This window comes from Psychrobacillus insolitus (genome assembly GCF_003254155.1).
Lineage (GTDB): Bacteria > Bacillota > Bacilli > Bacillales_A > Planococcaceae > Psychrobacillus > Psychrobacillus insolitus.
Genome location: NZ_QKZI01000002.1, coordinates 230,686 through 288,356, shown reverse-complemented (window position 1 = coordinate 288,356; position 57,671 = coordinate 230,686). Strand labels below are relative to the sequence as shown.

Sequence of the window (57,671 nt, the reverse complement as noted above, 5' to 3'; positions counted from 1 at the left end):
TAGCGATTTTTGTCAGTTGCATCGCGATATTTGTAGCAAAGTCACCGTTCGCTTTATCTCTTGGTGTTTCTAACTGGATCTCTGGAATTTGTTCTTCAGTTACGATCTCTGCTTTAATAATTGCTTCTTTCAAAGCTGTTTTTATGGATTGTTGCACTTTTTCTACTGCATTCACGTTACTTCGCCTCCGAATAAATTAGTTCTAATGTATATGTACCAGTAACTTCTTCATTTATTATTAACTCGTATTCTACTCGAAAATGACCATCCTCGAAATGTAAATTCGTCGTATTCGTCGTGATTATGAGCGTGCCATATCCGGTATCATAACTCCCTGTTTGGAATTCTCCAGGTATAAAAGGCAAACGCATTTTCACGCCTCCACTACGCATGATCATGGATGATTCACTACTTAGTTTTACCGTTGTACGAACTGTTTTATCGTCTTGCATTTCTTCGTAAACTAAATAGGGTTGCTCCCCTTTTAAAGTAAGAACTCCAGTTGTCTGTAGATCGAAAGTTTCCTCTGCAACGTCTGGATGACGAATGACGGTTAATAAACGAACATTTACTGCTGTTTTTAATGGTTGGGACATCTAATTCATCCTTTAAATAATTTTTACTTTAACTTATCTATTATAAATCAAAAAACACAATAGTTACAACTAATGAAAAAGAAATATACTATTTTCTCCCAAGCAGTTATAATTAACTAAAATAAGTGGAGTAGGTGACAAGTATGCTTCAGAATTCCTTTATTAACTTCTGTGTGTTATTCACTTTCGCAATCCTTACATATGTTCCATTTCAAAATAAACTGAATATCTTCACATTACACCCTCGTTTCAATCCCTTTATAATAGGTGGCGTAAGTGGAGTGACGGGTTGTATATTAATAATGCAAACGATTATTATTTCAAATAATACAGTGGTAGATGGACGTCTAGCGGTAATTGTTTTTTCCGGTATTTTAGGAGGTCCAATCGCACCTATCCTTAGTTCGATTATCATAGGTGTTTTTCGAATATTTGCCTTTGACGTCAGTCAATTTTCAATAATTGCAGGAATGAATACTGTTGTTATTGGTTTTGTCATAGGATTTTTAACAATAAAAAACCAAATGACTTTTCGGAATTCTGCTTTTTATTTTACATATGCCATTTTACAAACAACCTTTGTTATCGGTTACTTAAATAATTGGACCCTTTTAGCTTTAAATCAGATTATCCTATTCCTGATTTTCTCTGCTCTTTCATTTTCCATTTTGTATTTCATATTAAATCAATTAAGCAATTTATTTACGCAAATAAAACAAATTGAAGAAATGTCCAGGACTGATTACTTAACTGGGTTATATAATAACCGTAAATTCCAAGAACATGCGCAGAAACTAATAGATGAATCACCTTGTTTTTCCCTTATTTTACTAGATGTAGATCACTTTAAAAGGGTCAATGATCAATATGGACATCCTATTGGTGACGAAGTGCTAAAGGAACTTAGCTTACGAATGAAAGAGTCAGCAAAAGCCTTTAATGGAATCGTTTCTCGAAATGGTGGAGAAGAATTTTCCGTGTTAATATCAAATGTTTCTGAGAAAGACAGCACAAATGTTGCGGATATCATTCGAAAAGATGTCGAAAAAAAAGAATTCCTAGTTTCCACTGGTGAATTACTAAAGATTACTATCTCTTGTGGTATTAGTACTTTTCCTGACAATGGACTAGTTATTCACGACTTATATAAATTAGCAGATAAAGCGTTATATCACGCAAAGGAATCTGGACGAAATCAAGTCTTTCATATAAACAAAACGTGATGTCCAGCATATGGACATCACATTTTTTGTATTGTCTTATTTGACAAATCCTAAAAGCATTTCACGAATTAGTTTACTTGCCGTGTTGACCGTTTGTTCCGATTGATCATAGATAGGTGCAACTTCTACTAAATCGAATCCTACTACATTCACTCCTGAGTTTGCAATCGCATGGATGGAGGCAAGTAACTCACGGCTTGTAATCCCTCCGCAGTCCACTGTTCCCGTTCCAGGTGCATGCGCTGGATCTAACACATCGATGTCAATCGTGACATATACCGGACGACCTTCAAGTGTTGGCAGTACTTCTTTTAAAGGCTCAAGTACTTCGAATTTCGAGATGTGCATGCCATTTTCTTTTGCCCAATCAAACTCTTTTTTATCTCCTGAACGAATTCCGAAAGAGTATACATTTTTCGGACCAATATACTCTGCAATTTTACGAATTGGCGTTGAGTGAGAAAGTGTTTCTCCTTCATATTCCACGCGTAAATCCGTATGTGCATCCATATGAATAATCGCAAGGTCTTTATAATTATCCGCCACCGTTTTCATAACTGGCCAAGATACCAAATGCTCCCCGCCCATCCCAACAGGAATTTTCCCGTCTTGCAATAACTGGCGTATAAAACCGGCAATTAGATCTAAACTTTTTGCTGCATTTCCAAATGGAAGTGGGATATCCCCTGCATCAAAGTAATTCACCTCATCTAATTCGCGGTCTAAATACGGACTATATTCCTCTAAACCAATAGATACTTCACGAATACGCTGAGGGCCAAACCGAGAACCTGGACGATAGCTTACTGTCCAATCCATTGGCATACCATAAATTACAGCCTGTGCTTTTTCATAATTTTGTTTACTTTTAATAAATACATTTCCTGAATAAGCTTCATCAAATCTCATTTTTTATCTCCCACAAGATTCTTCACATTTTTTGGTGAAGTTCTTTTTAATAGTATTTTATTTCATTATAAATCGTTTTCCAAAAAATAAACACTATGGAAACATAGAAATTTTCCCGAAAAAGTATAATAGTTTTTTTCCTCCGTTTAATTTGAATATATTGGTCTCATACTAATCAAAACGTTTAAGAACGGAGTAGATTTTCATGGGTCGCGCACAGTACCGGAAAAAAACCATACGCTCCAAACGCATGAAAAAAATAATATTACTAGGGGTTATTGCATCATCTGCTTTCATCGGTGCATTAATTACACTTCGAATCTATGCCCAAATTGTTGGTGCGCCTATTATTCAAGTTCCTGTTGCCTCTGCATTCTTAGATGATCAAGGAAATTCGATTGGTGATAGATATGTAGAACAACGTAGATTTTGGGTTTCTTTAGATAAGATGTCCCCGTTTCTCATGGATGCCACAGTTGCGGTCGAAGATCAGGATTTTTACAAGCATAGCGGCTTTGATTATTCTCGAATTGCTTCTGCACTCTTAAAAGATGTGAAAGCGGGGAAAAAAGTGGAAGGCGCTAGTACGATTACTCAGCAATATGCCCGAAATCTATTTTTATCACACGAAAAAACTTGGACTCGTAAAATTAATGAAGCTATCTACGCTTATCGATTAGAAGTTTTTTATGACAAGGATGAATTGCTTGAGGGATATTTGAATACTGTCTATTTTGGTCATGGCATGTATGGAGTGGAAGCAGCGAGTAGATTCTATTTTGGAAAAAGTGCAGAAAAACTGACACTTGCAGAATCCGCACTTCTCATGGGAGTTCCAAAAGGCCCAACCTACTATTCTCCGGTAGTCAATGAAGCAAAATCAAAAGAACGTCAAGAACTAATTTTGACATTGATGGAAAAGCAGTCTTTCATAACAGCGGAGGAACGAAATCGTGCTATAGAGGAACAGTATGTATTGAAATCAGAGGAATGGCTTGCAACTAAGAATATAGCTCCTTACTTTTTAGAAGAAGTGTGGAAGCAAGCGACCGAAATCGTTCGAAGCAAAGGACATCGTATCGAAAAAGGTGGTTGGATTATTGAAACTACTTTAAATAAGCAGCATCAACAAGCTGCTGAGGAAGTAGTGGAAAAGTGGATGCCAGAAGGAGAATTACAAATTGGTTTCATCAGCATGGAGCCTAAAACTGGATATGTGACCGCGATGATTGGTGGCCAGGATTTTACAGAAAGTCCATTTAACCGTGTGACTCAAGCGAAACGGCAACCAGGATCCATTATCAAACCTATCTTATATGCGGCTGCTCTAGAAAATGGGTTTTCTCCACTCACTTATATGAAGAGTGAGCAAACAATTTTCACATATGACAATGGTCGAAAAGAGTATGAACCCAAAAATGTCAACGGAGAATTTGCAGGGCAACCTATTTCCATGGCTCAAGCGCTTGCTATTTCCGATAATATTTATGCTGTAAAAACTTTAGAACAAATAGGATATGCGCCTTTCCAAAAAGTCGTGGAACGTTTTGGAATAGATATGGAAATCGAAAAAACACCGGCAACTGCCTTAGGTACATCCGAAGTTTCCCTGTTAGATATGACAAAAGCTTATAACACTATTTCTGCTAAAGGAATCCAAAAAGAACCTACGTATATAACAAAAATTACGGATCAGAATGGTCGAATTATTTATGATATTGCAGAGGTAAAAACAAAGGAAAATAAAGTATTGATTGAGCAGGATGCTTTCTTGTTATCTCATTTGTTAACGGGAATGTTCGATCCGATTTTCAATGATTACTCACCTGCAACTGGTGTTAGCATTCGTTCTAAACAAACTCGTCCGTATGCAGCGAAATCTGGAACAACTATTTCAGATCAGTATTTAATTGGATTTTCTCCTCAATTAACAACTGGTGTTTGGAATGGATATGATCAAGGAAAACAAGTGAGTGATGCGGAAGCCAAGCAAGTAACGAAACAAGTATGGATCGAGTTTATGGAAAAAGCACATCAAGGTTTGCCAGTAGAACCGTTTATTCCTCCGGCTGGTGTACGGGGCGTAATTATTGATATTAATACGGGTGGACTTGCTACCTCTGCTTGTGAAAAGCAACGTTTAGTTTATTTAAAGGAAAAAGATGTTCCTACGAAGTTATGTACGGATTCTAGTTTGAAACAGCAAACGTTTGAAGAACCTGGTGAAGAGGATGATTTCGATCCTTGGTCACTCTTCCCATTCTCGATTTTTGAGTAACACGAAAAGCGAAAGCGCCTATCTCTGCCCCGACAGGCAAATGGGGAATTGCGAGGAGGCAGCTCCTCAGCCCCCGCAGTAATTACCCATTTGACCCCGAGGGGCAAGGCGCTTACGCTAGACAACTTAAAAAGCTCTCTACTACCTAAAATAGGTAGTAGAGAGCTTTTTTCTTAGTATAAATGATTGAGTAAACTACTTGCATTCACTGGAATGGGTTTCGCAATACGTACAACAAATTTACTTTTTCAAATAAACTAAGTGTCCTAGCATTACTGTGAAGTAAGCTTTAAGTAGATTGTACTTTCTTTTCCACTTAAATTCAACCTCATTTCGAAATATAAACTAAAAAATACTAATTTTTTCGAATCTTTCCAAACTATACCGTTAAGTCTTGATGCAATTTTTCTTCGCTACGACGCCACATTTCTTCATTAAATGTCTCTAAATAATCACGTAAAATATTTTTAGATTTATCATCCATAAAATCCACCATAATATGGCGTTTCATCGATTTGTCCATCCGATTTACATGATCTGCAAGCAACTTATATCCACGTCTTTTTTCTCTATTTACTACCATTTCACAAGCAGTTACTCCCGCATAATAAGCTCCTTCTGCTTTTAGATCAATGGTTACCCAAACTAACCAATAAGCTTTTCCACCTTCAGAATCTTCTCGATTCGTTGTGAATTTAATACCTTTTTCTATTTCGCTTCTTGCATGCATTGCACCAATTTCCACTCGTGCAACATCATCTTCTATATCGACAATGACTGGTGATACATTTTCTAGAGATAGAGAACCTATGCCAAATCCTTTATGTCCGTCTGTTGGAGCATTTTTTATAATCGTGAAGCCGATTTTTTGTTTAGGTTTTTCTTCATTTGCCATTCGAATATTTCCTCCGTTCTGTTATTATGTATAGTATACAGAAAATTTCACCCAAGGAGGAAATGATATGCCATACGTAACAGTAAAAATGCTTGAAGGTCGTAGTGATGAGCAAAAAAGAGCTTTAGTAGAAAAAGTAACAGCTGCCGTTTCAGAATCAGTGAACGCTCCTGTTGAGAACGTAACTGTCTTCATCGAAGAAATGCCTAAAAACCATTACGGAGTAGCAGGTAAACTTTTCAGCGACAAATAATCAGACTAAGGAACTCCTTTTAGATAGGGGTTCTTTTTTTATGGTTTTATTGCTTGCTTTCGGGCGGATGGGTACTTGTTTCAAGCGGATAGACGCTTTATTCAGGCGTATATCACACTTTTTCGGGTGTTAATCCATTTACTGGAAATAAATATGGCCTTTTCCGCGTAATTTGCAAATACTATACATAAATAAAAAAGCCGCCCTATTGGACAGCTCTCTGATTCATTAAATTCATAACAAATGTAAAGGCTTCATCAATTTCATCCGCAGTAAATTTTAACTTAGCTTTTAATACATGCACCTTTTCGATTTGGTCCTCTTTTGCGAGATGATCGAAGTAAAGTAATGTGGAAACAAGTTCTAAAAAACGAGAACTTTTTTCTTTCATTAGGTTAATGCACGAAACTAGTGAAGGTTCCGCTTCTTCTACTCGAGCCATTTGTGTGAAATGTTCGCCCGCGTCCGTCATTTGGTATTTGTATTGTACATATGAACCTTTGTCTTGTCGTTCCTCTTGTAAAAATCCCATGTTGCAAAGTTCTTCTATTCTTAAAGTTAGCTCTTCTGAATAAGGGCCATAAATATGAAACTCATATTTTTCTTTATAAGCATATTGCAATTTTTTTGCAATGTAGACCATTTTTTGAAGTTTTTTTCTGCCAGTTATTCCATCTGCTACTCCGATAAATTGTACGACTTTTGCGTGTTCTTCTAGCAATGTTACCCCACCTTTACTTTAACAATTCTAATATTTGCTTCTTCAATGCTTTTTTCTTGCCATCTGCCGTTAAGAAATCTTCTGGGAAATAGAGCTTGTGGTCTGTTCGACGTTTACCAGAAATCGCTTCTACTATGTCAGATTCACGTGAAAGTTCGTGAATTTCTCCATTAGGCATCTGTAAATGAATCGGAATACGTTCTTCCTCTTCCCCTGGTCGATAAAAATCATATGGTAAGTCTGATGATGAATCAAACACTAAATAGTAAGTTGGATCGATACCCGCTTTTTTAAACAGCTGTTCGAGCTCTTTCATTTTCACATAATCTTTCGCAAGATCAAATTCGATATACTGAAATAACTTACGATTAACAAAGCGATCACATAAGTCAGCTAAAATAAGGTCTTTTTCAGACATCCAAGTTTGGAAGTACGTCAATAAAACACCCTCATCTAGCGCTAGGTAATCCTTTAATGTAAACGTTCCATCAAAGAATCCTTTAAAATGAGTAGGTTGTGTTTCAAAATCATAGCCTTCTTCACTTAATGCCTTTGCTCGATGTAAAATTTTCGTTAAAATAACTTCTGCACTTCGAGAAACTGGATGGAAATATACTTGCCAGTACATCTGATATCTACTCATAATATAATCTTCTACTGCATGCATTCCGCTCGATTTAATCACTACTTGATCTTCTCTTGGGCGCATTACGCGTAAAATTCTCTCCATATCAAAATGACCATAACTCACTCCTGTGAAATAAGCATCTCTTTGCAAATAATCCATACGATCCGCATCAATTTGACTGGATATTAAGCTAACGACTTGTTTATTTGGATATGTTTTACCAATGACATCCGCTACCTTTTGAGGGAAACCCTTGCTAACTCTACTCAATACTTCGTTTACTTCTGTCTCACCAAGCAGAATTTTTTGAGTGAACTCTTCATGGTCTAAATCAAAGACATTCTCAAAAGCATGAGAAAACGGACCATGGCCTAAATCATGTAAAAGAGCGGCACATAATACAACAAGCCTCTCTGATTCATCCCATTCTGGACGTCCAACGAAGACATCATCAATAATACGTCGAACAATCTCATACACACCTAGCGAGTGATTAAAACGACTATGCTCTGCACCATGAAAAACTAGATAGGTAGTTCCAAGCTGTTTAATACGGCGAAGTCGCTGAAACTCCCTCGTTCCAATTAGATCCCAAATCACTTGATCTCGCACATGAATATAGCGGTGAACTGGGTCTTTAAACACTTTTTCTTCTGCTAGCTTTTGTGTTGCATAGCTCATCTGCACACCGCCTTAGTTTATAAGATTACTTTGTAAAGTTGAAATTTTAACTGCCTGTCTCCTACGCTTTACTAAAGTTCTAATTTAGCACGTACTTTATCCATTAGTTCGTCTTCTGTCAGTGCTGCAACTGGACGATTATTTACAAATACGAATGTTTTCTTTCTGCCAGGTCCGCAATACGATTGGCACTCTTTTACTTCAACTTCTGCTTCTGGATCAATTGCTTGAAGCTTCGGAAGTAAAGATTTTAAATTAACGGCCTGACATTCATCGCAAACTCGAAAGTGATTTGCCATCTGAATTCAACCCCTTCTATGAATGATAATAGTCTACAGGTCATTGTATCTTAAAGGTTATATTGCTATCAAGTGTATTTTACGTGAATAAAAGAGCGATATTTTGTCCATCATGTTAATAGAACAACGAAACTATGAGAATGGTAGGAGGATAAACATGGTGAAAATTAGACAAGACGCATGGATGAGTGAAAATGATGAGACACTAGCAGAAATGGTACTACGTCATGTACGCGAAGGAAGTACCCAGTTAAATGCATTCGAAGAAGCTGGTGATGAACTTAATAGAACCGCAGCTGCATGTGGATTCAGATGGAATGCGGTCGTACGACATCAATATGAAACAGAACTAAAACAAGCAAAAAAAGAACGTAAAGAAAAGCTGCGTATATTAGGAAAAGATTATCGTAGACGTGGAAATGGGATCTATCTAGCAAAACCCCAAGAAAGCGGAGAACGCGCTCCCTCTGTGCCTATATCTGCATTATCAATTGATATAATCATTGCTTATCTCGTGAGATTGCAACATACGGATTCAGATATTTCGAGATATCGTCATCTAGCTACTCTTTCCAATGAAAAAATACGAAAGTTGGAGAGTGAACTAGCTAAACTAGAGAAAGAAAATGCCACGATCAAACATGACTACGAGCAATTCGTACAAATCATGAACCGTGCCAGAAGAATGGTAACACTCGACGGTGAAGACGTACCAAATGTCCCTGTCTTCCAAATGGAAAAGAACGGCAATCTAGTATCAAAAGAACCACCTACCCATTAATTGGAAGGTGGTTTTTTTTCTTACTCAAGCGCTTTCACTTTTCCTAGAAAATGAGAAACTAAAAGAATCTTACTTGGTATCTGTCTAGCTACAGCGCCTTGGCCCTCGGGGTCAAATGGGAAATCGCTGTGGTGGCTGAGGAGCTGCCTCCTCGCGATTCCCCATTTGCCTGTCGGGCCAGACATAGGCGCTTTCGCTTTTCTTATTTTTCCAACATCTTTTTATTCCTATCTAACACACGCTGCATATAAAACTGATAGAGCGCTACTTCGTCCTCCGTAATAGATTGTGATATTACTTTTGGCGTAAGATGCTGTAACAGTTGTTGAATCCGAATGACGATATCTTGAATCGTAAAGGATGTTCCAAGTAATTCATTGATCGAAGCCATTACTTCCGGTTTGATGTCCGGATAAGTGAATTTCGTATCTTCTCCTTGAACACCAATATCGTAAAACTGGCGAATCAACTCTGCACGCTCGCTTCCACTACCATCAATACATAAGTAGATTTGCACGGCAATACCTTTTCGAAGTCTTCGTTGTGAAATCCCAGCGAATTTCTTACCATCAATACTCAAATCATATGACCCTGGACAATAAGAACCTACAATTTCATAAGCTTCTATTTTCCCTTCTGCTTCTGGTAATAAAAGACGGACGAATTCTAGCATTACTTCATATCCAGCTGATATATCAATTGGCTGCACTAATTCTGAAAGAACAATAGAAATATTTAGTACTCCTGCGTCCAGCACAACTGCTAACCCTCCAGAATTACGCACAATTGGCGTAAATCCTTGTGTTCGCAAAAAATCTTGTGCATCATCAACAAACGGCAGACGATGATCTTGAATACCAAGTACGACCGTTTGATCATGAACCCAAGTTCGGACTGTTGCTGGTGACTGGCCTTGCCCAACTAAATGGCAAAGAAGATCATCTGCCGCAAACGATTCTAGTGCTGATTTACTTTTTCCGCTTAATGATTGATCCCAAAATCGCCAAGCTTCTTGTTGTAACAATTCATCTATCTCAATCATTTCAATTGCTCCTTAACTTTTTGTACCTCCTTAGGTACAAAAAACAAACTACTGAATTAAATTAGCGCTTGTGCAGCTGTTATATAAGCAAGTTTGTAGACATCCTCTGCCGAACAACCACGAGATAAATCATTTACTGGTGCATTCAATCCTTGTAAAATAGGCCCAATTGCTTCAAATCCACCTAGACGTTCGGCAATTTTGTAGCCAATGTTTCCAGCTTCAAGCGACGGGAATACAAAAACAGTTGCATCACCTTGTACAGCTGCTCCTGGTGCTTTTTTAGCAGCAATTGCAGGCACGATACTTGCATCAAATTGTAGTTCTCCTTCGATAACAATTTCCGGTGCCATCGATTTGGCAATTGCAGTTGCGTTTACTACTTTTTCCGTCTCTTTTGATTTTGCTGAACCTTTTGTAGAGAAGGATAGCATTGCGACTTTTGGAGTTATCCCAAAGGCTAATGCTGTTTTAGCACTTTCCACTGCAATTTCTGCTAGATCTTCACTTGTTGGTGCTATCGTAAGAGCACAATCTGCAAAGACAAAGCGAAGATCGTCTTTTACCATGATGAATGCTCCGCTTGCTTTTGAAATTCCTGGCTTTGTTTTAATAATTTGAAGTGCAGGTCGAACGGTTTCTGCAGTGGTATGAGCTGCTCCACTTACTAGACCATGTGCGCGTTTCGTGTAGACAAGCATTGTACCCAAATAATTTACGTGTTTTAGCAGTTCTCTTGCTTGTTCTTCCGTTTCTCTTCCTTTACGCAGTTCCATAAATACTTGTACAAGTTCATCCATTTCTTCATATGAATTTGGATCAATCACTGTTAATCCAGTATGTTCAAGGTCATTTTTAGATCCAATAACAATTGGTTGGATGATTCCATCTTCTTTTAGTTTTAAGGCTGCTTCGATTATCCGTTCGTCCGTTCCTTCTGGTAATACAATGGACAGATTAGCATCTTTTAACTTGTCTTTAATTTCTTCAAATAGATTAGACATTTGATCGACCCCCTATGGATATTTTTTCTTTTTTTTAGCATACACGACTTCGCCATAGGTTGTCATCTGCTAATCGGTTCGTCATGGGAAAATATAGTGAATATATGTTACACTAAAATAGCGAAATGTTAATAAAAAGGAGTGCATTAGATAATGAATGAAGCAGCAATTACTTTAGATGGTTGGTACGTACTACATGATTTCCGACAAATGGACTGGACATCATGGAAACAAGTAGATCCAGAACTACGTAAAGAAGCAACAGATGAATTCGTAGCATTCTTAGATGAATTACAACAAGCTGATGATGCGAAAACTGGCGCACACGCATTTTACACAATTGTAGGTCAAAAAGCAGATTTCATGTTAATGACATTACGTCCAACTATGGATGAACTACAAGAATTAGAAGCGAGATTCAACAAACTTACAATTGCTGAATTTACTATTCCAGCATACTCTTATGTTTCTGTTGTAGAATTATCAAATTATTTATCTGCTGATTCAAACGAAGATCCATATCAAAATGCACATGTACGTGCACGTTTATATCCTGAACTTCAACGTTCTCAGTACATTTGCTTCTATCCAATGGACAAACGTCGCGACGGCAATGATAACTGGTATATGCTTCCTATGGACCAACGCAAAGAATTAATGCGTAGTCATGGATTAATTGGTCGCAGTTATGCTGGTAAAGTAAAACAAATTATCTCTGGATCTATAGGCTTCGACGATTTTGAATGGGGCGTAACTTTGTTCTCAGATGATGTTCTTCAGTTTAAAAAACTAATTTACGAAATGCGTTTTGATGAAGTTAGCGCACGCTATGCTGATTTCGGTTCGTTCTTTACGGGTACAATTCTTGCGGGTGAAAAACGCGAAACATTCTTTAACTTATAATTTACAAGGGGCTGCTACTTATGCAGCTCTTTTTTATTTGTCTAAATCATTATCTCCTCTTTCTTTGCATAGTGTATGAGTAGGAGGTGAGGCATTGGCAGTAGTCAAATCCACCACAAAGCAACTGGAACTACTTGCAAGGCTTGTGCGTGCAGATGCTGAAAGTGAAGGTCAGCAAGGCATGCTTATGGTAGAAAATGTTGGAGTAAACAGAGTCCGTGTTAACTGCCTAGACTTCAAAAACATTCAAAATCTCGATGAAATGGTATTTCAAAGCCCTGGAGGATTTGAGACAACACAAAAATCGTGCTTTGATCAACGTGCACGGGAAGGAGAAAAAAAGCTAGCCCCATGAGTTATTGATGGAATACTAGACGCTTTAAATCACATTACTTTTCCCTAACAGCTGGGGAATGTCCCGAAATCTAAGTTCAGAAAGGATGTATGAATGGTTCAATATTATTGGTACCCTGGAGGATATCCGCAACAGCCTCAACAAATGCAACAACAACAGCAACCAATGACCCCACCCCAAATACCAGCAGCAATTAGGGGGCAAGAAGAATCCTATATTGAAAACATTTTAAGAATGAACAAAGGTAAACTAGGAACATTCTATTTTACATTCGAGAACAATAAAGAATGGAATGCCAAAGTGATAAAAGGCTTTATAGAAGCTGCTGGTCGAGATCATATTATCATCAGTGATCCAAGTGGAAAACGATACTTAATGCTTATGATTTACTTAGACTATGTTACATTTGATGAGGAAATTAATTATAATTTATAAGAAGAGAGGCTTATCCAAGATTGCGGATAAGCCTTTTTATTGAACAGATATTTCTCCAAAATAAAAAGACCAGTTCCTTGAAGAAATTGGTCCTTTTTTACTATCTAATTTGCATATTTAACTGCTGCTACAATTAGCATAATCCATCCAGCTAAAAATGCTACGCCACCAATTGGTGTAATGGCACCTAAAATACTAATTCCAGTTAAGCTTAGTACATATAAACTTCCAGAAAAAATAACAATCCCAGCTAATATTAAATAACCCGCTATGTTCAATTGCGATACATGTCCAAGAACTTTACTGCTCATTAAAATACCGATCGCCACTAATGCTAGTGCATGGAACATTTGATATTGAACAGCTGTACCCCATGTAGATAAATATTTGTCCGCAATTCTTCCCTCTAACAAATGCGCACCAAATGCACCAAGAGCTACAGCAAGAAAACCATTAATAGCACCCGCGATTATAAAGAATTTCAATAGATTCTCCTACTTTCTGATTGTGACGATTGTGAGCAAAAAAATATTTACTCAATGAAGTTAAAAATCAAATAATGATTCCCCATTTGCACCTTGTTCTTTTAACGGAGTTGAAGCAACTGCAGATGGTGATGGTATCATTTGTGTTACAGGATTATTCTGTGGTGAAAATACATGTGTAGACGAACTTTGTGTAGAATTCAACGCTACATCACAAAGCGCTCGGATTGCAGCTAAAACTTCTCTTTTTGTTGGTTCATGATCAGACACTTTAGCTTGTCCCAGTTGTTTTTCTATTTGCTGTAAAATTTGATCAGTAGAAATCATTTGTTTGGTCCCTCCACTTGCTTTGATACAAACTTCAAACATTCCATGCCCGAACTACGCTTCACTAAAGCTGATGGAATCTCCTTTGTTTTAAATCCATAAGCTTTACAGCCACGTGGATGTCTTGCATCCCATGTAGTAAAAAAGTGTAGGCACTTAAAACAATTTATAGCCATTTCACTTCCCCACTTTCTATTCAATATATTAGCATAGTTAGAGGCAAAAATCGATTGGCTGTTCTCCCTGTTCCAGTAGTTTTGCATTTATGTTCGAATAGGGTTTGCTTCCGAAAAATCCTCTATATGCACTTAATGGACTTGGATGTGGAGCTTCTATAATTGCATGTTTCCTTCCATCTATTAACGCCTTTTTACTTTGTGCTGGCTTGCCCCATAATACGAAAATGACTGGTTTTTCACGTTCTGATAACTTTTGAATCACCGCATCCGTAAATGTTTCCCAGCCCATTCCTTTATGTGAATTTGCTTGTCCTGCACGAACAGTCAAAACTGTATTTAACAATAAAACACCTTGCTGTGCCCAACTTTCTAAATATCCACTAGTAGGAATGGAACATCCTAGATCTTCTGCAAGTTCTTTATACATATTACGTAAACTTGGAGGTATCTTCACCCCAAGCTTCACCGAAAAACTCATCCCATGCGCTTGTCCCACTCCGTGATAAGGATCTTGACCCAAAATAACTACCCTCACTTCATTAAAAGGTGTTACTCGAAAAGCACTTCCAATATCACTTCGCACTGGATAAATTATCTGCTCTTTGTATTCTTTATCTAAAAAACTTTGGAGTTCTTTGAAATAGGACTTTTCCATTTCATCCGCTAAAACGTCTTTCCAATTGGGCAATAGATGTCACTCCTTAAATTCTACTTCTACATCATAATCTACTAATTGAAACATTTCTGACACAGATTTTGCTGCATTCTCTTCAGCCAATTCCAAAATACCTTGTCCAGTCGTTTCTTCGATCATCATTTCTTTTGCAGTTTCAGCAATCTCATACCCTTCCTTAATATCGGCTTGTTCACGGAATAAGCCTTCATAAGAATACACTTCTACTTGATCAAAAAAAATCTCAGGCCCACCTAAAAACACAGGCTTTGGCAAGGTTAGCGTGGCTGTCTTATTTTCCTCATCTACTTGTATATCAGCATCTGTTATTTGTGAAAAGTCTACTCCAGCTGTAACAGAACCAGGTACAACTACTAGTAATTTTCTTTTTGTTCCTGGTAAATCGATACCGATTTCTTGTCCGAACACTGCATTATCTTGTCTTTCAATAATTACTTTTGTATAGATTTGTGCAGTCGAAAGTTCATTCAAAGCTTGTACTCGCTCTACAAATGATCCTTTGCTCTCCGTAAAAGTACTTCCATTTATTGCCCAAAAAGCTGCGAATGGCACTGAAGCTATTAATAGAATAATAACTAGTCCAATTAACAAATATGATTTACGCCCAATTTTAAATAAAGTTAATGGAATCTTCCAGAAACTAATTTGCTTCTTAGAAGGATATTCTGCAATCGTTGCCGCTGACTGATCTTTTTGTGTTTTCAATTCTTCTAAAAGCTTTTCCATTTCGCGAATTTTGTCATCCTGTCGCATATTACCCCTCTTTTCCTCACATTCTATTACATTATACTGTAAAGAAAAGTTTCGCTATTAACAACAATTCCATTAAGCTTTTTGCTTAAATTCTCCTAAAAAACCTCTACAACCTTAAGTCTTCCTTTATTGAATTTTCACACCTATCTGATACAATGAAATATATTATATGATGCATTAAAAAGGAGAAAACGCAAAATGACTATCAAAAAAACACTTACAATTGCTGGCTCTGATACTTCAGGAGGAGCTGGTATTCAAGCTGATTTAAAAACTTTCCAAGAACACGGAACATACGGCATGAACATCCTTACTGTAATCGCTACAATGGATCCTGATAATGGTTGGAGCCATGGCGTATTTTCCCTTCCAGTAGACGAGATTAAACGACAAGCGAAAACAGCTTTATCGACTGGAATCGACTCGATTAAAACTGGTATGTTAAGCACAGAAGAAATTATTGAAACTGCTGGCGATATTATTGAACAATCAGGCGTAAAAAATGTTGTCATTGACCCTGTTATGGTTTGTAAAGGCGAAGATGAAGTATTAAACCCTGGTACTGTTGATGCTATGATTGAATTCTTACTTCCACGTGCATTAGTTGTAACACCAAATCTTTTCGAAGCTGGACAACTTTCTGGCCTAGGTGCTTTGAAAACAATTGAGGACATGAAAGCTGCTGCAGAAAAAATTTATGCACTAGGCGCGAAAAATGTCGTTATTAAGGGTGGAAAACAATTAACTCACGAAAAAGCAGTTGATCTATTCTACGATGGTCAAACACATACATTACTTGAAACAGTAAAAACAGATACAACATACAACCATGGTGCTGGCTGTACATTTGCTGCTGCAGTAACTGCAAACTTAGCAAACGGATTTACAGTAGCTGATGCAGTATTCGAAGCAAAAGAATTCGTTTCTGCTGCAATCGCACATGGCTGGAAACTAAACCAATATGTTGGACCAGTTCTTCATGGTGCTAAAGGTAAATTCGGTGCTCCAGAAGTTACTACTACAACTGTTTAAGTACTCCCCTACTCGCAAAGTCATAATGGCATTGCGAGGTTTTTTTATTTAGTCTCAAACATTCGCATGATGAACTTTTTTTCTTTATACTTATAAAAGATAGACTGTTAGGGGGAAAACAAATGGAACTTGTAAATGTAGAGCAATTACAAAAGCATTTGAATGAATTTGCAAACGAAGATATTTATATACATTTAGAAACTACAAACGGTTCGTATGCATCTCATTTTGACGAAAAAGTATTCAATGCAGGAGCTTTCATCCGCAATGTAATGCTTCGTTATGAACTTGGCAAAGTAGCTGGTGAAGCACCACATCGAATTGGACTAAAACTTCCACACGGTTGGGTTTATGCACAAGGAATCACACATTTTGAGTTAGACGAACATGGTCGTTTAATAATGGCTGGACATGACTACAGCGGCAAACTTGCCGTAGCACTACAAATTAGCAAAACACCTTTTACCTATTAAGGAGGAAAAACAATGACTTTACCAATGGAAAGACATGTATTAGTTGTATTCCCTCACCCAGATGATGAGGCTTTTGGTGTTTCTGGAACAATTGCTACTTATATAAAACAAGGAGTACCAGTTACATATGCATGCTTAACGCTTGGTGAAATGGGAAGAAACTTAGGGAATCCACCATTTGCCACTCGTGAAACACTTCCACATGTTCGAAAAGAAGAATTACTAGCTTCTGTAAAAGCGATGGGTGTAACAGATCTTCGCATGATGGGTCTTCGTGATAAAACCATTGAGTTTGAAGACGATGAAAAAATGATTGAAATGATGGAAAATCTAATAAAAGATACAAATCCATCCCTAATTATCACATTCTATCCAAACTACGCAGTTCATCCAGACCACGATGCAACCGCTCGCGCTGTGATTCGTGCTGTTCGCCGTATGTCTGTAGAAAATCGTCCGACTATTTATGCACTAGCATTCGCGAATAATTCAATAGAATTTTTAGGAGAACCTGATGTTGTACATAATATAGAAGGTTCCAAAGAAGAAAAAATGGGTTCACTCCGAGCTCATATCTCTCAAACATCTTGGATGCTAGAAGAAATGGAAAAACGTTTAGCAGATGGAGAACCTGAAGATGAAAACTGGTTACACTTCGAGCGTTTCTACACATACGATTTCAACAAAGATTTCGAATAATAGAACATCACAGTATACTATAGACTTTCTAATATATTTGAATTATTATGTATTAGCATTTTATATTTACGCATAATTATTCAAATCTAGAAAGTAGGCTTTAGCATTGAAAAAGTTTTCCTTATCTACATGGCTTTTATTCCTGCTACCTTCTATAGCAGGTGTTGTTCTATTTATGACTCCTTTACCAATTGACGGTGGTTTTCAAATCCCGATCGCATATTTTGCAAGTATATTATCCGGCGTATTAGAGCCAATTGTTCATTGGATTGCATTAGTAACTTTGTTGATTGCAGCTATTGGATCTATTGTGTTTTTATTCATTCCAGAGAAAAATACATTTGTTCATAATCTTTTTAAAGTTACGCCTTTTTGGACAGTAACTCGTGTTGTTGGTGCTATTTTTTCTGTACTAATTATTTTCCAACTTGGTCCTGAAGCTATTTGGAACGAAAATACTGGTGGAATGTTATTAAGTCCTGATGGATTAGTATCTTTCCTATTTACGATTTTCTTATTTGCAGGGCTATTACTGCCATTATTATTGAATTTTGGATTACTAGAATTTTTTGGAACGATGATGGTGAAAATCATGCGTCCTCTTTTCAAACTTCCTGGACGTTCTGCAGTTGATGCACTGACTTCGTGGGTTGGTGATGGAACAATTGGTGTTTTATTAACGAGCAAACAGTATGAAGAAGGTTATTATACGAAAAAAGAAGCTGCTATTATTGGTTCTACTTTTTCCGTAGTTTCGATTACTTTTTGTATTGTTGTTATTGAAGAAGTTGGTTTAGGGAATTATTTTGTCCCTTACTACTTAACTGTTTTACTTTGTGGAATTGTTCTGGCATTCATCATGCCTCGCATTTACCCTCTTGCAAGCAAAGAAGATGTGCATATCGATGGTCGTCCATTAAATTTAGAAGCAGAGAAGTTTCCTAAAAACTATAACGCAATTACACATGGTCTTGAAAATGCATTGAATACTGCGAATCGAAATCGTTCACTTTGGAAAGTTGTTTCGGATGGTTTGAAAAATGTAATCGATATGTATATTGGTGTAGCACCAGTTGTTTTAGCATTCGGTACGATTGCATTAGTACTTGCCGAATATACTTCTGTATTTATGATTTTAGGAAAACCATTTGAACCACTATTAATGTTATTCGGCATTCCTGAAGCAGCAGCTGCTGCACAAACAATAGTCGTTGGATTTGCGGATATGTTCTTACCTTCTATTTTAGGTGCATCTATTGAATCGGAAATGACTCGTTTCTTCATCGCTACTATGTCTGTGACTCAGTTGATCTATATGTCTGAGGTTGGTGGTTTGTTACTAGGTTCGAAAATACCGGTTAACATGAAAGATTTAATCATTATTTTCTTATTGCGTACTCTTATTTCGTTCCCAATAATCGCATTGGTAGCACATTTGTTGTTCTAATCAACAATTTAAAAGCAGTGAACTCCTTTTATGAGGGGTTCGCTGCTTTTTGTGTGTGTTATGTCGCGTTGGGGCGTGGGATTGTTACGTTGGAAGTGAGGGTTGTAACTTTCAAGGTTTGGATTGTCGCGTTCGCAGAGCCTATTGTCTCGCTTAGCCATATATTCCCAAAACATTTTACTCTGGTAACTATTGAGTCCCCTTCATTATCATCATTAAATGATGTCCTTTCCTGAAGTACAGAGCTTCCAATAAACTGGGGATTTGGTATAATTAACATAAAAAAGGAGTTTGTAATGAAAACAGTTCGTTATACATTCATTATTTTGTTTGGAATAATACTCACTTTTATAATGCTTATGTTCGAGTTTTCTATTTGGATTATTTATCTATGTGTAGTTATTTTATTATTACTCTTTGTAGTTGTTCCCCAACTATATACTCTGTATAAATCGAATAATCTAAAGAAAATCGAACGGTATTTGGAGGAGAATAAAAGAAAAGTACTTTTTGCGTATCCATTAGCTATCAAAACTGGTAATCATGATTTGATTGTTCAAGCAATCCAGGCTGTCTTAGATAAATATAAGCAACCGTATATGCAGGAAGTTTACAAAACAAATTTAGCACTGTTTGAAGATGACCTTGCTAAAACTGATCATCTAGCTCAACAAATTAGTAAAGAACCCCTCCGTACTTACTATTTAGCTTACGTAGAAGCTCTAAAAGGAAATATAGAAGAAGCTAGCGTATTAAAAGAAAATCTTCCTACTGGATGGATGCAACATGCGATTGAAGCGATTATTGCTAAAGAGCAAGGGAATACAAAGAGTTTTCATCAGGAAGCGAATTTGAGCATTGCATCTGCACGTGGGATTCAAAAGTTTACATTGCTTTATAGTTTTAAGAATATGAAGAATAGTTGATAATGAATAAGCGGCCGAAGATGTCATTTTGGCCGTTTGTTTTTTGTCGTGTTGGAGGGTGTGATTGTCGTGTTTGCATTGAGGGTTGTAACTTTCAGGGTTGAGATTGTCGCGTTCGTGGAGCTTATTGTCTCTCTTAGCCATATATCCCCAATAAATACCGGTGATAATGCTAATTCAACCACTAAAATAAAAAAAGCTGTCCTCAAAAATCGATTTGCATCGACTTTTTGGCCAGCCTTTTTATCTTTATTCAGTATTAACGATTTTGCATCCATTCTGGTTTACCAAAACCTTGGAATTCTGCATCGATGATTACTTCGAATTCTTCAGATTCTACGATTTCGATAAGGTCTTTAGCTAATTGAGAATCTTTATTTTCTTCTTTTACTGCAACTACGTTACGGAATTGGTCAGGCATATTTTCTAAGAAAACTGCATCCATTAAATCTAAGCCTGCTGCTAATGCAAAATTACCTGGAACTGCTGCAATATCAACACTTTCAATTGCACGTGGAAGTGCTGCTGCTTCAAGTGGTTGGAATACTAAATTTTTATTGTTTACTGTTACATCTTTTTCAGATGCTTTAAGTTCTTCAATGTTCGGATCAATTTCGATTAGTCCTTGTTCTTGAAGAGTTAATAATGTACGTGCTGCGTTAGACGGATCATTTGGAATAGCGATTTTTGCACCATCTTCAATTTCATCCACTGATGTATATTTTTCTGAGAAGAATCCCATTGGTGCTGTTGGAACGATGATTAAGTCTTCTAGTGCCATATCGTTCTCTTTTTCAAAGTTCTCCAAGTAAACTGTATGTTGGAACAAGTTTGCGTCAATATCTCCAGTGTCTAATGCTTTGTTTGGTTGAATATAATCACTGAATTCTACTAACTCTACTTCATAGCCTTTTTCCTCTAATGCAGGAATGATTGCTTTGTTTAACATATCGCTATATGGACCTGCTGTTGCGCCTACTTTAATAGATGTTACTTCTGTTTCACTTTCATCTGTAGTTGAAGTTGTTTCTTCTCCGCCACATGCAACTAGTACAAGTGCTATGAATCCTACTAAAAATAATGCTAAAAATTTCTTCATCTTTTTCTCTCCTCTTGTCTTATCGTTTATCGATTGCTTTTGCGATCAAGTCTCCAACTTGCTGGATTACTTGAACTATTACTATTAAAATGACAACCGTTGCAATCATAATCGTATTGTCATAACGGTAATAACCAAATCGGATTGCTAAATCACCAATACCTCCACCACCTATGGTACCTGCCATTGCGGAATAAGCGACTAAACTAATAATAGTCAGCGTAACAGCTTGTATTACACTTGACTTTGCTTCTGGTAATAACACATCTTTGATAATCATCCAAGGTTTTGCACCGACTGCAATTGATGCTTCAATGACCCCTTTATCAATTTCTCGCAAGGCATTTTCTACTAATCGCGCAAAAAATGGGATAGCCGCTATAGATAAAGAAACACTAGCCGCTACCGGTCCAATCGTTGTTTTAACAATTAAATTAGTAAGTGGGAATAATACCACTAGCAAAATAATAAATGGAATAGAACGAATCATATTTACAATGAAACTTAAAATTCCTTTTACAAACCGATTTTCCCAAAACAACCCTTTATCTGTTACAAACAAAATAATACCTAATGGTAATCCAATCACAATAGAAACCGTCAAAGCGATCCCAATCATTAGTACTGTTTCTCCAAATGCTTTCCATATATCAGGTAACATGCTGACAAAATGAGCGAAATCAAATAGCATTGTGTAACACCTCCACATGAGCACCGCGAGTTTCTATATAAGCAATTGCTTTATGTATATCTTCTGTTTGACCTATTAGTTCCATGATAAAAATACCTAATGCTTGTTCTTGTATATACTCTATCGTGCCATGGAGAAAATTACCCTGCACATTAAACTGTTGGATTGTATCAGAAATTATACCTTGCCCTGCTACTTTTCCTTTGAAAAGTATTTTGACAACCTGACCTTTTACTTCTTTCAAAACCACCTCTGGAATATTAAAAGATACAACACTGCTAATAAATTCATTCGTCAAAAGCTCTTGCGGATTTGCAAAAATATCATACACAGAACCTTCTTCTATTACTTTTCCATCTTGCATTACGCACATACGATCACAAATCTCTTTTACTACATTCATCTCATGTGTAATCAATACAATCGTAATATCGAGCTCTCGATTTATCTTTTTTAACAAATGTAAAATAGACAAAGTTGTTTTTGGATCAAGTGCAGAAGTTGCTTCATCACAAAGAAGGATTGATGGATTATTCGCTAATGCACGAGCAATACCGACTCTTTGCTTTTGACCACCACTTAGTTGAGCAGGATATACATCTATTTTTTCTTCCAAGCCAACCATCGCAAGCAATTCCTTCACCCGTGCTTGAATTCTATTTGAGGGCATTTCCGCAGCTTTTAAAGCAAACTCTATATTTTCTCCAACTGTTTTTTGACTAATTAAATAAAAATGTTGAAAAATCATCCCAATTTTCAATCTAGCTCTTCGAAGGTTTTCCCCTTTAAGCTTTGTTAAGTCTGTGCCATCCACTAAAATATTTCCGCTCGTTGGACGTTCTAATAAATTGATACATCTAAGTAAGGAGCTCTTACCTGCTCCTGAATAACCTACGATTCCAAAGACTTCTCCTTTTTCAATCGTTAACGAAACATGATCGACACCGACTACTTTTTTCTTTTTGGTTTGATACACTTTCGTAACATTTTGAATATGTAGCATTGTCATCACCTCTACCTTAAATTCATTCCATATAAAAAAACCTCTTTCAAACTGAAAGAGGTACCGTCCATTATATGTCTATTTATCTTTTTTTAAATATCCATTCTGGAGGAGTTGCTAGACTTCACTCGGTCTCTCCCACAGTCACTCTTGATATAAATAATTATTCAATTGTATGAATATATATTACATTTGATATATTCATCTGTCAATGGATTGATAACAAAAAACGACTCGTTACAAGTCGTTTGATCTTCTATATTGAGGACGAAGAGGGGGCTATTTCAATCCACGCACTCTAATGGCTACCCTACTATAGGGTGGTTGTCAAAATTTACATTCCACTTAGTTGATAAAAAACATATTCCGCAACCAGTAAGAAGGCAGCAGTACTCGATTTACATTCCACTTAGTTGATAGAAAACGACGAGGACGATCTATTAAAGCGTTTGACATTATTATTTACATTCCACTTAGTTGATAGAAAACGATATGTCCTTCATCTAAAACGTCACTTTCGACGCCATTTACATTCCACTTAGTTGATAGAAAACCCTGGTTTTAGAGCATTCGAAAAGCTAGATATACCAAGGCTTAGAGAAAATAAAATAATTATAATCACTCAAAAAATGCAGTGAGGTAGCAGTTGTTTTAAATAATTTAATGAAAATTGCCTTTAAAACCTTTAATATCAACACTTCTAATCAATTCGCCTGCAATAAGCTTTACTGCAAAATTACAAAAACATGCTTTCGAAATCCTTTTCAACTCCAAAGACAACTTTTTTAATATGCTTTGGATTTTCCACGCGATAAATATAAATAGAATCATAGTGTTCACCGGTTTTTCTAGAAATTTCTGCAAGGCATTGTTTCAATTTCCCTTCCGTTATTTCTCCCTCAAAGACGGAATTTTGTGTCCACGTTAAATACTTTTTAAGCACTTTGTGTACTTTCGCTACTCTCTTTACATCTACATCATATGAAATAATCACAAACATGGCTACCACCACGCCTTGAGTGCTTTGTAATCTTCATCTTCTATAAAATGCTTTATCAATTTGTAACACTCCAGCCTTACAAGGAATCTATAAGACGTTTTTCGGTTCAATTTTCTATGTTGAACAGTGGTACTCACTCTTTGTTCAAATTCTTTAATAAAAATTTTTCTTCCTTCTTCATTCATCATTCATCATTCATCATGCATATGTTAGTTTCTATAAATTCAAAGTGGTGTATTCTAATCGTCCGATTATTTATTAGTGAAAATATTAAATTATCCATTATTAAAGGCTTAAATATCTCGGCAATATCTAACGATAAAGAAAACCTTCTCGATGCAGGTTCATGTAAAAAACTAATTGTCGGACTAAGTTGAGTTTTATATATTTCAGATAAAACTGCCGTATACATTAAACTGTTTCCAAATGAAATCAGCGCATTTATTGGATCTGAAGGTGGTCTTTTTTCACGTTTCTTAAATAAAAAATCCTCATTTTTTATTATTCCATTAAACCCTTGGTAATAATATGCTCTTGCTTTCCCTTCAATCCCCATTAGCATTTGAATACTATCTGCTGTAGGAACCATCTTTTTCATTTTAATCATTTCATTTATTACATCTTCCGTATTTTCTTTATGTCTTCTTAAATTTCTCAACATATGATGCATTGCACTTAATACAAGTTGCTCTCATTTCATCGATTTGTTGCAATCAAACCACTCCTTTACATGAATCCTGCATCACTATCAATTTCATACATAAGCCCCTGTTCACTTGTATACTTAAACTGAACAACAGGATAATTATTGTATTGATCCACTTCAATCTTCATATTAATTAAGCCCTTTTCTTTCGCACTTCTATAAGCCCATGTTGGAATATTAACTACATATTCCTTCAACTGAGTTAAAAGTTCAATTTTTTGGCTCCATGACACCTTTTTATCTTTTAAATCTATTTCTATTTGTTGGATTTCATTCTCGTACTGCCTGTATACACTTTCAGGAATAATATTCTCATTTTGTATATCTCGAAGTTTTGGTTTATCTTTCGTTTCATACGCCAATGTATTTAAATACTGCTGAACTATTTCATCGAATTCCTTTAAATATTCACTTCCCTCAAGTGCTTCCCTGGAATAGATAGCATCTACAATGTCTATTTTCTCTTTTTCCGATACAAATCCATTATTGTATTTTAAAAGTACCTCCTTCGATTTTTTATAAATTGTATAATCTACAACTGATTTTTTACTTGTTGCAGAAATACCTGACGGCAAAGGCTCTCCTGTATACACAAATACGTTTGGCTTGTTCAATTTATAAATACGATTTCTAAAAACTCTTCCCATTCGTTGAAATAATCCCGCAGCTTCGGAAAGCTCGGTGAAAAGAACATCAAAATCTATGTCTACACTGGCTTCTACTACTTGTGTTGTAATCCATATTCCTTTTTTCTCACAAGTTAATTTACCCATTTCTATAATTCTTGCTTCTTTTCTTGCCCTATCCTCATTTATAAAACGACTATGCAAAACCTCCGCACGAATACCAAACAGCTTGCACTGACTATATAATTCTTGTGCTTTTTTAACCGTATTCACAATGATGAGTACTTTTCGTTCGACACCTTCTTGAAGTACATCTTCTATATCTAAATCTTTTTCTCGAATCTCCATAAAATGGCGAATAATCGGCTGATTATTTTCATCTAGCTTCAAAAACATTTTAGGCGGTTCACGATGAATACCAAGTTTTTGTAACGCTTCCCCTATTAACGGCGGAAAAGTCGCAGTCATAATTAAAAACTTTCCGCCAACTGAAGTAATATGCTTTAAACCTAAAACAATAAATGCCGCAAGCTTTGGACTATACATTTGTATTTCATCGATTACAAGTTTGCTATATGAAAGTACTGCCAGTTTCATTTCAAAACCAGGATATAACCCAACAAAATCTACAATTTGATCCAGTGTGCAAATTGTTAATGGGTTAGAAAATTGTTTCGTTTGGTGCACTAAAGTAAGATCAAATTCGTTATCTTCCCTACGTTTCACATATTCAGATACAGTATCACTATGCAATAACCCTACTGTTTTGTAACCAATTTTACTTATTAAACGATCATAAATAGCATTAATAGAAACTTTTAAAGGTAATGTAAAAATACCTTTTGAATCACCAATCCAATAAAGGGCTGCCTCTGTCTTCCCAATTCCTGTAGATCCTATAATTACATGACTTTGATGCTGTCTTTCATATAAATACTCTTGCAATTCATTTCTACCATACTTTTTTAAATATAAATCTAATTTTTCAACCAAATTATCCGGTGCTATCTCTGCATCGATATGTGCACTTGCTGCAAAGTCTAGCTTATTAAGTAGACCTTTTATTTTGACGAAATTATAAAGTTCTTCTTCGTTCATACTTTCTTTCTTTACAAACTTCCCATAATGAAACTTCGGTACTTCAACATTTTCAAACCCTTGTTTCACTAACATTGATGTGTATGAAATAAGATCATTTTTTACAATCAACTTACTATCTTCAGTCACTTCTTTATCACGTTCATGATGATAATAAATTGCTTTTAATAATAACTTTACTTCTGACTCCGAATGCTTTTGTAACAATTCCTTTATAGGAACAAATGCACAACTGAGATAACCATGTGGAATTTCTTTTACATCTGAATACACGTCTTTAATTCGCTCTTCTTTTTTTCTTAACTTATTTTGGAATTTCGTATTAGCTTTACCAACATCATGATAATAACAAGCTAGTTGAAGTAAATCCCAATCGACTGCATGTAGGATATTAGGATATAGATTTTTCATAGAGTTATACCTTATTAATAACTGATTTGTATGCCCCCAGATCATTTCCGCTTGATTTCCTTTACTTTCTGATTTAGCAAGTAATTCATCAAACATCATTTCATTCCTTTACACTAAAAATGCAATAAAACCATCTTCATCAAACTCTTGCTCTTGCCATGCATATAACTTATTTGTATTTGATGCTGGGACGTGAAATACATTTACTTTTTCCCATTGCCTAATAGTTTTCCCTTTATATATATCCATTAAATGGTATATTTTATTCAACAAGTAGGATGTACCTATGGATTCATAAGAGTCTTTCTCTACCAAAGCCTTCGGAACAAAAATATCATATTTTACAATCTCATCTTCATCTATCTCATTTAGAGTAAAACAAACAACTTTAACCGTATTAATCTGCAATAAGTCTTCTCTTCTACCCAATGAAAGATATTCTAATGGTGATTGCAGAGACTTTATAATGATAGGCAGATATGATTCGTCTTCTGGGACCACATGTATGATTAGCTCTATATCTACTAATAATTCAGTAGTAGCAACCCCTCGTGTAATACCATAACTTTTCCCAGTGTAATCTTCTGCCTTTAGCTGGTGCCGCCCTTCTTCATAGGAATTCCCTGCAAATTCATAGCGTGTCCATAAATCATTTACTTTAGAATGATAGCGACCTTGAATACTTACTTTCATCGGTACATAATTTGTGAATCCACAAGCCGCGTGTATCATTCCAATAACTGTAGAATAAGGTGGTAGTGGATATGACTCTTTCAACTGAAAACTAGTCGGTTTACGATAATTAACTAAGTTTTGATAGGCTTCTATTCGAACACCCTTCATGTACTCACCTGCTTATTTGTAATATGCTGCAACTTCTATTTCTAGTTTTTTAAATAATTCCGCCATTGGTATAGCATTCAAGTCACTTTCAATTTCTTCATCATTTTCAAGTAACCCTTTTACTAGGCCTACATTGGTGTGTTTTTTAATAGTGTCATCTAAATTCAAAATGGATTGAATGGTATTAACTACAAGTTTATTACTTTTTATCTTTAAGCGATTTTCAAAGAATGGATTTTTAATATCGTAGACCCCTCCAACAGCAACTATTGGAGAAAGATTTTCACGTCGACCTTTAATATCTCGGTAGAGGAATTTGAGTGTATTTAATAATTCAGTTACTCTTTTTGCACGCTCTTCCAAAGGAATTTCTACATCATCACTCTCATCAATACCAACTTTATCCAAGTCTATTGTTACTGTGTAAGCATAGAAAGATTTATGGATTTCACTTTGAGCAATATTACCACCTTTAAGCTCTTCGCCTTCTTTTCCTTCTGTTCTTTTGTAACGATCAAACAATCCTTTATTTGTTAAAAATTCTAAATCTGTATTATAACTTTCTAGCGCTATCGCATTGGAAAGGCGTACTACCGCCGCTCTTGTTTTTGTGGATTTAGATGTTTTCATATATCCAAATAAATCAATCTCAGGGTAGTCTGCAATAGTTGCGTCTGGGTGGAACTGGAGTACTTTTTTATCTAATCCTAGAGGAGTGTTAGCCACCCCCATTTGATCTACAATATTGAAGCGTAAAGCTTGTCTTGAAATATATGAGTACATCTCATGATCGCCTCTTGAAATTTTTTTCAGTGACGTAACGTTTCCTACACCTTCTCCATAATTTGCACTTTCTGCTTCGAAAATCATACTTAGTGTTAATCCTTTTTTACGCATGTACCATTTTCACCTCTTTTTTCTCCTGGCCATCATATCCTTGTAAACCTAATAAGAAAGCATAACCAATTGTTTGAAATTTTTCTTGATCACTAAGCGCTTGTACGAAAACAATTGGAATCGCTACTTTTTTATAGCTATACGCCTGAATAAGTGTCTCCATAAATTTGTTTGGATTTTTTACTTTTAGAGCATTTAATAACCTATAGGAAATACCACCTAGTTTATTTTCTTGACCGTAATATTGTTTTTTCAAATAGAACCCAATGTTTCTTACCTTTTCTAATTCTTCAAATGTCATAAAGTGAATACCTCCTTTGAATTGGTTATTCGAGATGCGTAATATATGTTTAATAGCGATGCCATTTTTAAATTCGCCTTCTATAAATAATTTCATCAATCGATAGAGTAAGTCATAAAAGGATTGACCATTGTATAGTCTTTTTATGACTTCTTGATAAAGCCCAACATATTCTTTATTTTCTTTTGCAAACTTACCAACTAAATAATTCAAACTACTTTTCGAATCAATCATTGTCTTTGCTCGTTCGCGAGATAAAATATTAAACGTGTATGGTCGTGACTCATTATATTTATCAAACTTCACAATTTGAATATTATCAATTTCTAATTCTTTTTTTCCAACGGCATTTTGAATCATAACATCTAAAATACGGTAATAAGCCATTTCCTCTAACTCATCTGGAGTAATTTCCTTCTCTCCATTCCTTAGAGAAATAGAATTTGCTGAAATTAACTGTTTTACTGACTGATTATTATTAAGAAATATTCCTTTTCCTTTGGCAATCGTAAACCCAAGTGGTACACAACTATAGATTAAGTTACATATCGGACAAATAAACAAGTCTTTTTGATGGTTCCAATAATGTGAGGATTTTCTTGCTGAATCCACCCCCATTTTTTGTAGCCAAGTTAAATCAAAAGTCTCAGACAATTTCCCCATTGTATTTTCACATAATGCACAGTGCAATTTATTTTTTTCGTATTTTCTTTCGTCTTTCTTAGTTTCAATATAAGTCAATGCAGCATTTGTGAAATAATTAGCGTATTCCCCATAAAGATCTTTTTTACTAGCAGTACTATTTAGAAAAGAAACGTTTGTCCAAAAACCTTGTATAATTTGATAACTTAGACTGCGTGCAACTAAATAGTGCTTTGCTTGCGAATGTTTTAAGTGGCTTATGCAGTCCAATAATTTACCTGCCTCTTCTTGAACTAGTGGCTTAATATCTCCTATGGATTCACTTTTCTTTTTAGTAATTTTCTTTAGTGATTGTGCGATTTCTACAAAGGGGAAATATACTTCGGTTAAAAACCCGTATGTATTTTTATAGCTGTTAGAAGTAAGCCATTTCTTTACATTTTCAATTAACGTATTAAAATCTTCTAAATGCTTTTCTTCTATTTGTTCAGCTAAACAAGATTTTATAAACTCTTCACTTGAAATCATCTTTTCATAGCTTGTCTCACATCCATAACGATCAATAAGAAAATTAAAATAGTGTTCTCCTATGTCCTCCAAGTTGCTTTCCTCAAATAAAAGGGATTGTCCCTCCACCTCACACGGAATTTTGGCGTGCTGAAATATTCTTAGCAATCCTAGTACACCAGCATTATAGAGAAAATCATTGAGTGTTACTTTAATCGTCAAATTGATTCACTTCCCTTATTCATCTACTAATTCCACAGCTCCGAATAATTGAGCCCTTCTATGACCAAGTCCTGCTTGCGTTAATATAGTTAAATCTTCATTATGTCCCTCTAACAAAAATAACCCTTTGTAACTTTCTACAAATAAAATGGATTTATTGTTCAATTTCCTAAATGAATCATGTTGTAACTGAACGATTGTTTTTTGCATCGATATAGGAGTAAACTTCAATGGTCTATTGAGCTCTCTACCTTCAACTGCCTTTACTACTTCGTTTGAAATATAGACTAGCTCTTTTTCATAATTTGGGTCTTCAACTGAAAGAAAACGACCACTCTTATCCTTAAGTGCAATCGGAGAAAGCGTGTTTAATAATATTTTTTCTTTTGTTGGTAATTTTTCCGTTAATATTTTGACATGATTTACATCTAATTCGTATTTCTTATATTTATAATTAGTTTTTTGTATGAACCCGTTATATACATGGATAAGAAACTCTGCGGAAGGAGATGAGATTATTAACTTGACCTCTCCATCAATTTGAAAGCCATCCTCTTCCATTCGATATGATTGTAAATAAACGGATCCCGTAAATGGTTTGGGAATTTTATTCGATTTTACACCGTATTGATACATACCATTTTTCAACTTGGGTGCAGATACTTCTAGAGCGGATTTAATAAGACTTGTAAACAAGAAATGATATCTACGCGGCAAGATAGGAGCATTAAAACTTACTTGTAACTTCATCTTTATGCCTCCAATTAAATTCCTTTATTATAGTTTTAAATTTTATATGCCAAGATATACTTTCTTAAAAAACTTGAAATCTAATTTAGTATAAAAATTAAGCTATATTAACTACTCTTAAAATATTTTTAAATAAATAAATGTAATTTAATGTATTTTTTAATATGAAAATTAATTAGTATTACCTAATTAACCATTTTTATATTACCAAATTAAATACTTTGTTGTATATAATATTCTGATAATCTTTACATTTAAGAATAAACTATTACAAAATTTACAATAAAAAAAAGAGCAGGAATCATCCCGCTCTCACTCTACTGTCGCAATCATTTTATTTTCCAGAGCACGCCATTTGTCCTCATCAATTGCAGAATCATATAACTTTTTGATGATTCTCAAATCCTCGGCATACGTAGAAATATAATCCTGTGCAACTTCAATTTCATTCACATACACTTCCCGAATTTGTAACAAAGCTTCATCATCTACTAAGGATTGGTCAATATGCGCGAAGAAATCCAAAATTTCATCGCCTTCTCGCTCCGGGTCATGTATATGAGGAGCTGTTGCATCCACCACACATAACTGTAACTCTGAAAGTATGATGCCATCCACACTGTTCGCATCCAAACCACACCAAATATAACGCACATCTAGACCATGATTTTTTGCTTCATCTGCAAACTTTTTCATAAAAGTAGACTTACCACTACCAGGTAACCCCTTTATATACAGTCGCGTTTTTAAACGAGCACTGATGGACTTGAATGTGTCTTCCGCACCAAGAGGTGTCAGTGAACCCATTAAACGATGGGTAATTTCAGGTCTTTTTTGAAGCTTTATATTGCCGATAGCTTCTTTGATCAACCGTTCCAACAATTCATCTATTCCATTCCAATTTACTGATGGAGCAATAATCTGCTCCCAATCATCATGAATCGTTTTTGCTCGAGATAGAGCTTGTAGCCCTTTTGTTAACCAAACATTATTCGCAATTTGTTTATCGCGAATAATTGGTCCAATATCTCTTAGCTTTCTTTCATCATAAGCTTCATAATACAGAACCCATTCATGGCCCGCTCCGTAGTAGGATGGATCTATATCATCGGATTGTAAATAGAGAGTCCGATTGTCTACAATATAAATTCCTTCCAGGATATCTTCGTGAAGTGGATTGTAAAACCATTCCGTATTTTTTCCTCTACGGGATGCTGCATATCCAACTTCTTTCAAAATGGTAGAAACCTTTAAAGAAAGCGGCCCCTTAAAAAAGTAGACTTTGTAAGCTTCCTGAATGATTTCATTATAAAAATTCTTTACTCCATTTCCTGTATATGAGTTCCCCATATAGTGTGTAATTGTCCCGGTCAGCTTCTCCATCCTTTCTACATGTTCATCCATATTGAATATATGCAAAAATTTCACTCACTATGAATAAATTTAGTGTGTCTTACTCTCAATTCTATTAGTTTTTTTAAAAAAAAGAATGGAGAGTAACTCGTATACACACGATTGTTTCTTGAACACTTTAGATAGTTTTCAACGATTACTCTTTTCTTATGTCCCCAAGTGTTCCATTTACCATATTGAGTAAGTCTAAAACTGCAAGCTTTACTTGTAGGCCAATCTTACCTCCACTAACAATAATATAATCAAGCTCTTGTGCACTTTTATCTATTACAGTTGGGAATAGTTTTTTCATACCAATAGGCGAACACCCGCCTCGTATATAACCCGTAGTAGGAAGTAAATCTTTTAAATGAAGTAACTCTACTTTTTTCTCCCCTACTACTTTTGCGACTGCTTTTAAATTTAGTTCTTTGTCGACTGGAATAATACAAACAAAATGTTTCCCATGACCTGCAGTTACAAGCAAAGTTTTATAGACAACAGAAACGGGATAGCCTATTTTATTTGCTACTGTTATTCCGTCTACTGAATTACCAGTTAACTCATATTCTATTAATTCAAAAGGAACTTTATTCTGTTCTAACATCCGCACTGCATTCGTTTTTTGTATTTTCGCCATATTATTAAACTCCTAAGCTACAGTTCTTTTTTTTATTTTCCATGTTGTCTAAGTAATCCCGTAAAAAAAGAGCATCACTCGCTCGAGGCAAGTGATGCTTTGGATACTATTTAAACATGTTACTTAAATTTGCCATTTCTATTGCAGAAATCGCTGAGTCATATCCTTTATTTCCTGATTTTGTTCCAGCTCGTTCAATTGCTTGCTCGATATTTTCAGTTGTTAATACGCCGAAAATAACTGGGACCCCTGTATCTAATGTTACTTTTGCAATTCCTTTTGCCGACTCGCTACAAACATAATCATAATGTGTTGTAGCTCCACGAATTACTGTACCTAAACCGATAATTGCATCGTATTTTTTTGTTTCTGCCATTTTTTTTGCGATAAATGGAAGTTCAAAAGCTCCTGGTACCCAAGCTATATCTATATTACTCTCATCTACACCATGTCTTTTTAGACCGTCCAGTGCACCTGTTAATAATTTACCTGTGATAAATTCATTAAATCTACCTACAATAATTCCTACTTTTAAGTCCGTACCAATTAAATTCGCTTCAAAATTTTTATTCATTCTCAATTCTCTCCCTTTTTATATAGCTCATTTTATTGTAAATTCTATTTTATATAGTTGTAGCAAGTGTCTCATTAGATAATCTAAATGCAATTAACGCTTCAATCGTAATAAGCTTTAATTGATGCTTTTTCGCAAAATCCATTAATTCTGGTAATCTTGCCATTTCTCCATTGTCACTCATAATTTCACAAATAACACCTGCAGGAGCTGATCCACTAAGTTTAGCTAAATCGACAGCTGCTTCTGTGTGACCAGGTCGTTCAATTACCCCATCTTTTTTCGCGATTAACGGAAAGATATGACCAGGTCTACGAAAATCTGTAGCGATAGAGTTTGGATTGACTATTTGCGCAATTGTCTCTGCACGGTCAAATGCACTTATTCCAGTCGTCGTATTAATATGATCGATACTTACTGTAAATGCAGTTCCAAAATAGTCTTCATTCTTCTCTAGCATTGGTTTAAAATCTAGCTTTACTGCTAACTCTTCCGTGATTGGAGTACAGATAAGACCACGGCCATGAGTTGCCATGAAATTAATCGTTTCTGGTGCAATATTTTCTGCTAACGCTACTAGGTCTCCTTCATTTTCACGGTTTTCATCGTCTACAACAATAATGGATTTTCCTACTTTTAAGTCTTCTATTGCTTCTTCTATCGTATTGAACATCGTTTAGCTCTCCTTTTTAAAATCCATGTTTAGATAAATATTCGGATGATACATTACTTGTAGTACTTTGTCTCTTCATCTGATGAATGATATATTGTCCTATTAAATCATTTTCAATGTTTACAAGATCACGTACTTTTTTTAGACCCATCACTGTTTGCTCATATGTATGAGGAATAAGTGATACGGTTACTTTATCGGAAGTTAATTTAAAAATAGTTAAGCTAATGCCATCAATTGTAATGGAGCCTCTCGGAATACAAAATTCACTAATTTCTTTAGATATTTGAATATCGATATAGACCGCATTTTCAGTTTTTTGCTTTTTTAAAATGACCCCGACTCCATCCACATGTCCTGCGACAAAATGTCCGCCAAATCTTCCATCAAACCGCATAGCTCTCTCTAAGTTAACTTTGCTACCATTCTGAAGCATTTTAATTGAAGAGGTTTTTACCGTTTCTGGTATAACGTCTACAGTAAACTTATCTGTTGAAAATGAAGTAACAGTTAAACAAACTCCGTTCACTGAAATACTGTCACCTAAGTGAATGTCTTCTAATATTTTTTGGGATTGAATGGTCAATTCCATACTATTTGCCGCTTTTTTTATAGCCGATACAGTGCCCAATTCTTCAACAATACCTGTAAACATGTAATTCCTCCTCTCTATTTTGCATAAATACAATAAAAACCCCATAGACAATTCTAAGGGGTTTGAGATAATCAAGATTTTAGGCATAGTCAAATAAACCTTTTGCATTGCTATTAATCGCAAAAGTAGTCATGCGTTGTCATCTTGTTCTTCTCCCATCCAGACTATACTGTCGGCTTTGGTATCGCACCAAATCAACCTATAAAGGCTCGCGGGCTAGATTTGCATCATTACCGCCGGTTGGGAATCTCACCCTACCCCGAAGAACATTCTATATTTAGTTACCTTAAAGATTTTTAATAAATAAAAAACCCCTAAGGCTTTCCTTGGAGTTTGGGAGTTTTAGATATTTCAAGCATCGTCAAATAAACCTTTTGCGTAGTTATGTATGCAAAAGTATACTAGCACTAGCTTGTTCCATCTATCCTTCTCCCATCCAGACTATACTGTCGGCTTTGGAATCGCACCAAATCCTGCTATAAAAGCTCGCGGGCTAGATTTTCATCATTACCGCCGATTGGGAATTTCACCCACCCCGAAGGACAACTATTTAATTTCGTTTTAATATACCACTTCTTTGAATACCTAACAAGTAGGTTGTCTTTATTATTTGAATTTATTAGAAAAATAAGAAGACTGCTAAAGCGTCCTTTTTCTATATGGATTTTTACGGTTCGCTTTGGACGAAACTTATGGTAACTGAAGTATAGCGAACTTAGATAAAGGGCCTAGAAAGTGACATGGTCACTTTCTAGGCCCTTTTTTCTTTTAAGTAAAAATTTTACGCTTTATTAATGATTAATCAAATTTCATTCCTTTTAGTAAGTCTGCGAAAGCATTATTCACAGGTTCCTCTTCCTTATCCTGCTGCTTCAAGTAATTCTGAACAGTACGTTTATCCACTTTTCCACCAGATTTTTTACGTCGAGCTTCAAACGCCGATAACTTCTCTCTAAATCCACACTTACAAGTGAAGATTTGACCATCGCCTTCGCCACGTAGCTCTAGTTTCTTCTTACATTGTGGGCAACGAGCGTTTGTGACACGTGCTACGTTTTTACGGTGACCGCATTCACGATCTTGGCACACAAGCATTTTTCCTTTTTTACCGTTCACTTCAAGCATTGGTTTTCCACAGTCTGGACAAGACTTTGTGGAAATATTGTCGTGCTTGTACTTTTTATCACTCGATTTAATTTCAGAGACGATTTCTTTTGTGTAGTTTTTCATTTCTGAAATGAATACTTCTTTTTTCAATTTGCCGGTAGCGATTGCTTCCAGCTTCTGCTCCCACTCGGCCGTTAGTGTAGGAGATTTCAATTCTTCTGGTACTAAATCAAGAAGCTGTTTTCCTTTTGAAGTAAGGTATATATCTTTTCCTTTTTTCTCCATAAGAAATGAATTGAATAACTTTTCGATAATGTCTGCACGTGTTGCAACAGTACCTAATCCACCAGTAGATTTTAATGTTTCTGCGAGCTGTTTATTTTGCGTGTCCATATACTTTGTAGGGTTTTCCATTGCCGTTAGTAATGTCGCTTCATTAAAGCGTGCAGATGGTTTGGTTTGGCCTGATGTTTGTGCAATTAATGTTACGTTTAAGGTATTGCCTTTTTCAATAAGAGGTAAAATCTGTTCCTTCAAACCTTCTGTTGTGTCATCATCGTCAAAGCGATTTTCATATACTTCTTTCCAACCACTTGATAAAATTGTTTTCCCACTAGCAATGAAGTTTTCATCACTGATTTTTGCACGCAGCGTTAGTTGCTCATATTCAAATGCTGGGAATAATACTGCTAAGAATCGTTTTACTACTAAATCATAAATTTTTCTTTCTTTATCATTGAAAGCGGAGAAGTTTACATAGCCTTCAGTTGGAATAATCGCATGATGATCACTTACTTTACTATCATCAACAAACGTTTTCGACGCTTTTATAGGTTTGCTTAATACCTTATTAGCAAGCGTGCGATATTCGCCTATTCCACATGCTTTTAGACGTTCAGGAAGTGTTCCAACGATGTCTTGCGAAATATAGCGTGAATCTGTACGTGGATATGTTAAGACTTTGTGTTGTTCGTACAGCTTTTGCATAATATTTAATGTCTCTTTTGCAGAGTAACTAAAGATTTTATTGGCATCACGTTGAAGTTCCGTTAGATCATATAGTCCAGGTGAAAATGTTTTCTTCGGTTTCTTTTCTATTTCAGTGACTGTCGCATTTGTGTTGCCAAGTTTTTTCACGATTACTTCGATTTTATCTTTGTCAAAGCTCCGGCTATTTCCTTTAGCATCTTGCCAAGTAAGCTTTAAATTGTCTGCAGTTTGTGCTTCAATACCGTAATATGTCTGGGCTTTGAAGTTTTTTATTTCGTCTTCTCTGTTAGCAATGATAGCAACTACCGGTGTTTGTACTCTCCCACAATTCAACTGAGCATTGAATTTTGTAGTTAATGCTCTACTTGCATTAAGCCCGATATACCAATCTGCTTCGGAACGAGCGACGGCTGATTGATAAAGATTTTCATAATTTTTACCCGGCTTTAAATTAGCAAAGCCATCTTTTATCGCTTTATCCGTTACAGATGAAATCCACAGGCGTTTAATTGGTTTATTTACTTTCGCTTTTGCAATGATCCATCTGGCTACCAATTCACCTTCACGTCCGGCATCAGTTGCAATAATAATTTCATTAACATCTCCGCGAGTTAGTTGAGATTTTACTGCGTTATATTGTTTGCCAGATTGATTTATAACAGTAAGTTTAAGATTCTCTGGTAACATCGGTAAATCTTCTAAATTCCACGATTTATATTTCACATCATAACTCTCTGGATCAGCTAACGTTACAAGATGGCCTAATGCCCAAGTGACGATATATTTATCGCCTTCAAGATATCCGTTTCCTTTTTTCGTACATTTCAATACACTCGCAATATCGCGGGCAACTGATGGTTTTTCAGCTAGAACTAAGCTTTTTGCCATTTTAAACATCCTTTCATCATACATACCTTAAATATAGCACAGCTGTTAGAAAGAATCAGAGCAATAGCCCCTAGTAATGAACATGAAACAATTGTCCGTGGTTATTAGAAATAGGAGGAGAAACACAAGTAAGACAGCACTTCTACGTAGTGCTGCTTTTTGTTGTGTTCGTGAGGTGGGTTGTCGTGTTGGTGATTGTTTTTGTCACTTTCATGAGATGGATTGTCGCGTTCGCAGCTATCATTTTCTCGCTTATCCATTTTGTTCCAATTCAATGAACTTCTTAGACTTTCATATTATTTTAAGTCAAAAGAAAACTGCCCTTCGTCAAAGTAAATGACGAAGGGCAGTAATTAGTATTCATTATTAATTTATTTAGTTGCTTTTTTGTTAAATAAAACCTGATCCAATGACCATAATTTACTACCGTTTAGCGCTAAGAATAAAGCAATTACCAAGAATAGTAGATCTAGTTCATAACCAGCACCTGCTTCAGGTGTACCTATAAATCCGATTGCTAGTTTTACTTTTAGAATTGCACCTACCAAAAGTGCTACGAAAAGTGCAGAAACTACTCGAGTACCAAGCCCTAAAATAAGAGCAAGACCACCTACTAATTCTAATGTAGCCACCACGTATGCAAAAAATCCTGGAAGTCCAATGCTATCAAACCATCCTACAATATTACCAATACCACCTTGAAATTTCACAAGTCCGTGTATAAAAAAGCTAATTCCTAACACAATTCTTAATAAAAGTGTACTTACATCTAATTTGTTCATATTTATTTCCTCCTATTTTTTAATGTTTTTAAGGCATTGAAGTACATTAATACATTATTTTTTCACACTTCAAGCCTTTTTAATTCTTTTAGAAATATTTTATTCATATAGGTGAACTATAAGAGCAAAAAAAAAGATAAACCCAAACGATTTTCGGAACCTCATCAACTATAATACGAATACTTTCGAACAGTATATGCTACATCACGCATACATAGTTCAATCAATTCATTCTCTCTGCCTTCTAGTATAGTTATGCTCAAAACCGGCATTTCCTTCTCCTTTCTAACAAACACTTTATATCTTTATAAGGATAATTGTTTCTTATAAGGTAACATTGTTTAATAGATAACGTCAACAAAATTGTGTTAGTATATATTCAACATAAAGATATTTTGGGAGGGATGAACATGGAAATCGGCTCAAAAATCCGAGATATACGAAAACGAAAAAAAATTACAATTGCACAAATGAGCGAACAAATAGGACTGTCAAAAGGATTTATCAGCAATATTGAAAATGACAATACTTCCCCTTCCCTCAATACGCTTCAAACAATTGCCAATTATTTAGACGTTCCACTTCCCTACTTACTTCTCGAGAAAGAACAACATATGAAAGTTGTTAGGAAGTCGGATCGAGTGTATACAACATTAAATGACATAAAAATAGAACACCTTACCTCACAATCTGGTTTACGAATGATGCACGTTAATTTACCATCCGGCGCATCAACCGGTAAAGCAATTGCTCATGCAGGTGAAGAAAGTCATCTTGTTCTGAAAGGTACTGTTCTTGCTGAGCAAGGGGAAGACTCAGTAATCGCTAAAGAAGGCGATTCATTCAGTTGGAATGCCTGTGTACCCCATTTTGTGAAAAATGTTGGAGAAGACGAAGCAATCTTACTAATTGCTGTCTATCACGAAAATAGTAACTCTTAATAAACTAAGCGCCAAGAGGAATTTTAATTTCACTTGGCGCTTTTTTCTTGTTGGCTGAATTGTCGTGTTTGGGTGGCGGATTGTCTCGTTCACCAGGTGGTTTGTCGCTGTCGAGATTATTTTTGTCGCGTTCGCAGCTATCATTGGCTCCCTTAGCCATTTTACTCCAAATCAAAAGACCCGAAAAGCTGTTTTCCAACAACTTTTCGGGTCTTTTATATTAATCAATGGATATCTATTGGGTCTTTACATAATGCTTTGCTCATTTCAGCGTACTGCACGAATACACGAGCTAGTTCACGCAAACGATTGTGCACATCTTCATCCACAATGACATTATTTTTATCAAAATGGCTCGAATGTGTATACACATAGTTTGGGGTAACTAAGCATCTGAAGTAATCCAAAATTGGTTTAAGTTGATTTTCAATTACTAGATGATGCTGGTACGTTCCGCCATTTGCGACAATAGAAACTGGTTTGTAGCGCATTGTTTTTGGATGTAAAAAATCAAACGTGTTTTTCAATACACCAGGAATTGATCCTTGGAAAATCGGTGTCGCGATAATATAACCATCTGCTTGGTCAAACTTACTTACAAGCAATTTCATGTCATCATTGTATTGCTCAAAAGGTCTACCATCTACAAATTGGTGCTCATAATTAGCAAGTTTAATAATCTCTATCGTGTAATTGGTATTAATTGATTCTATATAATCTTTCACTTGTTCTAAAATGACACCTGTTTTCGTTCCAATAATTGTTCCGTCTACAAGTAGAATTTTCATCTAACAGAACCTCCTTTATCCGTTCCTAATTGTATCAAAAAAGACAAAAAATTTTATACGCAAGGATTGATTTAGACAAAGTTCATTCTTTAGACTGAAAGGCCTAATCTTGAATGTATTCTTCTACTTTTACTGGAGTGAAATAATCCAACTCAATCATCTATTTTGTCATTTCTTTTAAATATGTCTTTCTTCTTATCCCAGTTAAATAACTCTTCTCTCGGGATTATCTTTCCTTCTTGTACTTCCAGGACCTTGGCGTTTAAAATATCTATCGACTTATATATATTCACCGCATTTTTTTTGCCATGAACAGCGTAATGGTACATGGCAAAAGCTAACTGTTTTCCTTCTATTGCTTTCATTCGTTTAAATGGCCCTATTAATAGTGGGTTTAATAACTGAAATGCACCTTCTGAGAGCCTTTCTCCCAAACGGAATTCTCCGCGATCTCCTGTCAATAAGGAAGGTCGGAAAATAGACAACTTTGGTAGTTTCAAATCAATTAGTTGTTGTTCCATTTCCCCTTTTACACGACTGTAAAAGAAAGGAGATTTTTTATTGGATCCTACTGCTGAAATAACAAGAACATGTTGGATTCCCCTCTTTTTTGCTAGGGAGGCAATTTGTAAAGGATAAATCAAATCCACTTTTTCAAAGTTTTCTTTTGACTTTGCTTTCTTCATCGTTGTTCCTAAACAACAAAAAAGATCATCTGCAATTTCAACATCCTTCTCTTCTAGCTCATCGAAATCTCTTATCCTCACATCTAACTTTGGATGTTTATATGTCATTTCTCTTCTGGCAATTACATAAATTGCTCCATATTCTTCACTTTCGCATAGTTGTTTCACTAAAAGTGCCCCCGTAAATCCTGTTGCACCAACTACTAGAGCTGTTCTTTTCTCCATTCTAAGAAACCTCCATTTGTTTGCTAGTCATATGCATCTATAAACTTCCATACACTATAAGAGACTATGTTGGAAAGGAAGATGAAACTTGAAAATAGCTTACTTATTAAATACACTTCCACACCGAGGGTTATATCCTGCATCTCGTGCAAAACTTTTATTAGAAGCTTTAAATACGAAAGAGTATCAAATTTTCATACCAAGCACGAATTTAAACTTAATTCAACATTTAGAAAAACAAGAGCTGCCATTTACATTATATTCAAACAACACTTCATTATTAAAATCATTAAAATCATTTGCTCCCGAATGCATTATTCATGATAGTGGAAATTCCGAAAAGGATTTGATTAATCGATTGAAAGCATTCGCTTGTCCACTTATTCATTTTGATGATCATGGTGGTGGTGGTGATTTAGCTGACATAGTTTTTCAATCATTATATGAAAATTCAAAGGAATTATCAAAGGAACATCATATTTCTGGTCCAACTGGATATATTCCAACTCTTTCAACTGTATATAAAAATAATAACACGTTGCAGGATTCTCCACATATAATCGTAAATTTCCCTCATGAAGATCCTGAAAATTTAACTTATCGTACACTCAGACATCTTGTACAACTTCATATTCCTTTGCAAATAAGCGTACTAGTGGACGAGTACTATAAACATGATATTAACGATTTAAAAAGATTTGCACTTACTAGAAAATCTATTCGGGTGATCTCTTCTACGAATGAATTAGAAACGTACCTTCCTACAGGTGATATGGTCATTTGTTCAGGAGCGTATACACCTTATTTAGTTTCACAATTTCAAGTACCTTGCATTATTCTTTGCGCACATGAAGAAGAAATTAATTTCGATTTCCCACAGGAATCTCACGGCTTTGCCAATTTAGGATTAGGTCGAAAAATAAAACAATCCCATCTTCAAAATGCGGTAATGGAAATTATTTTGCACGATAATCGTAGAAACTCATATATTCAAAAACAAAAACAAATTCATTTCGACTCAAATCTTTCTAAAGTTACAGAACTCATCCTCCAAACAATTGCCAATAAAAAAGCTGAGGAAGAAATAGCCCGTTATTAGTCATTGTATGCTACAATGGAGGAAAAAGCTGAAGGTGACTAATCATGACAAAACAACAACTACAAGCACAAATAGCTGAGTTAAAGATGGATTATATTAATTTACAAGGTGATATGGAGAAATTGGAATCCAATGGCCACCCAACTCAATTAGAAAATGCCGAACGTAGACTTGCCAAAATGGAAGACAACCTTGCAGAACTAAACAAACAACTCTCGGAATTGTAGTCCGATTCAGAGAGTTTTTTATATTTGGAGGAAAATAATAGATGAGTTTATTAACAGTAGAAAATTTGGAGCATACATTCGGAGACCGCACACTTTTTAAAGAGGTTTCTTTTCGTTTATTGGAAGAAGATCACGTTGGGCTTGTTGGGGCAAATGGAGTTGGTAAATCTACACTAATGAGTATTTTAACAGGAGAACTTATCCATGACCATGGTCGTGTAGAGTGGTTACCTGGCACGCATTACGGCTATTTAGACCAACATACTCGTCTGCAACCAGGACGATCTATATTTGATACACTAGGTGATGCATTTTTACCCCTTTACAAAAAAGAAGAAGAGTTAAATGAAATAATTGCTCAAATGGCAGAGGCAACTCCTGAAGAACTAGAAAAATTATTAGAAAGAATGGCTGATATTCAAGATATTTTGGATGCTGGTGGTTTTTATACATTAGATATGAAAATAGAAGAAATTGCACGTGGACTTGGGATAGATGCAATCGGCTTAGACCGTCATGTAGAGTCTCTATCTGGTGGTCAGCGTACAAAAGTTCTTCTTGCAAAACTATTACTAGAAAAACCAAAAGTATTATTACTAGATGAGCCTACCAACTATCTAGATGAAGAGCATATTAATTGGTTGTCCAACTACTTAAAGAATTATCCATATGCATACTTATTAATTTCGCATGATACTGACTTCATGAATGGCGTTGTAGATGTCATTTTCCAATTAGAGTTCTCTAAGCTGACACGCTACACAGCGGATTATGATAAATTTTTAGAACTTGCAGAGTTGAATAAAAAACAACATATTGATGCATATGAAAAACAACAAGATTTCATTAAGAAACAAGAAGTGTTTATAGCAAAAAATAAAGCTCGGTCTTCCACAACGGGACGTGCAAAATCTCGTCAGAAACAATTGGACCGTGTTGATCGTATCGACCGTCCAGAAACAGCTTCAAAACCTGAGTTTAACTTTAAAATGGCACGAAGTTCTGGCCGTTATGTTGTAGAAGCAGAAAATTTAGTCATTGGTTATGATAAACCACTTCTTCCACCGCTTAGTTTCACAATTGAACGTGGAGAAAAAATTGCACTTGTTGGAATGAATGGTGTTGGTAAATCAACACTCCTTAAAACAATTCTAGGTAAAATCCCTCCATTAGATGGGACCATTAATCGTACAGATCACCTATACCCATCTTACTTCGAACAAGAAGTAAAAGCCGGGAACATCACACCAATTGAAGAAATTTGGTCTACGTATCCTAGTATGGAACAAAACCAAGTACGTGGAGCTCTAGCTCGTACTGGTTTAAAAAGTGATCATATCTCCCGCCCACTCTCTAGTTTAAGTGGTGGAGAACAAGCGAAAGTACGCTTATGTAAACTGATGATGGAAGATAGCAACTGGTTGCTATTCGATGAACCGACTAACCATTTAGACATTCATGCAAAAGAAGAATTAAGACGTGCTATGCAAGAATTCAAAGGAACAATAATCATCGTTAGTCATGAACCTGAGTTCTACGAAGGTCTGGCAACTAAAGTATGGAACGTTGAGGAATGGTTCTCTACAGGAAAAGAAGTTATTGAATAATTAATAAAAGTAATAAGGCAGTTCACACTTGTTGTGAGCTGCCTTATTTTCAATATCTATGAAATAAAAAAACTGCCACAAAAAATCAGTTTTACTGACTTTCTGGACAGTCCCATGATGAAACACCTTATGAACACAACAAAGCCCGTCAACGCGTAATGATTTTATGCGCTGGTGGTTTTTTTAATATGTTAATGCTAGTGATTCTTTTGCAATCTCATCATTCAGGATCATTTCTTTCAAGCGCTGTTTCGCTCTGAATAAACGAGATTTTACCGTTCCAATGGACACTTTCATGACTTCTGCAATTTCTACTAATGAAAATTGGTGTACATAGAAATACAATACCGTTTTTTGATAGATACCATCTAACTCTGCTACTTTAGAACGGACTATTTTTCCAACATCTTGTTTTTCTAATTGCTCTTCTACTGATAAAACATCTGACGCGATTAAATCTAAAATAGATACGTCTAATTGTTCGGGTTGATGTGCAATGTATTTACTTTGTCTCACTTGTTTACGGTATTTATCTCTGAATGTGTTCATACAAATGGTTGTTAACCATGCTTTCACATGTTCTACTTCTTTCATATACGATTCATAGCGAACTACTTTCATCCAAACTTCTTGCATTAGGTCTTCTGCTTCTGGTTGATTTTTTGTTAGTTTCAAACACAAATAATATATATAGCGATTATATTCCTCGTAAATACCTTCAATTTTAACCTGCATGTTATTTCCTCCGCTCGGTTTTTCTTTATAACTCTATAATGCCAAATAACAACCTTTCCCTCTATCGTATTCTCTTTCAACTTGATTACAAACATGTAAGCTTGCATAGCTCAGGGGAGGAAGATACTCTGAGTTCCACAATCTCTCTCTAAAATACAAAAAAACGCATAAGAGTTATTTACTCTCATGCGTCTCTTCTTATACTAATTCTTCTATTTTCTCAATGGTAAGCTTCACAATTCTACTTCGGTCCATTTCATTGATCTCGATCAATAAATTTTCATACATGAATCGTTCATTTTCTTCTGGTACGTTCCCAAGTTGTTCTAGAACAAAACCGCCGATTGTATCATTTTCATTAATAATATTCGTATTAAACATGCTGTTCACTTCATCTATTTCTAAACGCCCAGCACAGATCAATCGGTTTTCTGTCATTTCATGAACGAGAACTTCTTCATCATGATCTGTTTCATCTTCTATTTCTTGTCCAATCATTTCTTCGATTATATCTTCATGAGTAACAATCCCAAGCGTTCCACCGTATTCATCTAAAACAATTGCCATATGTTTTTTGTGCGTTAGCATCAATTTGAATACTCTTTCTACACTTAATGTTTGGACTACGAATAATGGCTCTTTATCAAGATAATCATCTAGCTGAGCTGAAGGATTCATGGACCATTCGATCAACTTTTTCGAATAAAACATACCGACAATTGTATCTAAGCTATCATCATAAACAGGGTATCTAGTATAATAATGTTCCAATATTTTATCTCTTGCTTCTTCGTACGTTGCCTCTTTTGGAATACCGACCACTTCCGTTCGATGCGTCGATAACACATCTGCCACGTCTTTATTGGGGAAATCGAGAATACCTCTAATACGTTCCGATTCATCTTCTTCAAATGTACCTTCTGTAGAAGCAATATCAAACATAGAGCGTACTTCTTCTTTTGTTAATGTTGCTTCTTTAACAGCACCATTCGAAATAATTCGAATAAAAACATTGGTGAATTTTGCAATTACAAATGTTATTGGTTTTAAAATCTGGACGAGTACTAAAATAATTGGAGCAACATAATAAGCAATCCGATCAGAAAATGTAACAGCAATTGTTTTTGGTAATACTTCTCCAAAAATAATGATGATGACCGTTAGTATTGCAGTAGCAAGTGCGATATCCCACTCATACTGTAAAGCTATTATTGTTAATAATGTAGGCATCGCTATATTAACAATGTTATTTCCGATTAAAATTGTTGTGATCATTTGGTCCGGCTTCGCTATTAATAGCAATAATTTTTGAGACATACGATCCCCATTTTCTGCGCGAAGCTGAACCTTCATCCTACTAATAGCTGTAAGAGCCGTCTCACTTCCTGAGAAGAACAACGACAAAACTAAACAAATTGCTAGGTAAATAAACTCCATTTCTTACTTTTCCTCCTATGATAGTCCAAAATCTGTATTCTTTTCTAGTATTTTTATCATAACATATTCTTTTTTATTATGCAGAGTTGCTCGACTATTCATCTGAACTCGTGTTTGCTATACTATGGCTATTCAAAAACTTTATGAAAAGAGGAATCCTTATGAGCCAATTTTCAACATTAGATAATTATTTTACAGAGAAAAGAGAAGAACATTTAGATGAACTTAAACAGTTCCTCCGCATTCCAAGTATCTCATCATTGTCCGAGCATAAAGAAGATATGCAAAAAGGTGCCAACTGGCTTGCCGAATCATTGACAAAAGCTGGACTAGAAAATGTTTTAGTAGATAAAACAAAAGGTCATCCAGTTGTATATGCGGATTGGTTACACGCGGAAGGTAAACCAACTATGCTAGTATATGGTCATTATGATGTCCAACCTGTTGATCCATTAAACCTGTGGGAGTCCGAACCTTTTGAACCACAAGTTCGCGATAACAAATTATATGCTCGTGGTGCAAGCGATGATAAAGGGCAAGTATTTATGCATGTGAAAGCCATCGAAGCACTTCTCCAAACAGAAGGAACTCTTCCAGTTAATGTGAAGTTTTTAATCGAAGGTGAAGAAGAAGTTGGTAGTCCTAATTTAGAAGAATATTTACAAGAACACAAAGAAAAACTTGCAGCTGATGTGATTGTCATTTCGGACACTGGTATGCAAGGCCCAGATCAACCAGCAGTATGCTATGGTCTTCGTGGACTTTGCGGTTTACAAATCGACGTTAAAGGCGCTAAGGGTGACTTACATTCTGGACTATACGGCGGTGGAGTACAAAACTCTATCCATGCACTTGTTTCTATTTTAGATTCATTCCGTGATGCTGAAGGTACCATTCTAATAGAAGGTTTCTATGAAAATGTCCGCCCTCTTCTTGAAGAAGAAAGACAAGCATATGTTGCGCTTGATTTCGATGAAGAAGAATTGAAAAAAGAAGTTGGAGTAGAAGAACTTTTTGGTGAAAAAGGCTACAGTCATTTAGAACGTGTCTGGACTCGTCCTACACTTGAATTAAACGGTATTTTCGGTGGTTTCTCTGGTGAAGGGATTAAAACAGTCTTACCAAGTGAAGCTTCGGCAAAAATTACTTGTCGTTTAGTTCCTGACCAAGAACCAGATGAAATTGTTGCAAAACTAAAAGCACATATCGAAAAAAACAAACCAACTGGTATCACTGTAACTGTAACTGAATTTGATAAAGGGAAACCTTTCATCACACCATTTGATCACCCTGCGATTCAAGCTGCTGGGCGTAGTTATGAAAAAGTCTATAATGTGCCAACAGCTTACACTCGTGGTGGTGGATCTATCCCAATCGTAGCTGCATTTGATGAGATTTTTGAAATTCCAGTTGTATTAATGGGCTTTGGATTGTCTTCTGAGAACTTCCATGCACCTAATGAACACTTTCATTTAGAAAACTTCGACCAAGGACTTCGAGTTATCGGGGACTATTTCTATGAACTAGCTCAAATTTCAAAAGAAGACCTTAAAAAATAAAAGTCACCGCAGGGACATTTTCCTGCGGTGACTTTTTAATTATTTCTTATAGATTTCTATAATCTATTTCTTTGGTTTATCTGCAAGAGATGGAAGTCCATCTAAATAACCAACATTTCCGGGCCCTTGAGAACCAGCCATAAGATAAGTGAATCCATTTAAATCATCAATTGCTTGGATACCAGTAACTTCACCACCATTTGGAGCAGAAATAATACGGGAAAGTTTCTTTGTATCCACATTATAAGACCAACCGTAATTATTGTGGTGCATTTTACCGTCCTCAGCAATAAATAATGTTCTCATCTTTTCAGAGTAAGCAATATTGTCCGGGCTAGCTATTTTCTCAGGATTTGCAGTATTTCCCGCAGCATCTTTAGAAGCAAGATCTTCTCCAAATACTAGACCTGTCATTTCATTTGCCACATAATCGCTGTCTATTTTCTCACCAGCACGATCTTTTTGACTATCCGTTAAACTCATTTCGTAAACGCCACCAGCTTTTACCTTAGAAACTTGAATATCATCAACAGGGTCATTAGAATTAGCTTCCATTCCACCGCTAATATTCGACATTGTCATATACATTTTGTTATCCGCTACATTCATTTCAACTGTTTCCATCTTGTTAAATTCAGAAGTTGCTCCTTGGAGTGCACCATAACGACGTGATTCTAAAAATGCAGCAGCTTTTTCCATGCCTGGCTTCACCTTTAACCATTCATCTCTTCCAGCCGTTTTAACTCGCTCGAATCCGTTTTTCTCTCCAAATTCAGCATTCTCAGCTGTTTCAAATATGTCACTGAATGTTAAGTTTTCAGCAAGGTTTTTAATTTCAGCATCAGTTGCATGTCCAAGTTTAATCCATTCTAAGTCAGCTGAACCACCATTTTGATCATTTTTTTGAATCCACTTTGCTGCATATAATGTTCCTGCCGATAAGTCTTTTTCTTTATCTGCAACATACATAAATGCCATCGTATAAGAACCATCATCGCCGTAGTAAACTGTGCGATTATCTGGTGCTACTTTTACATTTTCAAATGAAAGACGTCCCATACTGAAGTGTTTCACAGCTTTAGCTGTCCCGTTAGGATTAATCGATACCTCTGGAACATAACCATACATATATGGATTTCCAAGGATTTTATCGTCTTGATAGTAATTACGAGCAAATTGTGTAACAGAAGACTTTTCAGGATTCGCTTCATGGGCTTTTGTATCAGGTTCGTATTCTTCACTTCCTAAATGAGTATTCCATGGAGATAGACTTCCTGCACAAGGTGTCCAAATTCCTCCGTACGAGGAAAAATCAATTGGACTTATATCTGTAACAGTAAGTTCTCCTGTTTTCTTATTTTGTTCGACCGTATTTAAAAACATAGCTTCTGGCATGTTTCCGATAGAATTGCCAGGAAACGATTCATAATGATTTACCATATACAATTTCCCGCTTTTTCCATTCACACTTAGAAGAGTATTACTATCTGGTGCAGATGAGATAATAGGCTGTCCTTCAGCGTTTGTAATTATCTTGCCCGAAGCATCATAAGCTGCCCCTACGATTTTACCGTTTATGGTATCTCCAGGTTGAAGCAAGGATTTATATTCTAAAGGAATCGTCTTTTGATTACCATCATTATATGTTACTAATACTGATGCTTCACTATACATCTTTGATTTTTCTAAAACAGAATTAGGAGCCTCCATACCTATAAACTCAACTGATTTTACCGGAGCAGGTTTTAGTGGATCTGCAAATACATTGGTTGCAGATGGAAATATTATAGCTAGAGTGAATAACGGAATAAGAATTTTTCTTTTCTTCATCATTTCTACCTCCTAATTTTTTGTTATTCTTGTGATACATTCTTAATATAAAGTAAGATTGTTAATGAAGAATACAAAAAATGTTAATATAGTGTTAATTTTAAAATTTTATATTTTCATAGGTAAAATAGAACATGAAGAAGGTGACTTTTCGTTCAAAATCGAACAAAAAGTCACCTATTTAAATCATTCCATATTAACTAGTTCAGTTCAGATTCCAAGAATCTATGTAATTTTTATTTACTTTCACCAAATATCGTAATCAATTTATCCACACTTGTACGTTTTGCTGCTTTAGGCATTTCATCATAATAACCTAGTTGGAGCATGCTAATAATTCTTTCTCCGGATTGTACACCAAGTGCCTCACGGAATTTTGGATTATCTAAAAATCCTGGTGTTTTCCAACAAGATCCAATTCCTTTATCCCAAGCAAGCAATTGCACATTCTGAATTAGCATACTTGCTGCAGCGTAATCTTCTAAACGTTCTTTTTGACGAATATCTTCAGGAACGATTACAAACACATACCCACCCGGAGTCGTGAACTTTTTCATTTGTTTTTCTAAATCTTCTGCTGTTAGGTCTTTCCATTTTGGAATTGCGAACTCTTTTAGAACCTCATATAGATCGAAAAGTTCTTTGCCACATGCAACAACAAAACGCCATGGTTCTCTTAGTTGATGATTGGGAGCCCAAACTGCATCCTCCAAAATCGTTAATAATTCTTCTCTTTCAACAGGTTGCCCGTTATACGCCTTTATAGATCTTCTTTGAATGATCGCATCGCGAACAGATAATGATTGATTCGTCATATTTGAAAAAACTCCCTTTTTTATACATTAATGATTACTCCTATCATACCAATTTCCCTTTCATATGAACAGTCTTGATAATTAATAAAGAAATATTTCACTCATTGGTAAATGGTGTAAAATAAACGTAACGAATAAATATGTATCTTGTTTATTATAGTTAACAATTAAACTTTTTTATTTTTATTAAGTTTAAAACTAAACTGAGGTGTTAAAATGATATTTTTCTACTGGATATTTAGTTACCTATTAGGTAATCTCCTTACTGCTTGGTGGATTGGGAAGTGGAAAAAAATAGATTTACGCTCTATTCGGAGCGGGAATTTAGGTGCACGAAATGCTGGAGTTGTTTTAGGTAAAACAGCATTTCTCTTAACTTTTTTAGGTGATGCACTCAAAGGAATACTCATTATTTTTATCGGCTTTTATTTTAATTTCACTCCTTGGGCAGTTGCAATGGGTGGTTTACTAGTTATATTAGGACATATATATCCATTTTGGCTAAAATTTAAAGGAGGAAAAGGAATTGCTACATTTATAGGTGTTACACTTACCTTTAATCCTTTTCTTTTCGGAATTTTGGTTGCTTGTTTCATCCTACTAATCGCCTTATTAAGAAGCGCTACTGTAAGTATGGCTTTTGCTTTTTTGACATATACTTTGATTAGTGGCTTGTATTATGAATTCCATCATACCTGGCCTCTTTCATTGGCAGTCCTACTTATTCTCATTCGCCATCGCTTTGACTTGATCGAATCTTGGAATGCAATTTGGTGGAAGAAAAAATATTAGCTGTTATGTGGTATTTACCATAATAAGAATTTCATCGACTTGGAACGCAGGATGTACAATTTTTCCATCGTAATAGGATGACCGAAAACAGTAGAGGAGCTACATGACCGTGTCACGTATCTCCTCTACTGTTTTTCTCGTTTGTTCTATTATATGAGTTTGCTCCAAAGCGAACCGACAACGTCCATATAGAAATAGGGCGCTTTTACGGTTTTCTTATACAGATAAGAAAGTATATAAGATTTCTACATAATATCTGTCTAGCGTAAGCCGCCTTGCCTGCCTTACGCAGAAATAGGCGCTTCCGCTTTTCTTCATTAAAATTGGTCTTTCACATGAAAGAAAATATACCTTGTATTAGGTGTATGTGCATAGGAGTTCGTATAATCCCAAAATCGATTCCTACTATTATTCGTATGTGCATTTACATAAGGCATTCCGTTTTGTATACTCGTTACAATTGTAGAATGATCATATCTACCATCTCCTTGGAAATCATAAAAAATAAGATCTCCAGGAATCAGTTTAGTTGGAGTATCAACTTGGGTAGCTTGTAACCCAATAGTTGAGCCAGCTAAATACCATCTAAGTGAATGAGGAGTACTCCAACTAAAACTCCAGGTATTATTGCCTAACCACCAGCCTTTCTCTCTATTTGGCTTACCTCTCATGGGTGCACCACCCGCAAGCAAGCATTGTGAAATATAGTTGGTACAATCTACATCGAATATAGGAAAAGCTGGATTATTACTATTCCACCACTTTTCCGCATATGCTACTGCAGCGGCTCGATTATAGGTCGCCAATCCTCCACTCCCTTCTATTTATGTTTATATGTGTTAGCTTGGAATATATGCTAGTATTAAAAGATAATATGAAATTTTTACATAAATGACTTTTGTAGAAAGGAAGATTACTGTTGCCACAGCATGCAGAAAAAGAAATTACTGAACCTACTTTACTTTGTGATGAGAAAGGTAATTTAAATCCAAAAGCAATCGGATTTGCAAAGAAGCCGCTCATAGAAAGCAATTTAAAAGGTCACTATATGCGAAAGAAAAAGTGGAATTATTGGTGTGTATTTGGAGATGAAATTCTTTTTTCTGCAACAATTAGTCATTTAGATTATGCGGCTGTATGTTTTGTTTATTTCTTAAATTATGAAACACAGCGCTATGTAGAAAAAACAGTCACTATTCCTTTAGGAAACAAAGTTAAAATGCCAACTCATGTTTTAGAGAGTGTTCAAGTTCACTCCAAAGAGATGTCTATTCAACTTTTATATATGCAAAATGAAACACATATGACAATAACAATTCCAGATTTTGACGGCGAGCTATTACATGCTGACTTACATATATCACATCCTCCTGAAGATGACTCTTTAAATGTAGTAATTCCTTGGAACCGTACCCAGTTTCAATTCACAGCTAAGCATCACATCCTACCTACAAAGGGCTTTGTAAAGTTTGGCGAAGCCCGCTATGCTTTTCAAGATGAAGATAATTATGCTGTACTCGATTATGGGAGAGGCATTTGGCCAAGACAAGCTAATTGGAATTGGGGATTTGCATCTCAAAGAGTAGGAACGAGAAGAATTGGATTAAACTTTGGTGGTAAGTGGACAGATGGAACAGGGATGACAGAAAATGCTATTATCATTGATGGGAAACTTACCAAAATTCATGAGGATGTATTGTTCGACTATAATCCTACTAATTTCATGCTACCATGGCATGTTAAATCTAAATTTACCCATGAAGTAAATTTAACTTTCACTCCTTTCTTCCACCGTGTTGCAAAAACAGATATAAAACTTATCTCCTCTGAAGTAAATCAGATGATGGGATATTATAACGGCATAATCCGACTAGAGAATGGGCCAACACTGTACATTCGAGAAATGCTTGGCTGTATTGAAGAGCACAAAGCTAAATGGTAACAAAAGAAGGCTGCTTTCTAAGTGATATCTCCTTAGATGTAGCCTTTTTTATATCTATTTGTGTATTTTCTCTAGTTAGTTGGAAAGAATCATTTTCTTCACTTCTTTGTTTCTTTCCTTAAATAGTTCATTATGAGAAGAAACCATTGCTACTCCACTTGCATCTGGTTGAATAAATTGTTTTGCTTTGTTTACCGCGTTTGCTGCATCCACAAAAGTTCCAGCTATGAGATGCAGTTTTCCCGGATGCGCGAGTATGTCTCCTGCTGCAAAAATACCTTGAACAGAAGATTCACTTGAGCTTGATCCAGCTACATAAAAATCATCTATCAATGCAATATCCACAGCACTATTTTTCAATAGCTCCGCATCTCTTTCAAATCCATGATTAATCACAACTTCATCAATAGGTAAGAAGGATACTTCCCCAGTTTTATGATTCGATAGCGCTACACGCTCAATCATATCATGGCTTTCACTAGCAATTAGTTTCGAAATAGATGTATTGAAAAAACATGTAACTGTGCTTTCTAACAATTGACTTACTTGCGCTTCATGTCCATTCAACGCTTCTTTTCGATATGTTACGTATACTTTTTTGGCAATCGGTTCTAGTTCATTTGCCCAATCAATTGCTGCATTTCCTCCACCAGATATCACAACTGTTTTCCCCTTAAAACGTTGAATTGATTTCACCGTGTAATTTAAATTACCTACTTCAAACCTTTCAGCACCTTCAATATCCAATTTTAGTGGGTTTAATATTCCCCCACCTACCGCTAAAATAATTGTTTTGGAAAAATGCATTTGACCAGAAGTCGTTTCCATACAAAAAATACCTTGACGGTCTCTCGTTATAGACTCCACCTTCTCATTTAATACCACTTCAGGGTCAAATGTGAGACCTTGCTGCACTAATTTCCCGATTAGATGCTCACCAGAAATTGGCGTTTGTCCACCTACGTCCCAAATCATTTTTTCTGGATAGACATGGATTTTTCCACCTAAATGGGGTTGGAATTCAATGATTTTCGTCTTCATTTCTCTCAATCCACTATAAAATGCTGAATACAGCCCTGCTGGGCCGCCCCCAATAATCGTCACATCGAATATATTTGTCATCTTCTCAGGTCTCCTATAAAAATAATATGTTGACATTAATCTTTTAATTCAATATAGTAACACTTATGATAATGATAATCGTTATCATTTATTTATGCAACCATTAGTTTGGAGGTTTTAGAATGGTACGCCTTTACACAGATGACTTGTCCATTGGATATGGCGAGCGAACGATCATTAAAGAACTGTCCGTGCAAATACCAGACCAAAAGATTACAACAATAATCGGTTCAAACGGATGTGGGAAATCTACACTTCTTAAGGCTATAACTAGAGTGATTCCCTATCAATCTGGTGCCGTAGTATTAGATGGAAAAATTGTGGCTAAGGAAAATACGAAACTACTCGCAAAAAAGATGGCTATCTTACCTCAGGCACCTGAAAATGCAAGTGGTCTGACAGTAGGTGAGCTTGTATCGTATGGTCGCTTTCCCTATCAAACTGGTTTTGGTCGACTATCGACAAAGGACTATGAAGTGATCGACTGGGCTCTAAAAGTAACAGGTACTAGTGAGTTCAAATATCTCCCTGTAGATTCTCTATCTGGTGGACAGCGTCAGCGTGTTTGGATTGCGATGGCCCTTGCCCAAGAGACAGAAATAATATTTTTAGATGAGCCAACGACGTATTTAGATATGGCACATCAATTAGAAGTACTCGAGCTTCTCCAAAAACTCAATCGAGAAGAAAAAAGAACAATTGTGATGGTACTGCATGATCTCAATCAAGCAGCACGCTTTGCAGACTATATTATTGCTTTAAAATCAGGCAATGTTGTAAAAGCAGGAACGTGCGAAGAAGTTATTACTAAACAAGTATTGCGTGATGTGTTCCAAATTGATGCAGAAATCGGAATCGATCCACGTACGAAGAAACCTATGTGCACTACCTATAACTTATTAAGAGGAGAATAAAACAACATGAAAAAAATTCTATTCCCAGCATTGCTATTATTCGTATTAATCCTAGCTGCGTGTAATAACGAAACGTCCGAGGAAGAAACAAAAGAACCTGTCGCAACCGAAGAACCTACGACGATTACATATGAATCAGAAGAAGGTCCTATAAAAGTGCCCGCTAATCCACAACGTGTTGTTGTTGTATCAACTTATGCTGGTAACGTATTAGCACTTGATGTAAATCTAGTTGGTGTGGATGCTTGGTCAAAAAACAATCCACAATATGATAGCTATTTAGCGGATGTGGATGAAATTTCAGAAGAAAATTTAGAGAAAATTATTGAACTAGATCCAGATTTAATTATTGGACTTTCTACTGCACAAAACTTAGATAAACTAAAAGAAATTGCACCAACCGTTACATTCACTTATGGAAAATTAGATTATTTAACACAACATATCGAAATCGGGAAATTATTAAATAAAGAAAAAGAAGCACAATCGTGGGTTGATGACTTTAAAGTACGTGCTGAAGTTGCTGGAGAAGAAATTAAAGCTGAAATCGGTGAAGATGCTACTGTTTCAGTTATTGAGAATTTTGACAAACAATTATATGTATTTGGAGATAACTGGGGTCGTGGAACAGAAATACTTTATCAAGCTATGGGATTAAATATGCCCAAGAAAGTATCAGAAATGGCATTAGAAGCTGGTTATTACGCATTATCTTTAGAAGTACTCCCTGAATATGCAGGAGACTATGTGATTTTTAGTAAAGTATCAGATCAAGATAATTCATTCCAAGAAACAGATGTATATAAAAATATTCCAGCTGTTCAAAATGGACAAGTATTTAAAGCAAATGCAGAAGAGTTTTATTTTAATGATCCCATTTCATTAGATTACCAGCTTGAATTCTTCAAAGACAAATTTTTAAACAGTAAGTAATGAGAAGGACTTCGATTTTATGAAACCATCTAAGAATATGAGTTTGACGTTCATCATTGGAATCATGTTACTTATTATTATGTTCTGCATTGCGATGGCCTTTGGTGCTGCTGAGACTTCGATTCGCGATGTATGGCAAGCTTTATTTACGAATAAATCGAGCGATCAGATAAATATTTTACAAGAAATCCGCTTCCCCCGAGAGGTGGCTGCGATGGTAGTGGGTGCCGCCCTTGCTGTTTCAGGTGCAATCATGCAAGGGATTACTAGAAATCCACTTGCAGACCCTGGCTTACTGGGGTTAACTTCTGGAGCAAATGCTGCGCTAGCCATTACCATTGCACTCCTCCCCGGCGTGGGTTATTTGGGAATTACAATCGCTTGTTTTATTGGAGCTGCTGTTGGGGCAATAATGGTATTTGGTATTGGAGCTATGAAAAAAGGCGGTTTTTCCCCCCTTCGCATCGTGTTAGCTGGGGCTGCTGTTTCAGCTTTTTTATACGCAATTGCAGATGGAGTCGGAATTTACTTTAAGATTTCGAAGAATGTTTCTATGTGGACAGCTGGTGGTATCATTGGAACGACATGGAATCAACTAGCCATTATCATACCTTTTATAGCCATTGGGAGTGTTGTTGCTCTTTTATTCTCTAGACAATTAACTATATTAAGTTTAAATGAAGAAGTTGCGGTTGGACTAGGACAAAAAACCATTCAAGTAAAAACGATTTTATTTATTGTTGTCATTTTACTTGCAGGTGCAGCTGTAGCACTTGTTGGAAACATGGCTTTTGTAGGTCTAATGGTACCTCATATGGTACGAGCAATTGTCGGAACTGATTATCGATTCATTATTCCTATGTCTATGATTGTCGGTGCAATTTTAATGTTGTTTGCCGATACTGTTGGTCGTACGATTAATATTCCATGGGAAACTCCTGTTGCTGCTATTATTGCCGTTATGGGTCTACCCTTCTTCCTTATTATCGTTCGTAAAGGAGGAACATTCCGATGATTCCACAAGAGCTAATCAAAAAACAGCGGATTGTCATGCTTGTTTTAATAATACTTGTAGGCATTACTGCTGTTATCAGTGCCGGTATTGGGTTCTCTACTTTATCTTTCGAACGCCTATTACCGACTTTGTTTGGTTATGGCACTTTTAAAGAAGAGTTTGTATTATTTTCAATTCGTTTACCACGTATCATTATTACGTTTCTTGCGGGAATGGCACTTGCTTTATCGGGGGTTATATTGCAAGGAATTACTCGAAATGATTTAGCTGATCCAGGAATTATCGGGATTAACTCTGGTGCTGGAGTAGCTATTGCACTCTTTTTCTTATTTTCTCCAATTGATCCTGGTTCTTTTGTTTATATGCTACCGATCGTTGCATTTTCAGGTGCACTTCTTACTGCTTTGCTCATTTATTTGTTGTCTTATGATCGAAAAGTTGGATTGCAACCAGTACGCTTAGTTCTTGTTGGGATTGGGTTTTCAATGG

At 35.8% G+C, this 57,671-nt stretch carries 59 protein-coding genes, 2 pseudogenes and 2 riboswitches (2 of these 63 only partly in view); of the genes and pseudogenes, 23 read left to right on the top strand and 38 right to left on the bottom strand.

The window, feature by feature from the left end; genetic code table 11:
• Together argS and C7437_RS08675 are read right to left on the bottom strand one after the other, a co-directional pair.
• A protein-coding gene (gene argS, locus C7437_RS08680) for an arginine--tRNA ligase (protein ID WP_111439280.1) crosses the window boundary here: on the bottom strand, positions 1-175 show its 5' end (the start). It extends 1,493 nt beyond the left edge of the window; only the first 175 of its 1,668 coding nucleotides appear in the window; the start codon lies at positions 173-175; its stop codon lies off the left edge, out of view.
• Between the two features lies 1 nt (position 176).
• Complete coding sequence (locus tag C7437_RS08675; RefSeq protein ID WP_111439279.1) at positions 177-596, bottom strand: YwiB family protein; 420 nt, start codon at positions 594-596, stop codon at positions 177-179.
• A gap of 281 nt (positions 597-877) precedes the next feature.
• On the opposite strand from C7437_RS08675, the gene C7437_RS08670 reads away from it, so the two are divergent.
• Entirely contained in the window at positions 878-1,819 is a 942-nt protein-coding gene (locus C7437_RS08670; protein ID WP_170122346.1) for a GGDEF domain-containing protein, read from the top strand.
• A gap of 36 nt (positions 1,820-1,855) precedes the next feature.
• Here C7437_RS08670 and speB read toward each other — a convergent pair whose 3' ends face one another.
• Positions 1,856-2,728, bottom strand: a complete 873-nt coding sequence (gene speB, locus C7437_RS08665) for an agmatinase (RefSeq protein ID WP_111439277.1) — start codon at positions 2,726-2,728, stop codon at positions 1,856-1,858.
• Between the two features lie 205 nt (positions 2,729-2,933).
• On the opposite strand from speB, the gene C7437_RS08660 reads away from it, so the two are divergent.
• Positions 2,934-5,006 (top strand): transglycosylase domain-containing protein, encoded by a 2,073-nt coding sequence (locus C7437_RS08660; protein WP_111439276.1) that lies wholly within the window; start codon positions 2,934-2,936, stop codon positions 5,004-5,006.
• A gap of 379 nt (positions 5,007-5,385) precedes the next feature.
• Here C7437_RS08660 and C7437_RS08655 read toward each other — a convergent pair whose 3' ends face one another.
• A complete protein-coding gene (locus C7437_RS08655) occupies positions 5,386-5,901 on the bottom strand; it encodes a YwhD family protein (RefSeq protein ID WP_111439275.1) in 516 nt (171 codons plus the stop codon).
• Between the two features lie 67 nt (positions 5,902-5,968).
• Here C7437_RS08655 and C7437_RS08650 point away from each other — a divergent pair, with 67 nt between their 5' ends.
• The gene (locus C7437_RS08650) at positions 5,969-6,154 is read left to right on the top strand and encodes a 2-hydroxymuconate tautomerase (protein ID WP_111439274.1); all 186 of its coding nucleotides are present in this window, start codon (positions 5,969-5,971) and stop codon (positions 6,152-6,154) included.
• A gap of 205 nt (positions 6,155-6,359) precedes the next feature.
• Here C7437_RS08650 and C7437_RS08645 read toward each other — a convergent pair whose 3' ends face one another.
• The 3 genes from C7437_RS08645 to C7437_RS08635 all read right to left on the bottom strand — a co-directional run bounded on the left by C7437_RS08645 (position 6,360) and on the right by C7437_RS08635 (position 8,483).
• Complete coding sequence (locus C7437_RS08645; RefSeq protein ID WP_111439273.1) at positions 6,360-6,875, bottom strand: YwgA family protein; 516 nt, start codon at positions 6,873-6,875, stop codon at positions 6,360-6,362.
• A gap of 13 nt (positions 6,876-6,888) precedes the next feature.
• Positions 6,889-8,184, bottom strand: coding sequence for an HD domain-containing protein (locus C7437_RS08640; protein WP_111439272.1), 1,296 nt, complete (start codon positions 8,182-8,184; stop codon positions 6,889-6,891).
• A 71-nt stretch (positions 8,185-8,255) separates the two neighbouring features.
• Complete coding sequence (locus tag C7437_RS08635) at positions 8,256-8,483, bottom strand: YuzB family protein (protein ID WP_111439271.1); 228 nt, start codon at positions 8,481-8,483, stop codon at positions 8,256-8,258.
• 157 nt (positions 8,484-8,640) lie between these two features.
• Here C7437_RS08635 and C7437_RS08630 point away from each other — a divergent pair, with 157 nt between their 5' ends.
• A complete protein-coding gene (locus tag C7437_RS08630; RefSeq protein ID WP_111439270.1) occupies positions 8,641-9,264 on the top strand; it encodes an RsfA family transcriptional regulator in 624 nt (207 codons plus the stop codon).
• A gap of 202 nt (positions 9,265-9,466) precedes the next feature.
• Here the strand turns inward: C7437_RS08630 and lipL are convergent, their stop codons facing one another.
• Together lipL and pta are read right to left on the bottom strand one after the other, a co-directional pair.
• Positions 9,467-10,306: an octanoyl-[GcvH]:protein N-octanoyltransferase gene (gene lipL / locus C7437_RS08625; protein WP_111439269.1), complete on the bottom strand. Its 840-nt coding sequence runs from the start codon at positions 10,304-10,306 to the stop codon at positions 9,467-9,469.
• Between the two features lie 56 nt (positions 10,307-10,362).
• Positions 10,363-11,310 carry a phosphate acetyltransferase gene (pta, locus tag C7437_RS08620; RefSeq protein ID WP_111439268.1) on the bottom strand — a complete coding sequence of 316 codons (948 nt, stop codon included), beginning with the start codon at positions 11,308-11,310 and terminating at the stop codon, positions 10,363-10,365.
• Between the two features lie 153 nt (positions 11,311-11,463).
• Here pta and hemQ point away from each other — a divergent pair, with 153 nt between their 5' ends.
• From hemQ to gerQ, 3 genes and pseudogenes are all read left to right on the top strand, one after another.
• Complete coding sequence (gene hemQ, locus C7437_RS08615) at positions 11,464-12,213, top strand: hydrogen peroxide-dependent heme synthase (RefSeq protein WP_111439267.1); 750 nt, start codon at positions 11,464-11,466, stop codon at positions 12,211-12,213.
• Between the two features lie 94 nt (positions 12,214-12,307).
• Positions 12,308-12,562 (top strand): annotated as a pseudogene (locus C7437_RS08610) (cell wall hydrolase); the annotation flags it as partial.
• Positions 12,563-12,661: 99 nt separating this feature from the next.
• A complete protein-coding gene (gene gerQ, locus C7437_RS08605) occupies positions 12,662-13,003 on the top strand; it encodes a spore coat protein GerQ (protein WP_111439265.1) in 342 nt (113 codons plus the stop codon).
• Positions 13,004-13,107: 104 nt separating this feature from the next.
• Here gerQ and C7437_RS08600 read toward each other — a convergent pair whose 3' ends face one another.
• The 4 genes from C7437_RS08600 to C7437_RS08580 all read right to left on the bottom strand — a co-directional run bounded on the left by C7437_RS08600 (position 13,108) and on the right by C7437_RS08580 (position 15,441).
• Entirely contained in the window at positions 13,108-13,488 is a 381-nt protein-coding gene (locus C7437_RS08600; protein ID WP_111439264.1) for a DUF423 domain-containing protein, read from the bottom strand.
• Between the two features lie 60 nt (positions 13,489-13,548).
• On the bottom strand, positions 13,549-13,815 hold the full coding sequence (locus C7437_RS08595) for a YwdI family protein (protein WP_111439263.1): 267 nt from the start codon (positions 13,813-13,815) through the stop codon (positions 13,549-13,551).
• A gap of 213 nt (positions 13,816-14,028) precedes the next feature.
• A complete protein-coding gene (locus C7437_RS08585; RefSeq protein ID WP_281269939.1) occupies positions 14,029-14,682 on the bottom strand; it encodes a uracil-DNA glycosylase in 654 nt (217 codons plus the stop codon).
• A gap of 6 nt (positions 14,683-14,688) precedes the next feature.
• Positions 14,689-15,441, bottom strand: a complete 753-nt coding sequence (locus C7437_RS08580; protein WP_111439261.1) for a DUF4230 domain-containing protein — start codon at positions 15,439-15,441, stop codon at positions 14,689-14,691.
• 198 nt (positions 15,442-15,639) lie between these two features.
• Here C7437_RS08580 and thiD point away from each other — a divergent pair, with 198 nt between their 5' ends.
• The 5 genes from thiD (at position 15,640) to C7437_RS08555 (ending at position 20,018) form a co-directional block, all read left to right on the top strand.
• A complete protein-coding gene (gene thiD / locus C7437_RS08575; RefSeq protein ID WP_111439260.1) occupies positions 15,640-16,473 on the top strand; it encodes a bifunctional hydroxymethylpyrimidine kinase/phosphomethylpyrimidine kinase in 834 nt (277 codons plus the stop codon).
• 122 nt (positions 16,474-16,595) lie between these two features.
• The gene (locus tag C7437_RS08570; RefSeq protein WP_111439259.1) at positions 16,596-16,946 is read left to right on the top strand and encodes a YojF family protein; all 351 of its coding nucleotides are present in this window, start codon (positions 16,596-16,598) and stop codon (positions 16,944-16,946) included.
• 12 nt (positions 16,947-16,958) lie between these two features.
• Positions 16,959-17,645 carry a bacillithiol biosynthesis deacetylase BshB2 gene (gene bshB2 / locus C7437_RS08565; protein WP_111439258.1) on the top strand — a complete coding sequence of 229 codons (687 nt, stop codon included), beginning with the start codon at positions 16,959-16,961 and terminating at the stop codon, positions 17,643-17,645.
• A 106-nt stretch (positions 17,646-17,751) separates the two neighbouring features.
• The gene (locus tag C7437_RS08560) at positions 17,752-19,092 is read left to right on the top strand and encodes a YjiH family protein (RefSeq protein WP_111439257.1); all 1,341 of its coding nucleotides are present in this window, start codon (positions 17,752-17,754) and stop codon (positions 19,090-19,092) included.
• 296 nt (positions 19,093-19,388) lie between these two features.
• Positions 19,389-20,018 (top strand): hypothetical protein, encoded by a 630-nt coding sequence (locus C7437_RS08555; protein WP_111439256.1) that lies wholly within the window; start codon positions 19,389-19,391, stop codon positions 20,016-20,018.
• A gap of 259 nt (positions 20,019-20,277) precedes the next feature.
• On the opposite strand, the gene C7437_RS08545 is transcribed toward C7437_RS08555, so the two are convergent.
• The 17 genes and pseudogenes from C7437_RS08545 to C7437_RS08465 form a co-directional block, all read right to left on the bottom strand.
• A complete protein-coding gene (locus tag C7437_RS08545) occupies positions 20,278-21,117 on the bottom strand; it encodes a MetQ/NlpA family ABC transporter substrate-binding protein (RefSeq protein WP_111439254.1) in 840 nt (279 codons plus the stop codon).
• 19 nt (positions 21,118-21,136) lie between these two features.
• Positions 21,137-21,808: a methionine ABC transporter permease gene (locus C7437_RS08540; RefSeq protein WP_111439253.1), complete on the bottom strand. Its 672-nt coding sequence runs from the start codon at positions 21,806-21,808 to the stop codon at positions 21,137-21,139.
• Positions 21,798-22,811, bottom strand: coding sequence for a methionine ABC transporter ATP-binding protein (locus C7437_RS08535; protein ID WP_111439252.1), 1,014 nt, complete (start codon positions 22,809-22,811; stop codon positions 21,798-21,800). The genes C7437_RS08540 and C7437_RS08535 overlap by 11 nt, the downstream gene beginning before the upstream one ends.
• 736 nt (positions 22,812-23,547) lie before the next feature.
• Entirely contained in the window at positions 23,548-23,811 is a 264-nt protein-coding gene (cas2, locus tag C7437_RS08530; RefSeq protein WP_111439251.1) for a CRISPR-associated endonuclease Cas2, read from the bottom strand.
• Positions 23,812-23,995: 184 nt separating this feature from the next.
• Positions 23,996-24,472, bottom strand: coding sequence for a CRISPR-associated endonuclease Cas1 (gene cas1 / locus C7437_RS08525; protein WP_245909251.1), 477 nt, complete (start codon positions 24,470-24,472; stop codon positions 23,996-23,998).
• 65 nt (positions 24,473-24,537) lie between these two features.
• Positions 24,538-26,748: a CRISPR-associated helicase Cas3' gene (gene cas3, locus C7437_RS08520; RefSeq protein WP_111439250.1), complete on the bottom strand. Its 2,211-nt coding sequence runs from the start codon at positions 26,746-26,748 to the stop codon at positions 24,538-24,540.
• A gap of 12 nt (positions 26,749-26,760) precedes the next feature.
• Positions 26,761-27,495 carry a type I-B CRISPR-associated protein Cas5b gene (cas5b, locus tag C7437_RS08515; RefSeq protein ID WP_111439249.1) on the bottom strand — a complete coding sequence of 245 codons (735 nt, stop codon included), beginning with the start codon at positions 27,493-27,495 and terminating at the stop codon, positions 26,761-26,763.
• Between the two features lie 12 nt (positions 27,496-27,507).
• Positions 27,508-28,392, bottom strand: coding sequence for a type I-B CRISPR-associated protein Cas7/Cst2/DevR (cas7i, locus tag C7437_RS08510; protein ID WP_111439248.1), 885 nt, complete (start codon positions 28,390-28,392; stop codon positions 27,508-27,510).
• The gene (gene cas8a1, locus C7437_RS08505; RefSeq protein ID WP_245909250.1) at positions 28,385-30,064 is read right to left on the bottom strand and encodes a type I-B CRISPR-associated protein Cas8b1/Cst1; all 1,680 of its coding nucleotides are present in this window, start codon (positions 30,062-30,064) and stop codon (positions 28,385-28,387) included. Before cas8a1 ends, cas7i begins: the two co-directional genes overlap by 8 nt.
• A gap of 15 nt (positions 30,065-30,079) precedes the next feature.
• Positions 30,080-30,814 carry a CRISPR-associated endoribonuclease Cas6 gene (gene cas6, locus C7437_RS08500; protein ID WP_111439247.1) on the bottom strand — a complete coding sequence of 245 codons (735 nt, stop codon included), beginning with the start codon at positions 30,812-30,814 and terminating at the stop codon, positions 30,080-30,082.
• A gap of 312 nt (positions 30,815-31,126) precedes the next feature.
• Positions 31,127-32,233 (bottom strand): hypothetical protein, encoded by a 1,107-nt coding sequence (locus tag C7437_RS08495; RefSeq protein ID WP_146249620.1) that lies wholly within the window; start codon positions 32,231-32,233, stop codon positions 31,127-31,129.
• A 130-nt stretch (positions 32,234-32,363) separates the two neighbouring features.
• A complete protein-coding gene (gene ybaK, locus C7437_RS08490) occupies positions 32,364-32,846 on the bottom strand; it encodes a Cys-tRNA(Pro) deacylase (protein WP_111439245.1) in 483 nt (160 codons plus the stop codon).
• A gap of 106 nt (positions 32,847-32,952) precedes the next feature.
• Positions 32,953-33,420 (bottom strand): 6,7-dimethyl-8-ribityllumazine synthase, encoded by a 468-nt coding sequence (gene ribH, locus C7437_RS08485; RefSeq protein WP_111439244.1) that lies wholly within the window; start codon positions 33,418-33,420, stop codon positions 32,953-32,955.
• Positions 33,421-33,478: 58 nt separating this feature from the next.
• Positions 33,479-34,093: pseudogene (gene ribB, locus C7437_RS08480) on the bottom strand (3,4-dihydroxy-2-butanone-4-phosphate synthase); the annotation flags it as partial.
• Positions 34,094-34,109: 16 nt separating this feature from the next.
• Positions 34,110-34,748 carry a riboflavin synthase gene (gene ribE, locus C7437_RS08475; RefSeq protein WP_111439242.1) on the bottom strand — a complete coding sequence of 213 codons (639 nt, stop codon included), beginning with the start codon at positions 34,746-34,748 and terminating at the stop codon, positions 34,110-34,112.
• A 143-nt stretch (positions 34,749-34,891) separates the two neighbouring features.
• A riboswitch (FMN riboswitch) is annotated at positions 34,892-35,019 on the bottom strand.
• A 149-nt stretch (positions 35,020-35,168) separates the two neighbouring features.
• A riboswitch (FMN riboswitch) is annotated at positions 35,169-35,295 on the bottom strand.
• Positions 35,296-35,546: 251 nt separating this feature from the next.
• Positions 35,547-37,733 (bottom strand): DNA topoisomerase III, encoded by a 2,187-nt coding sequence (locus C7437_RS08470; RefSeq protein ID WP_111439241.1) that lies wholly within the window; start codon positions 37,731-37,733, stop codon positions 35,547-35,549.
• 371 nt (positions 37,734-38,104) lie between these two features.
• The gene (locus tag C7437_RS08465; protein ID WP_111439240.1) at positions 38,105-38,515 is read right to left on the bottom strand and encodes a DoxX family protein; all 411 of its coding nucleotides are present in this window, start codon (positions 38,513-38,515) and stop codon (positions 38,105-38,107) included.
• A 410-nt stretch (positions 38,516-38,925) separates the two neighbouring features.
• Here C7437_RS08465 and C7437_RS08460 point away from each other — a divergent pair, with 410 nt between their 5' ends.
• On the top strand, positions 38,926-39,456 hold the full coding sequence (locus C7437_RS08460; RefSeq protein WP_111439239.1) for a helix-turn-helix domain-containing protein: 531 nt from the start codon (positions 38,926-38,928) through the stop codon (positions 39,454-39,456).
• Positions 39,457-39,680: 224 nt separating this feature from the next.
• Here C7437_RS08460 and C7437_RS08455 read toward each other — a convergent pair whose 3' ends face one another.
• On the bottom strand, positions 39,681-40,244 hold the full coding sequence (locus tag C7437_RS08455) for an NADPH-dependent FMN reductase (protein ID WP_111439238.1): 564 nt from the start codon (positions 40,242-40,244) through the stop codon (positions 39,681-39,683).
• 152 nt (positions 40,245-40,396) lie between these two features.
• A complete protein-coding gene (locus C7437_RS08450; protein WP_111439237.1) occupies positions 40,397-41,155 on the bottom strand; it encodes an NAD(P)H-binding protein in 759 nt (252 codons plus the stop codon).
• Between the two features lie 88 nt (positions 41,156-41,243).
• Here C7437_RS08450 and C7437_RS08445 point away from each other — a divergent pair, with 88 nt between their 5' ends.
• From C7437_RS08445 to C7437_RS08435, 3 genes are read left to right on the top strand one after another with little or no spacing between them, the layout of a single operon-like run.
• Positions 41,244-42,254 (top strand): hypothetical protein, encoded by a 1,011-nt coding sequence (locus C7437_RS08445; protein WP_111439236.1) that lies wholly within the window; start codon positions 41,244-41,246, stop codon positions 42,252-42,254.
• 44 nt (positions 42,255-42,298) lie between these two features.
• Positions 42,299-42,481, top strand: coding sequence for an SE1832 family protein (locus tag C7437_RS08440; RefSeq protein ID WP_111439235.1), 183 nt, complete (start codon positions 42,299-42,301; stop codon positions 42,479-42,481).
• A gap of 41 nt (positions 42,482-42,522) precedes the next feature.
• Positions 42,523-44,088: an ABC-F family ATP-binding cassette domain-containing protein gene (locus C7437_RS08435; protein WP_111439234.1), complete on the top strand. Its 1,566-nt coding sequence runs from the start codon at positions 42,523-42,525 to the stop codon at positions 44,086-44,088.
• 183 nt (positions 44,089-44,271) lie between these two features.
• Here C7437_RS08435 and C7437_RS08430 read toward each other — a convergent pair whose 3' ends face one another.
• The gene (locus C7437_RS08430; RefSeq protein ID WP_111439233.1) at positions 44,272-44,823 is read right to left on the bottom strand and encodes an RNA polymerase sigma factor; all 552 of its coding nucleotides are present in this window, start codon (positions 44,821-44,823) and stop codon (positions 44,272-44,274) included.
• Positions 44,824-45,021: 198 nt separating this feature from the next.
• On the bottom strand, positions 45,022-46,260 hold the full coding sequence (locus tag C7437_RS08425; RefSeq protein WP_111439232.1) for a hemolysin family protein: 1,239 nt from the start codon (positions 46,258-46,260) through the stop codon (positions 45,022-45,024).
• A gap of 161 nt (positions 46,261-46,421) precedes the next feature.
• On the opposite strand from C7437_RS08425, the gene C7437_RS08420 reads away from it, so the two are divergent.
• A complete protein-coding gene (locus C7437_RS08420; protein ID WP_111439231.1) occupies positions 46,422-47,819 on the top strand; it encodes a dipeptidase in 1,398 nt (465 codons plus the stop codon).
• A gap of 63 nt (positions 47,820-47,882) precedes the next feature.
• Here C7437_RS08420 and C7437_RS08415 read toward each other — a convergent pair whose 3' ends face one another.
• Entirely contained in the window at positions 47,883-49,649 is a 1,767-nt protein-coding gene (locus C7437_RS08415; RefSeq protein WP_111439230.1) for a PhoX family protein, read from the bottom strand.
• A gap of 236 nt (positions 49,650-49,885) precedes the next feature.
• On the bottom strand, positions 49,886-50,464 hold the full coding sequence (locus tag C7437_RS08410; protein WP_111439229.1) for a nitroreductase family protein: 579 nt from the start codon (positions 50,462-50,464) through the stop codon (positions 49,886-49,888).
• A gap of 216 nt (positions 50,465-50,680) precedes the next feature.
• Between C7437_RS08410 and C7437_RS08405 the strand changes: the two genes are divergently transcribed.
• Positions 50,681-51,256 (top strand): glycerol-3-phosphate acyltransferase, encoded by a 576-nt coding sequence (locus C7437_RS08405; protein WP_245909249.1) that lies wholly within the window; start codon positions 50,681-50,683, stop codon positions 51,254-51,256.
• Positions 51,257-51,573: 317 nt separating this feature from the next.
• Here C7437_RS08405 and C7437_RS08400 read toward each other — a convergent pair whose 3' ends face one another.
• A complete protein-coding gene (locus tag C7437_RS08400) occupies positions 51,574-52,062 on the bottom strand; it encodes an amidase domain-containing protein (protein WP_111439228.1) in 489 nt (162 codons plus the stop codon).
• A 113-nt stretch (positions 52,063-52,175) separates the two neighbouring features.
• Between C7437_RS08400 and C7437_RS08395 the strand changes: the two genes are divergently transcribed.
• A complete protein-coding gene (locus C7437_RS08395; protein WP_111439227.1) occupies positions 52,176-53,198 on the top strand; it encodes a DUF2804 domain-containing protein in 1,023 nt (340 codons plus the stop codon).
• Positions 53,199-53,273: 75 nt separating this feature from the next.
• Here the strand turns inward: C7437_RS08395 and C7437_RS08390 are convergent, their stop codons facing one another.
• Entirely contained in the window at positions 53,274-54,320 is a 1,047-nt protein-coding gene (locus tag C7437_RS08390; RefSeq protein ID WP_111439226.1) for an NAD(P)/FAD-dependent oxidoreductase, read from the bottom strand.
• Positions 54,321-54,442: 122 nt separating this feature from the next.
• Between C7437_RS08390 and C7437_RS08385 the strand changes: the two genes are divergently transcribed.
• The 4 genes in view from C7437_RS08385 to C7437_RS08370 are tightly spaced (at most 19 nt apart) and all read left to right on the top strand, a layout consistent with a single transcriptional unit that may run on beyond the window.
• Positions 54,443-55,234, top strand: coding sequence for an ABC transporter ATP-binding protein (locus C7437_RS08385; protein WP_111439225.1), 792 nt, complete (start codon positions 54,443-54,445; stop codon positions 55,232-55,234).
• A gap of 6 nt (positions 55,235-55,240) precedes the next feature.
• Entirely contained in the window at positions 55,241-56,167 is a 927-nt protein-coding gene (locus tag C7437_RS08380; protein ID WP_111439224.1) for an iron-hydroxamate ABC transporter substrate-binding protein, read from the top strand.
• Positions 56,168-56,186: 19 nt separating this feature from the next.
• Positions 56,187-57,182 carry a FecCD family ABC transporter permease gene (locus tag C7437_RS08375; RefSeq protein WP_111439223.1) on the top strand — a complete coding sequence of 332 codons (996 nt, stop codon included), beginning with the start codon at positions 56,187-56,189 and terminating at the stop codon, positions 57,180-57,182.
• A protein-coding gene (locus tag C7437_RS08370) for a FecCD family ABC transporter permease (protein ID WP_111439222.1) crosses the window boundary here: on the top strand, positions 57,179-57,671 show its 5' end (the start). The gene runs 515 nt beyond the window's last position; only the first 493 of its 1,008 coding nucleotides appear in the window; its start codon is at positions 57,179-57,181; its stop codon lies beyond the right edge, outside the window. Before C7437_RS08375 ends, C7437_RS08370 begins: the two co-directional genes overlap by 4 nt.

Coding starts and splice junctions, on each gene's coding strand:
- C7437_RS08405 (WP_245909249.1), top strand. CDS start 50,681: ATGATATTTTTCTACTGGATATTTAGTTACCTATTAGGTAATCTCCTT.
- C7437_RS08660 (WP_111439276.1), top strand. CDS start 2,934: ATGGGTCGCGCACAGTACCGGAAAAAAACCATACGCTCCAAACGCATG.
- cas3 (WP_111439250.1), bottom strand. CDS start 26,748: ATGTTTGATGAATTACTTGCTAAATCAGAAAGTAAAGGAAATCAAGCG.
- C7437_RS08470 (WP_111439241.1), bottom strand. CDS start 37,733: ATGGCAAAAAGCTTAGTTCTAGCTGAAAAACCATCAGTTGCCCGCGAT.
- C7437_RS08595 (WP_111439263.1), bottom strand. CDS start 13,815: ATGATTTCTACTGATCAAATTTTACAGCAAATAGAAAAACAACTGGGA.
- C7437_RS08440 (WP_111439235.1), top strand. CDS start 42,299: ATGACAAAACAACAACTACAAGCACAAATAGCTGAGTTAAAGATGGAT.
- ybaK (WP_111439245.1), bottom strand. CDS start 32,846: ATGGCGAAAATACAAAAAACGAATGCAGTGCGGATGTTAGAACAGAAT.
- C7437_RS08640 (WP_111439272.1), bottom strand. CDS start 8,184: ATGAGCTATGCAACACAAAAGCTAGCAGAAGAAAAAGTGTTTAAAGAC.
- C7437_RS08460 (WP_111439239.1), top strand. CDS start 38,926: ATGGAAATCGGCTCAAAAATCCGAGATATACGAAAACGAAAAAAAATT.
- C7437_RS08420 (WP_111439231.1), top strand. CDS start 46,422: ATGAGCCAATTTTCAACATTAGATAATTATTTTACAGAGAAAAGAGAA.
- cas5b (WP_111439249.1), bottom strand. CDS start 27,495: ATGAAGGGTGTTCGAATAGAAGCCTATCAAAACTTAGTTAATTATCGT.
- cas7i (WP_111439248.1), bottom strand. CDS start 28,392: ATGCGTAAAAAAGGATTAACACTAAGTATGATTTTCGAAGCAGAAAGT.
- C7437_RS08540 (WP_111439253.1), bottom strand. CDS start 21,808: ATGCTATTTGATTTCGCTCATTTTGTCAGCATGTTACCTGATATATGG.
- ribH (WP_111439244.1), bottom strand. CDS start 33,420: ATGAATAAAAATTTTGAAGCGAATTTAATTGGTACGGACTTAAAAGTA.
- C7437_RS08650 (WP_111439274.1), top strand. CDS start 5,969: ATGCCATACGTAACAGTAAAAATGCTTGAAGGTCGTAGTGATGAGCAA.
- C7437_RS08425 (WP_111439232.1), bottom strand. CDS start 46,260: ATGGAGTTTATTTACCTAGCAATTTGTTTAGTTTTGTCGTTGTTCTTC.
- cas6 (WP_111439247.1), bottom strand. CDS start 30,814: ATGAAGTTACAAGTAAGTTTTAATGCTCCTATCTTGCCGCGTAGATAT.
- cas1 (WP_245909251.1), bottom strand. CDS start 24,472: ATGTTGAGAAATTTAAGAAGACATAAAGAAAATACGGAAGATGTAATA.
- C7437_RS08655 (WP_111439275.1), bottom strand. CDS start 5,901: ATGGCAAATGAAGAAAAACCTAAACAAAAAATCGGCTTCACGATTATA.
- gerQ (WP_111439265.1), top strand. CDS start 12,662: ATGGTTCAATATTATTGGTACCCTGGAGGATATCCGCAACAGCCTCAA.
- C7437_RS08375 (WP_111439223.1), top strand. CDS start 56,187: ATGAAACCATCTAAGAATATGAGTTTGACGTTCATCATTGGAATCATG.
- pta (WP_111439268.1), bottom strand. CDS start 11,310: ATGTCTAATCTATTTGAAGAAATTAAAGACAAGTTAAAAGATGCTAAT.
- C7437_RS08415 (WP_111439230.1), bottom strand. CDS start 49,649: ATGAAGAAAAGAAAAATTCTTATTCCGTTATTCACTCTAGCTATAATA.
- C7437_RS08535 (WP_111439252.1), bottom strand. CDS start 22,811: ATGCTACATATTCAAAATGTTACGAAAGTGTATCAAACCAAAAAGAAA.
- C7437_RS08580 (WP_111439261.1), bottom strand. CDS start 15,441: ATGCGACAGGATGACAAAATTCGCGAAATGGAAAAGCTTTTAGAAGAA.
- ribE (WP_111439242.1), bottom strand. CDS start 34,748: ATGTTTACAGGTATTGTTGAAGAATTGGGCACTGTATCGGCTATAAAA.
- C7437_RS08630 (WP_111439270.1), top strand. CDS start 8,641: ATGGTGAAAATTAGACAAGACGCATGGATGAGTGAAAATGATGAGACA.
- C7437_RS08570 (WP_111439259.1), top strand. CDS start 16,596: ATGGAACTTGTAAATGTAGAGCAATTACAAAAGCATTTGAATGAATTT.
- C7437_RS08380 (WP_111439224.1), top strand. CDS start 55,241: ATGAAAAAAATTCTATTCCCAGCATTGCTATTATTCGTATTAATCCTA.
- hemQ (WP_111439267.1), top strand. CDS start 11,464: ATGAATGAAGCAGCAATTACTTTAGATGGTTGGTACGTACTACATGAT.
- C7437_RS08385 (WP_111439225.1), top strand. CDS start 54,443: ATGGTACGCCTTTACACAGATGACTTGTCCATTGGATATGGCGAGCGA.
- C7437_RS08545 (WP_111439254.1), bottom strand. CDS start 21,117: ATGAAGAAATTTTTAGCATTATTTTTAGTAGGATTCATAGCACTTGTA.
- thiD (WP_111439260.1), top strand. CDS start 15,640: ATGACTATCAAAAAAACACTTACAATTGCTGGCTCTGATACTTCAGGA.
- C7437_RS08450 (WP_111439237.1), bottom strand. CDS start 41,155: ATGGAGAAAAGAACAGCTCTAGTAGTTGGTGCAACAGGATTTACGGGG.
- speB (WP_111439277.1), bottom strand. CDS start 2,728: ATGAGATTTGATGAAGCTTATTCAGGAAATGTATTTATTAAAAGTAAA.
- lipL (WP_111439269.1), bottom strand. CDS start 10,306: ATGATTGAGATAGATGAATTGTTACAACAAGAAGCTTGGCGATTTTGG.
- C7437_RS08635 (WP_111439271.1), bottom strand. CDS start 8,483: ATGGCAAATCACTTTCGAGTTTGCGATGAATGTCAGGCCGTTAATTTA.
- cas2 (WP_111439251.1), bottom strand. CDS start 23,811: ATGTTTGTGATTATTTCATATGATGTAGATGTAAAGAGAGTAGCGAAA.
- C7437_RS08675 (WP_111439279.1), bottom strand. CDS start 596: ATGTCCCAACCATTAAAAACAGCAGTAAATGTTCGTTTATTAACCGTC.
- C7437_RS08435 (WP_111439234.1), top strand. CDS start 42,523: ATGAGTTTATTAACAGTAGAAAATTTGGAGCATACATTCGGAGACCGC.
- C7437_RS08555 (WP_111439256.1), top strand. CDS start 19,389: ATGAAAACAGTTCGTTATACATTCATTATTTTGTTTGGAATAATACTC.
- C7437_RS08455 (WP_111439238.1), bottom strand. CDS start 40,244: ATGAAAATTCTACTTGTAGACGGAACAATTATTGGAACGAAAACAGGT.
- C7437_RS08390 (WP_111439226.1), bottom strand. CDS start 54,320: ATGACAAATATATTCGATGTGACGATTATTGGGGGCGGCCCAGCAGGG.
- C7437_RS08430 (WP_111439233.1), bottom strand. CDS start 44,823: ATGCAGGTTAAAATTGAAGGTATTTACGAGGAATATAATCGCTATATA.
- bshB2 (WP_111439258.1), top strand. CDS start 16,959: ATGACTTTACCAATGGAAAGACATGTATTAGTTGTATTCCCTCACCCA.
- C7437_RS08410 (WP_111439229.1), bottom strand. CDS start 50,464: ATGACGAATCAATCATTATCTGTTCGCGATGCGATCATTCAAAGAAGA.
- C7437_RS08465 (WP_111439240.1), bottom strand. CDS start 38,515: ATGAACAAATTAGATGTAAGTACACTTTTATTAAGAATTGTGTTAGGA.